Below are 56,447 nucleotides of genomic sequence, written 5' to 3'. Positions count from 1 at the left end.
GGGGAAGGGACTGGGTTCAGGGTGAGCCTCAGGAGGCGTCGCAGGCCTCGGAACGGGCCGGCCATGGCGCGTTCTTCTCGGCATAGGCCTTGGCGTCGGCATCGAGCAGCGGACCGACCTTGTCGCTCAGCGGCGCGATGTAGTCGGACACCTTTTCATAGGTCGTGCCGTTCCAGCTCTGGACGAAGGTCGAGAAGTGACCGTTGTGATCGGTGCAGGAGAGCTTGACTGCACCGGTGAAGCCCTCGAGGCCGATTTCCTTGAGCCGGGCGTCGTCGATGTTGAGGCCCTCGAGACCGCGGCGTACGTCCTCGCCGGTGACGACCTTGTTGCCGGTGATTTCCTGGGCTCTGCGGATCGCCTCGGCAATCAGCATCGAATTGTAGATGCCGCGGTTGTAGAGAACCTGGCCGACCTTGTCCTTGCCCGAGACCTGGCTCTTGCCGGCGTCGACGACGTGCTTCTGGATATCGGCAAGCAGCGGGAAGTCTGCGCCCACGGCATGCCAGTTCAGCGTCTTGAAGCCCTTGGCGCCATCGCCGGCGCCCTTGGCGTCATCCTCGCTCGGCCACCAGATCGAGATGAACTTCTCCATCGGGTAGTTGGTCTTGACAGCTTCCTTGACGGCGGTGGCGTTGAGCGCGCCCCAGCCATAGAGGATCATGTAGTCAGGCTTGTCGCGGCGGACGCTCAGCCATTGCGACGACTGGTTCTGCATGTCGGCGGCTGCAACCGGATACAGCTTGGCTTCGAAGCCGAGTTCCTTCGACAGCTGCTCGATCAGCGGCAGCGGCTCGCGGCCGAAGCTGGCGTCGAGATAGATGTAGCCGATCTTCTTGCCCTTGAGCTTCTCTATGCCGCCGCCTTCCTGCGTCGCGATGTATTGCAGGATCTGGGTGAAGCCGTCCCAGTAAGTCGCTGGCGGATTGAAGATCCAGGGGAAGGTGTCGCCCTTGGCCGAGGCCGACAAGCCGTAGGCCATCGACAGCACGGGAATCTTGTCCACGGCTGCCTTGGGGATCAGCGGCAAGGTGATGCCGGTCGACCACGGATTGACGATGACCGGCTTCTTGGGCTTCACCGATTCATAACATTCGAGGCCCTTCTTGGTGTCGTAGCCGGTCTCGCATTCCTCGACGATCAGCTTGACGCCGCCGATGCCACCGTCGCGCTCGTTGAGTAGCGTCAGGTAGTCGTGCATGCCGTTGGCGATCGGCGTGCCGGAGCCGGCGAACGGGCCGGTGCGGTAGGTGAACAGCGGCACGTAGATCGAGTCCTCGGCCTGCGCGTCGTGGACGGCGGGCAAGGTCAGCACTGCTGTTGCGGAAAGTGCATATAACCAGTTCTTGAGTGACATGACGTTCTCCTCCCTACTTGTTTGCATTTCCGTCTTGTGGGCAGCCCCTAGTAAGGGAAGGGCCACACACGAAGCTTCTGCTTGGCGATCTGCCAGAGCCGCGCGAGGCCGTGCGGTTCGACGATCAGGAAAAAGATGATGAGGGCACCGACGATCAGATAGGTCAGGTGCTCGACGGTCGCGGCTGCGATCGGCAGGCCGAGCGCCTCGGGAAGCCCGCGGATGACGATCGGCAGGATGTGGATGAGCGCGGCGCCGAAGAAGCTGCCGATCATCGAGCCAAGACCGCCGATGATGACCATGAACAACAGCAGGAACGACAGCTTGATGTCGAAGGCCGACGGCTCGGCGGCGCCGAGCCACAGGAACACCATCAGCGCGCCCGAGACGCCGCAATAGAAGGATGACACGGCGAAGGCCAACAGCTTTGCCGGCAGCAGGCGGATGCCCATCAGTTGGGCGGCGATGTCCATGTCCCGCACTGCCATCCAGGTGCGGCCGATCCGACCGTGAACGATGTTGGAGGCAAGCAGGGTCATGACCACGACGATGACGAGCACGACCAGATAGCGTGTCACCGGCGTGGCCGACGGGCCGGTGATGGCGAGGCCGAACAAGGTGCGCGCCGGCACCTCGATGGCGCCTGACGGATTGTCGTTGTAGAGCCAGCTGATGCGGACGAAGCACCATTGCAGGAAGAACTGTGCGGCGAGCGTCGCGACCGCGAGATAGAAGCCCTTGATACGCAGCGACGGCAGGCCGAACAGCACGCCGATGCCGGCTGCGAAGAAGCCCGAGCAGAGAATCCAGACCAGGATGTTGACGCCCGGAAAGATCGTCGAAAGCTTGTAGGCGGCATAGGCGCCGACGCCCATGAAGGCTGCCGAGCCCAGGGACAACAGGCCGGTGTAGCCGACGAGGATGTTGAGCCCGATCGCGCCGAGCGACAAGATCAGAAACGGCACCATGACCGAGGCGAGCAGGAACTCGTTGCCGAACAAAGGCACGACGACGAAGGCAACGAGCAGGATGGCGGCCAGGCCGAGCCTGTCCTGCAGGATCGGGAACACCGCCTGGTCGGCCGCGTAGCTTTGTTTGAACTGGCCCGTCTCGCGATAGAACATGGTGTCAGATCCGCTCGATTATCTTGTCGCCGAACAGGCCTTGCGGCCGGTACAGCAGGAACAGCAGAGCGATGGCATAGGCGAACCAGCTTTCGATGCCGCCGCCGAGCAAAGGCCCCCAGTAGAACTCGCCGAGTTTCTCGCCGATGCCGATGATCAGGCCGCCGACGATCGCGCCGGGCACCGAGGTCAGTCCGCCCAGCACCAGAACGGGCAGCGCCTTGAGGGCCACGATCTCGAGCGCGAAGGAGACGTCGGAGCGGGCACCCCACATGATGCCTGTCACCAGCGCGACCAGGCCTGCGGCGAACCAGACGATGACCCAGATCTGGTTGAGCGAAATGCCGACCGAAAGTGCTGCCTTGTGACTGTCGGCCACGGCACGCAACGCCCGGCCGATGCGGGTCTTCTGGAAGAACAGGGCGAGCCCGACGATCATCGCTGACGCGATGATCGCGGCGGCGATGTCGATCTTCTGGAAACTGACGAGGCCGCCGAGCATCTCGACGTCGACCGAACCGCTGGGCAGGAACAGTTCGCTTGTTATCATCTGCTTGGGGTCGCCGCCGAACACCATCTCGCCGAGGCCGATCAGCACATAGGTGATGCCGAAGGTCGCCATGAACAGGATGATGTCGGGCTGGTTGACCAACGGCCTGAGCACGACACGTTCGACCAGCATCGCCAGCACGAACATCACCCCTGCGGTCAGGATCAGGGCGACGAAGGCGGCCGCGTGACCCGAGAAACCTGCTGCCGAGAACTTCTCGTAGAAGCCGACGAGAGTGAGCGCCGAAAACACCACCATGATGCCCTGGGCAAAATTGAACACGCCCGAGGCCTTGAAGATGAGCACGAAGCCAAGCGCGATCAGCGCATAGAGCACTCCGGAGACCAGCCCTTCCCAAAGGGTCTGCACCAGCAGGTCGGGCATCTGCACCATCTGGACGAAGGGGTCGATGAAGATGTTGTAGAGCATCTGTTACCCCCCCCCCTCAGCCGAGCCGGCAGATGGCGCGAGCCGGCCGGCATGTCGTGCGTCTCGTGTTCATGCGGAATTTCTCTCTTCCACCAGACTGCTGCATGCTCAGTGCCCCACGCCGAGATAGGCTTCGATGACCTTCGGGTCGGCCTTGACCACCTCGGGCGTGCCGTCGGCGATCTTGTGCCCGTATTCGAGCACCACCACGCGATCGGACAGGTCCATCACCACGCCCATGTCGTGTTCGATGAGAGCGATGGTGGTGCCAAAGTGCTTGTTGAGGTCGAGGATGTAGCGGCACATGTCCTCCTTCTCCTCGATGTTCATGCCGGCCATCGGCTCGTCGAGCAGCAGGAGCTCCGGCTCCATCGCAAGCGCCCGGCCGAGCTCGACGCGCTTCTGCAGGCCGTAGGGCAGCTTGCCGACAGGCGTCTTGCGGATCGACTCGATCTGCAGGAAGTCGATGATGTCTTCGACCACGCGGCGGTGTTCGATCTCCTCGCGCATCGCCGGCCCGTAACGCAGCATCTGCCAGAACAGGCCGCGGTGCATTTTCAGCGTGCGGCCGACCATGATGTTGTCGAGCGTGGTCATGCCCTTGAACAGCGCCACGTTCTGGAACGTGCGGGCGATGCCCTGGCTCGCTGCCTGGTAGGGCCGCATGCGCGGACGCGTCTTTCCCTTGTAGGTGATGCGGCCGTGCTGGGGGTGATAGAAGCCGTTGACGACGTTCAGCATCGAGGTCTTGCCGGCGCCGTTGGGGCCGATGATGGCGCGGATCTCGCCCTTGCGGATGTCGAAGGAGACATCGGTGATGGCTTTCACCCCGCCGAACGACAAGGATACGCCATCGACCGCCAGCAGGGTTTCCGATGTCGCGGTCATGCGGCGGCCTCGAGCTTTGCGGTTGGCATCGCCTTGGTGTCGGCGATGCGGACCCGGGCCGAGATCACGCCCTTGCGACCGTCTTCGAAGGTCACTTCGGTCGAGATGTCGGCAGCGCCGGCACCGTTGTAGAGCGCGTCGACCAGCGGCTTGTAGCGTTCGGCGATGAAGCCGCGCCGCACCTTCTGGGTGCGGGTCATCTCGCCGTCGTCGGCGTCGAGTTCCTTGTGCAGGATCAGGAAGCGATGGATCTGGGCGGCAGCCATGCGCGGCTCGGCCGCGAGTGCCCGGTTCACCTCGGCGACATGCTCGATGAACATCGCATAGACCTCGGGCCGCTGTGCCAGTTCCTGGTACGAGCCGTAGGCGATATTCTTGCGCTCGGCCCAGTTGCCGACCGCCGTGAGGTCGATGTTGAGCATCACGGTGACGAAGTCGCGGTCCTGGCCGAAGGCCACGGCTTCCTTGATGTTGGGGAAGAATTTCAGCTTGTTTTCGATGTATTTCGGCGCAAACAGCGCGCCCGACCTCAGCTTGCCGACATCCTTGGCCCGGTCGATGATGTTGAGGTGGCCGTCGGGGTCGAAGAAGCCGGCGTCGCCCGTCCTCACATAGCCATCTGACGTTACCGTCTCGGCCGTCTTTTCCGCGTCCTTGTAATAGCCGACGAATTGGCCCGGCGAGCGGTAGAGCACCTCCCCGTCGTCGGTGATACGAATGTCGACATTGGGTGTTGCCGGCCCGACAGTGCCCGCACGGATCTGCCCGTCCGGCTGCGCGGTGACATAAAGGAATGCTTCGGTCTGCCCATAGAGCTGCTTCAGGTTGAGGCCGAGCGAGCGATAGAACGAAAACAGATCCGGGCCGATCGCCTCGCCGGCAGTGTAGGCGACCCGGATGCGAGAAAAGCCGAGTACGTTCTTCAGCGGCGCGTAGACCAGCAGGTTGCCAATGGCATAGCCGAGGCGAGCACGAAGCGGGACGTCCTTGCCGTCGAGGATCTGTTCGCCCCAGCGTTTGGCTATGCCGATGAAGTAGTTGAACATCGAGCGCTTCAGCGCGCCGGCATCTTCCATGCGGATGGTGATGCGGGTCAGCAGGGTTTCAAACACCCGTGGCGGCGCGAAATAGAAGCTCGGGCCGATCTCCTGGGTATCCGCCTCGGCGGTCTCGCGACTTTCGGGACAGGCGATGCAGAAGCCGGCGACCAGCGACTGTGCATAGTTGAGATAGTGGTCGCCGACCCATGCCAGCGGCAGGTAGGCAAGCACCTCGTCGCGGTCGGTCAGCTTGTCGAAGGTGACGGTATCGCGCGCCGCCGCAATCGAGCCGCCGGCAGTCAGCAGCACGCCCTTGGAGCGACCTGTCGTGCCCGAGGTGTAGAGGATGATCGAGATGTCGCTGGCCTGGCCATGATCGCGCTCGGCGTCGATTGCGGCGCGCGCAGTGGCGTCGGAAGCCAACAGGGCACGGCCGTTTGCTATGATGGTGTCGATGGCGTGAAGCCGGCTATGATCATAATCGCGCAGGCCGCGCGGCTCGTCATAAAGCACGGTGCGGAGCTTAGGCACACGATCTTGGACCGAGATCAGCTTGTCGACCTGCTCCTGGTCCTGCACCGCCGCAAATGCGACGTCGGCATGGTCGAGCACATAGGCCATCTCGTCGGCAACTGCGTCGGCGTAGACAGGGACAGGGATGGCGCCCAGCCACTGCGCGGCGAGAATGGTCCAGTACATGGCCGGCCGGTTTTCGCCGATGACCGCGATCGTCGCGCCGCGCTCGAGACCCAGCTGCTGCAAGCCGGTCGCATAGGCGCGGATTGTCTCGGCCAGTTCGCTCCAGCTCCACGTCCGCCAGATGCCAAGATCCTTGTGGCGCATCGCCGGACGGTCTGGCCGCACTTGTGCGTGCTCGCACAACAGCTTGGCAAACGTGTCGTGTCCGCGCGTCTCGCTCCCTTGTGCCAAAGGCACGCCTCCCGTTTCGTTCCCTCGTATGCCGCCGGGTATTCCCGGTCGTTGCATCGAGGCTCGCAACCTTGGCAGGCTTTTTCAAGGGCTGGCTTGACAGACACGTCGCCAATGTTCAGTCTTGGCTACCGGCCTTGTGTCGTCGAGCCGCTAAAATTCCCCTAAATTATTGATTTTGCTGTGCTGCCGGCGCTGGCGGACACCAAGCGCCGCGGTGCTACTCGCCGTAGTGGCGCAGCTTGTCGAGGTCCAGGATCGTCACGCCGCCACCTTCACTGCGGAGCAATCCTTCCTTTTCCAGCTCCTGCAGGATTCGGTTGGCGACAGGCCGCGACACGCCGGCCAGCAAGCCGATCTCTTCCTGACTGATATCGATGTGTTTGCCGACGAATGGGCTGATCACCGGGTTGAACAGCGAGGCCAGACTGCGCGCTACCTTGCCGGTCGAATCGAGCGTGCGGTCATGCTCCACCTGCGCAATGAACTGCCCAAGCCGCTCATTGATGAGCCGCACCAGCAACCGGTCGAAGGCGACGCTGTTTTCGAACAGCCAGAAGAATGTCGCGCGATTGAGAAGCGCCACCTGCGTGCGGCGCAGTGCAAGGACGTCATACTGGCGAGGCTCGTCCTTGAGCAGAGACCCTTCGCCGAACCAGCAGCTTGGCGGCAGGCCGGCATAGGTCACCGCCTTGCCCGAGGTAGTGATCGAACCCAGCCGCAGCAGGCCGCTGACCACACCTATCCAGTTGTCTATGCGATCGCCGCGATGGATGAAATAGGTGCCCGGCTCAAGGACGCGCAGCATGATGCCGCGTCTTGCACGCTCGCGCTCGTCCTCCGGCAGTTCGCGCGCCCAGAACACCGAGGCCAGAAATTGCTCCGGGCTTATCACGCGCGCTCCCATTCCTCATGACGAGTCGTGCGTACCATGTCTTTGTCACGCTCGCCATGCCGCGTGTGTGGCCGCGTGGTGTGCCGGTCGCTTCCCCACCAAGGCGCGTCGCCCATGCCCGTGGGGAATGTTAGCGGGCGCTCAAAGAATGGCAGGGGCATCGTCCGGATCGACTATGCCAACTGTGCAGAAGTCATTGTAGGCATGATCTGCCAGCAGCATCGATTGGACGACGGAGCCTGGCCGAGCAGCCCCGACCGCGGAGGAGCCTCATGGGTGCGGATCGTGGCGCGGATCGCATCGAGGGGAGGGTATCGATGAACGCTGTCTTGCATATGCGCGGCCGACGACCGGGCCTGGGGCGTACTGCTGCAGGCCTTGTCCGGCGTTGAGCCGGCCTCGTTAGCCGCCCGTCGATCGACGGGGCGAGCTTCGCAAGGATCGGCGGTGCCCCAAGATCGGATCTCCAGCTTGATGCTTTATTTTGCATTGGCAAGGATTAATGGGAATGGTCGAAGACATTCATGCGCACGGCATTAGCCTTGTCAACAAGTACACTGAATTCTTCATCAGTGAGCTGAAGAATATATTCGCCGCCGACAGTGAAACCATTGGTTGGCCGGCGCGGCAGCGGAGATTGCTCGATGTCACGGCCCGTCCGGCGGCGCAGCCGCCGAGCAGCATATCGCCCGAACTGCCTGACCTTGCCTCGCAATTCATCCGTGCCCTTGCTGTCGAGGCGTCCCGCCAGTGCCTGGCAAATGAGGGTGGCGATCCTGGCATGCTGGCGCAGCCGTCGGCCCCATCGATGCAGCAAGTCACGCTCCGCGGTGGTGACCTCGACTCCATGACCATCGAGGAGTGGGCGGGTCGCGTCGCTGGCGCCACCTATCTGGAAGAAAATCTCCGCATACCGCGGTCCACTTTGCATCGATGGTTCCGCTGCAACGAGGTCATCGCATTGCGAAAGGGGCGGCAGCGCCACGTATTCCCCCTGGCGCAGTTTGTCGACGGAAGGCCAGCGTCGGGTATTCGCGACGTGCTCGCCCATATCACCCATCCGCGGCAGGCCTGGCACTGGATGATCCATCCTTCGCCGGTGCTCAATGGCCGGACCCCGATCGATTTGCTCAAGCAAGACCTGGTCTGCGACGTCGTTTCGGCTGCAAAAGAACACTCCTTGATGTCATAGGCTCTGTCGAGCGTCCTCCTGGAGAGATTTTCTTGCAATGACTGTGTCAAAAATAACGTTTCATTTGTGCCAAATGTATTCATCGTTTCATTTGTACAGTATTGTTGTTGTTTTTATATCACGTAACTAGATAATTCGTCGATTTTGTGACGCGATGTCAAATTTTGATGTTTATCAATCCTGTCGGATAGAGATATTCAAGCTGGCCGGAAACGAAAATCAAAAAACCGTTTCTGTCTGATCGGTGCCAAAGTTGCTTTCAATATAAGAAAGTACTCTGTGCCATTTGGATTAATTCTAATGGAGGTTGGATAATGAATATCAAGAGCATTCTTCTCGGCTCTGCTGCGGCACTGCTCGCAGTTTCTGGTGCCCGTGCGGCCGACGCTGTCGTCGTCGCCGAACCGGAGCCGATGGAATATGTCCGCATCTGCGACGTCTACGGCGCGGGCTTCTACTACATCCCCGGCACCGAGACCTGCCTCAAGGTCGGCGGCCTGGTTCGCTACCAGATCGACTGGAAGGACACCGATGACGGCTGGAAGAAGTATTCGGCTGCCCGCCTCAAGCTTGATGCCCGTTCGGAGACCGAATACGGCACCTTCCGTCGCTACATCGAACTGCACTGGCAGAACGACGGCGGCACGCAGGGGCCGTCCGGTTACAGCGATACCACCGACATGTGGATCCGCTATGCCTACTTCGAAGTCGGCGGTCTGATGATCGGTCGCAACGACACGCTGTTCGACGGCGGCATCGACGGTGAGTTCGACAAGGGCGGCGGTGCCTTCATCAACCAGATCCGCTACACCTTCGACGCCGGCAACGGCATCGCCGTGTCAGTCGGCCTGGAAGAAGAAGCCAACAACTTCGACTACATGCCGCTCGTGACCGGCAAGGTCTCGATCGCCCAGGGCTGGGGTTCGGTCAACCTGTACGCAGCTTATGACGATCGCTTCTCCGAGTTCGCGCTGAAGGGCATCGTCAACGTCAAGGCAACCGATGCCCTGACTCTGCAGGCGGTCGCCACCTACGAGTCGGGTGCGACCTGGCTCGGTCTGCTGGCCCCCTATTCGGGTTACGACTGGTCGATCGGCGGCTATGTGAAGTACCAGGTCAACGAAAGCCTGTCGGTCGGTGCCGGCGGCCAGTACTTCGGCGACCGTCACTACGGCGACTTCGTCACCGGCCAGACCGTCGACCTGAACGCCAACGACTGGGCCATCGGTGCTGTCGTCGACTACAAGATTGTCGAGAACCTGAACGCCAAGCTGGCCGTCAACTACAACGATGGCGACAGCTATCCGGTCGACGGCTCGTTCTCAGGCTTCCTGCGCCTCGACGCGTCGTTCTAAGCGTCTATCTGAACTGATCTTGGCAAACCCGGCTTCCAGTCGCCGGGTTTGTCTTTTTCCGCCGACGAACCCAGGGAATTTTCAAGGCGGTTGTCTCGAATTTCGTGAATACTTCTTGCTATGCGTGACATATAACAGGCCATGCGCAGCGGAAGAACAGCATGAGACGGTCGAGCCAGGACAATGACGACGAGCAAGGATCCTCGTCAACAGTAAAAAGCGTCGAGGTCGCGGTCCAGATTCTGGATGCGCTGGCTGATGCTCCTGGTCCGGTGCGCGTGACAGAGCTGGCCCGCTCGCTTGACATGACCAAGGCCAGGGTGTCCAGGCACCTGCAGACGCTGACGCGGCTCGGTCTCGTCGACCACGCCCGCGAGGGCGAGGGCTATGTCTTCGGTCGCAGGCTGTTCAAATTCGGCAGAGCCGCCGTCTACCGCAGCAATGTCGTCGAGATCGCGCGGCCCTATCTCAACGAGCTGTGCGCGCAAACAGGCCATACGGCCTTGCTGACAACGCCGATCAAGGGTGGCGCGATGGTTGTGCACGCGGTGCCCAATCCTTTCGAGCCTGGCATCATGGTGCAGCCGGGTATGGTGCTGAGCTTGCCGGGATCGCCGGCAGCCCGGCTGTTCTATTATTTCGAAAACAAGAAGCCGGTGCCGCCGCGGGTCGTCGAGAACCTGACGGCCTATGGCGTCGACTTCGAGACCGACACGCGCGGCAACGGGCTTGGTGGCATCGCCGCCCCGATCTTCGAGGCCGACGGCCAGGTCTGTGCCGCGCTCGGCGTCATCCTGTCGTCGTCGCTGCTGGTGCCTGAGCCCGATGTCCAGCTGCTGGCAACCGTGAGATCGGTCGCAAGCGAAATCCAGAAGCGTTATGCCGACGGCGTCAACCCGGCCCTGATGCCGAAGCAATCCAGCTAAACCAGATCAGCTTTGCCGGCCCGCAGGGCGGTTGCGCCCCGGCGACCGGTTAGATGCCCTTGGCGATCGTTCGCGATCCGGCCTCGAGCTCGACCAGCGCTCTGGTCGGATCGAAGACGACCCCGATCGGATCCTTGCCGTTGGCAACGGCGTCGACCTGCTGACGCAGGACTCGGCGCAGCATGCCGATGCCCTGGTCGGTCGAGGTCAGGTTTTCCTCGGAGTGGAAGGTGATCGGCCCCTGGCCGACTTGCGCCTCGTAGTCTCCCGGCAGCCTCTGATGCTCCTGCTCCGTCAGCTCGTGCCAGAGCTTGCCGGCATATTTCGAGCGGATCTTGGCCAGAGTGCCGGCTTCGCTGACGCGGCCGACCGAATAGATCCGGAACGACATATCGTCCATCGGCAGCACCCAGCCGAGCAGGCTGCACGGGCCGTCGACGGTTGCGACCGGGCTTGCCACCGCGCGCACTGTCGGGATCACGGCCTCGGTGATGCGCTGATGCTCGCCGGCTTCGACATCGCGCAGCTGCAGGCTGGAGACGCCGCGCGGCGTGTAGTGGAAGCTCACACGCGGCATCAGGCTCATTTTGGAGTTGAACTGGTCACCGCTGAAGGAGCCGTGCAGGATCGGCACATGGAACGGGTCGAGCACATTTTCATAGTGCTGCAGCCAGTTGCAATCGACGATGACCGGCCCGCCGCTGCCGATGCTGCTGTCATCGGTTTCGAGGAATTCGCCGGCCTCGAGCGTCTCCAGCACATCATAGCTCGGCAGCACGGGTTTGCGGTCGAGCGGGCCCATATAGGCAAAGATCAGGCCGTATTTTTCCTCCAGCGGATAATACGGCTGGCGGATATGTCCGCGGGTCTTCGCACCCATTTCGGGCTCGCAAGGCTGTTCCAGGCAGTTGCCGTCAGCGTCGAACAGCCAGCCGTGATAGCAGCAGCGAATGCCCTGCTCCTCGACCCGGCCATAATAGAGCGATGCGCCGCGATGGGCGCAGCGTGGATGTACGAGGCCGGGCCGGCCGGTGCCGTCGCGAAACAGGATAAGCTCCTCGCCCAGCGCCATGATTTTTCGGGGCGTGGCGGTGGCGTCTCCCGACAGTCCGACCGGGTGCCAATAGCGCCGCAGCAGTTCGCCCATCGGCGTTCCACGCCCGACTTCGGTCAGCTCGGCGAAATATGTCGGCTTGGGCAAGGCGTAGGCCGATCCGTCTTTTGTCATTGTCATTCCTCCCCTAGCGGTCGAGCCGCAGCAGTGCTGTCGTGGCGCGTGAGCAGCAGATCATCATCGTGTTGCCGGCCGCACGTTCCGCGTCGCTGAGAACCTTGTCGCGGTGGTCGGGCACACCCTCCAGCACGCGGGTTTCGCATGTGCCGCAGACGCCGTTGCGACAGGACGAGGGCGCATGCACCCCGGCCTGTTCGAGCGCATCGAGGATTGTCTGGTCGGCACCGATCTGGATCGAGAGCCCCGACTTGTTCAGGACGACAATGAAGCCGCCATCATCGGCGGCCGGTACGGTTGGCGTGAAGGATTCGGAATGCACGGTCGAGGGATCGCGCGACGAGGCGGCGTCCAGGAACGCAGCGAGCATCGGCGCGGGACCACAGCAGTAGAGCTGTGCATCCGGCGTTGCCTGAGCGACGATGCGCGCGATATCGAGCAGACCATCTTTTTCGCTGTCGACGTGAAGCTGGATGTTGTCGCTGAGCGCCGAGAGCTCGTCGAGAAGTGCGCATTCGGCTCGCGAACGCACAGCATAATGTAGCGTCCAGTCAGCCCCTGCCTCGTGCAGCTGTCGCGCCATGGCCAGCAGGGGCGTGATGCCGATGCCACCTGCAATCAGGATCGACGTGGCTCTGGAGTCCGCAAGCGCGAAGGTCGAACGGGGCTGCGAAATCCTGATCCGATCGCCGGGCCGTGCATTTGTATGCAGCCAGCGCGAACCGCCGCGTGTTGCTCGGTCGAGTGCGACGGCGATGCGGTAGTCTGAAGCATGCGGCGCACCGATCAGAGAGTATTGCCGCACCAGACCATCGGGAAGATGGACGTCGATATGGGCGCCCGCGTCGAAGGAAGGCAGGGGCGCGCCGTTGGTAGGCCTGAGATCGTATGAGAGGACCGTCGGCGTTTCGTAGGAAATCCGACGGACGATCACCTCGATCGTCGCGTCGGCAGTCTGCTGGTGACCGTCGTTCATTTTTGCGGCCATCCCAAGCCGTTCGAGGAGGCCCGGCCGCGCGTCCGCGGGATGCCGGGCCCGGTGAGGTTCAGCCCAGCGGGTTGGCTGGTGGCGTGACGGGCGAGGGCACGAAGGGGTGGATCAGCGCCCAGGGGCTCGGCATTTCGCTGACCGAGACGGCGATCAGGACCGGGCCGTTGCTGTCTTTTGCCCGCACAAGTGCGTCGTGAAGTCCCGATGGTGAGTCCACCTTTTCGAAGGGCAGGCCGAAGGCGCTTGCCAGATGGGCGAAGTCCGGGTTGGCGAGTTCGACCGCGAAGGTGTCGCCGAAGGTGCGCTGCTGGATGCGGCGGACATTGCCGTAGTGGCCGTCGACGAAGACCACGACCGACATGTTGCAGCCGTCGCGCGCCAACGTCGCCAGTTCCTGCATGCCCCAGCCGAAGCCGCCGTCGCCATTGAGCGAAACGACGCGCCGGTCCGGATTGCCGTGGGCGGCACCGAGTGCGGTGTTGAAGCCGTAGCCCAGTGTGCCCTGGTAGCCCGGGGTGACGTAAGAATTGGCGGCATGGACGGGGAAGGCGATGTTGGAGAAGTAGCCGACCTGGGTCAGTTCGCTGACGAGGATGTCGTCCTTGGCCATGCTGGAGCGAATGGCCCTGACATAGTCGGTTTGCGGCTGGATGGCATCGGTCTGCGATGCGGACCAGGCCTTGACCTTGCCGATCTTGTCTGATGACGAAGCTCGTATTTCGGACGGCAGAGCTGCGAGCAGGGCTTCGGCGGCGGCGGTTGCGTCCGACAGCACCAGGCAGCCCGGCGTGCGGGGTGCTCCAGCGGCACCCGCATCAACATTGACATAGACGTATCTGGTGTCGCCGCTGGCATGGGTCGGCTTGGCGATGCCGTCGATGAACCGGGTTCCGACCGCAACGATGACGTCGGCATGCGGGAACACCGCGCGTCCGCCAAGTGATGTCAGGGCAAGCGGGTGGTTGTCATCAAGCAGACCGCGTGCGCCGTCAGTCATGACGACAGGCGCCTGCAACCGCTCGGCGAGCGCCTGGATGGCCTTGCCGGCACCTGATGCGGCGGCACCGCCGCCGACCTGGATGACGGGGAACTTCGCCTGCGCCAGGATGGCGGCCGCTTCCTCGATGGTGTCGGGCTGCGGTTCGAGGCGGTTGAATTCGGCGCGCGGCAAGACTTTCGTCACGCCCTTGGCCTGCAGCACGTCAGGCGGCAATTCGATGGCGACCGGGCGTGGATGGCCCGAGCGCAGCTGCACGAAGGCTTCATGGACAAGCGCGGGAACGTCTTCGGGGCGACGAGCGATGCCGTGCCACTTGGTCAGCGACTTGAGGATGCCGCTCTGGTCGGGGATTTCGTGCAGCATGCCGTGCTTCTGACCGATCAGGGTCGAGGGAATCTGGCCCGAGATGCAGAGCACGCGCGAGCTGCAGGCATAGGCGGTGGCGAGGCCGGACAGAGCGTTGAGCACGCCGGGGCCTGGCACGACCATGAACACGCCTTCGCGGCCGGTGGTGCGGGCATAGCCGTCGGCCATGTAGGACGTCGCCTGCTCGTGGCGGGGCATGATGTAGCGAATGCGGTCCGGCTGGCTGCGGATGGCGTCAACCGCCCAGTCGAGCTGAATACCGGGAATGCCGAAGATATCGGTCACGCCTTCTTCCAGGAGTTGGGCGACCAACGCCTGTCCTCCGGTCAGCTCCATAGGTTCGTAGTTCCCGTTCACGCCGCTTTTCTCCGATTGGTTTCGCATGCAGGGCGGGCTCTGACCCGAGGCCGTTTTGCCGGCCCAGGAGCGTCCCAGAACCCTGCGAAGAGTCACATGAAATGCAAAGTCGTCTCATAATGCGTTACATCGTCTCGCTAGTCAACGACAAAACGCGATAGCTGGTCCGAGTTGGAATCCGCTTGGGCTGGCTGTCGTGTAACATCAGGAAAAATGCTAGAGGACGCGCGCCACAAGAGGTCAGCTTGATGAGTTCGAGTTGACCATGTTCAAAATTCGCGATAAAGTCTCATAATACGAGACAATAGAGGGTGATATGTTTTCAAATCTCTCCACGCCGACAGCCGACCCGCTGCTCGGAATGATGCAGCAGTTCCGCGACGACCCGAGCGCCGACAAGGTCGACCTCGGCATCGGCATCTACAAGGACGGGCAGGGCAACGCGCCGGTGCTGGCAACGGTCAAACAGGCGGAATCCTTCCTGGTGGAGAACCAGAAGTCGAAGGCTTATGTCTCTTCGGCCGGCAACGAGGACTATAACCGCCTGACGCGGGAACTCATCTTCGGCGCCAATAGCGGCCTGCTTGCGCGGTCGCAGGCGATCCAGACGCCGGGCGGCACTGGTGCGTTGCGTGTCGCAGGCGATTTCGCCCACAGCGTGAAGCCGGGCGCCAAGGTCTTCTTGCCGGATCCGACCTGGCCGAACCATCCTTCTCTGCTGGCCGCTGCTGGCCTCCAGGTGGTCCGTTACCCCTATTACGACGTCGCGTCGGGCAAGCTGCAGTTCGACCGGATGATCGAGGCGCTGCGCGCCGCGGGTCCCGGCGACCTGGTGCTGTTCCACGGCTGCTGCCACAACCCCGGCGGCGCCGACCCGAGCCTGGCGCAGTGGGCCGAAATCGCCGAATTGCTCGCCTCGACCGGCGCCACCCCGCTGATCGACCTGGCCTATCTCGGTTTCGGCGACGGGCTGGCCGAGGATGCCGCCGGCGTCCGGCTCCTGGCCGAGCGCTTGCCGGAAATGCTGATTGCCAGCTCCTATTCGAAGAACTTTGCGCTCTACCGCGAACGCGTTGGCGCGCTGACCTTGGTGGCCAAGGATGAGGCCACGGCCAGCCGCGCGCACGGCCACCTGTTGCCGGTCGTCCGCACCAACTATTCGATGCCGCCGGACCACGGTGCTTCGGTCGTCGCTCACATTCTTGGCAATGCGGCTCTGCGCACGACCTGGGAAGGCGAGGTTGCCGAAATGCGCGGACGCATCAACGGCATGCGCGAAAAGCTTGTGGCAGCGCTTGCAGGTCGCACGACGCGCGATTTCGGATTCCTCGGCGTACAGCGCGGCATGTTTGCCATGCTCGGCATCACCCCTGCCGACGCCGAGCGGATGAAGGTCGAGCACCATGTCCACATCACCAGCTCAGGTCGCGTCAACGTCGCCGGCTTGAACGACAGCAATGTCGGCCATGTCGCCAACGCCATCGTCGCGGTCTGCGGCTGACTTCGGTGACGGCGGGCTTTGGTCCGCGTGAATGAAAGAAGGGCGGCGTTCCATCGGAACGCCGCCCTTTCCCTTTGAAAGCCTATCGCCGGGATCGGCTTGTCGCCGTGTTCCGGAATTGGTCCGGATCAGATTTCGTAAGGCAGGCCGAGCTGGGCCTTGCGCAGCCGCTGCTGGCCGATCTCGGTATTTCCCCAGTGGTTCAGCGTCTGGTACTGCATCCGGGTCTGGAAGCTCGTCTGGCCGGGGAAGATGTGCAGCGCCTCGCACATCGAGCAGGCCCAATGGACCGTCGGCCAGATCCGCCGCAGGCACATCTCCGAATAGCTGTCGAGCAGGGTGGTGTCGTTGGTCGTCAGCAAACGGCGGATCGCTTCTGCCATGATGCGCGCATCACCAACCGCGAGGTTAAGCCCCTTGCCGCCGCTCGGCGGAACGATATGTGCTGCGTCGCCGGCAATGGCCAGGCGGCCGTGGCGCATCTTCTCGCAGACATAACCGCGCAGGCGCGCCACTGAGCGCTCGATGATCGGGCCGCGATTGAGCTGCGCTGCCGTGCCGTCGTCCATGCGGATGTCGAGTTCATCCCAGATCTGCTGGTCGCTCATCGCATTGGGGTCGGCGTCGGGTTCGACCTGCAGATAGAGCCGGCCGACCGACGCGGATCGGGCGGAGGCAACAGCCAGGCCGCGTGTCGAATGGGCAAAGCCGCGGCGGGCGGCAAGCGGCGCCGCCTCGGCCAGGATGCCGAGCCACGCAAACGGGTATTCGGTCAGGAAGACGTGCTCATCCGAGCCCGGAATGTGCCTGCGGCTGACGCCGTGGTAGCCGTCGCAGCCGGCGATGAACTGGCACTCCAGCACCTTGTCTTCGCCATTATGGCGATAGTGGATGCGCGGAGCGTCCTCGATACCGTCGAGCCGCGATACGTCGGCTTCGAAGACGATCGGCAGGCCGTCGGCCTCGCGTTGAAGGATCAGGTCCTCGACGATCTTCTGCTGGCCGTAGGTGGTCAGGTGCCGGCCGGTACCGTCGTCGAGCGAGATATCGGCCTTCTGCCTGTCCCAGCACAACTGCATCGAGCGCATCGGAATGCCCTCACGGTTGAGGCGCTCACCCATACCGTAGGTGCGCAGCGTGTCGACAGTACCCGATTCGAGAACGCCCGCCCGCACGCGCTCGAGCACATAGGCCCGCGTACGTCGTTCGAGGATCACCGAGTCGATACCGTTGAGCTGGAGAATGCGCGCCACAAGCAGGCCGGCTGGCCCCGCGCCGATGATCCCGACCTGAGTTTTCATGAGTTCACCCATTGCTGCTGACTGGTTTGCGGCGCCGTGTCTGGCGTCAGTATTCGAGGCCCTTGTCCTTCAGGCGCCCGCGCAGGTTGAAGAGATCGAGGCTGAGGACGCCCTTGGCGAGTTCTGTGCGCTTGGCTTCCTCATCGGCGATGCGCCGCTCGGAAAGTTGTGCGACGGTATCGGCCAGTTGGCGCGGGATGATCACGACGCCGTCGTCATCGGCGACGACGACGTCCCCGGGATTGACCACTGCACCGGCACACGAGACCGGAACGTTCACCGATCCGATTGTTTCCTTGACCGTTCCCTGGGCACAGATCGCTGTCGACCAGACCGGAAACTTCATCTGGGTGAGGTCGCGGATGTCGCGGACGCCTGCGTCGATGACCAGGCCGATGCCGCCGCGCGCCATGACCGAGGTCGCCAGCAGGTCGCCGAAATAGCCGGCGTCGGACGGCGAGAAAGGTGCCACTACAAGGATGTCGCCTGGCTTGATCAGCTCGATAGCCACATGGATCATCCAGTTGTCGCCGGGCGGCACCAGGACGGTGACGGCGCTTCCCGCTATGGCGGCACCCGGATAGATCGGCCGCATGCGCGAGCTCATCAGGCCGGTGCGGCCTAGAGCTTCGTGGGTGGTGGCGACGCCGGCCTTGGCCAGCCGGGCGATTGCCGCGCTGTCGGAGCGTTCGATGTTGCGGACGACCTTGTTCATGACTGGCGGGTCTGCAGTGAGTGGTAGCGGTACTTCACGCGGGCATCGCGCAGCGACATGCCCTCGGTGATGGCTTTCCGGATGGCGTTTTCGGCGATGGCGATCTCGTCGGCGAGGTCGAGAACCTGTTCGGCCCGCTCGCTCGGAATGACGACGACGCCGTCGGCATCGCCGACTAGGATGTCGCCCTGGCGAACCAGCGCGCCGCCGATCTCGACCGTGATGCCGGTGGCGTCGACCTGGACACGGTCCTTGCCGGTCTTCATCGAATAGCTGCGCGAATAGATCGGGTAGCCGAGCCTGAGGCAAAGATCGACGTCGCGGCAGGCGCCGTCGATGACAGTCCCGGCAAGGCCCTTGTGGTTGGCCAACTGGGTCATGATATCGCCCCAGACCGTGCAGTCCTCGCGGCCGCGATTGTCGAGCACAACGACGGTGCCGGCCGGCAGGTCATCGATGAAGTCGCCGACATTGCCCGGTGCCAGCACGTCGACCGGCACGTAGCGGACGGTGAAGGCGCGGCCGACAAGCCTGAATTTGTGGTCGCGCGGCTTGATGCCCCGGCAGACGCCTTCGATGCCGAGCCGGTCCATGGCGTCGGACAGGGTGGCGCAGTCGTGTTTTCCGGCGCGTTCTACGGCCTGGTCGGTCATTGAATTGCCTCGAGCATGTCTTCGTAATCGGCGCCGAGCACCTGGGAGACCGGCTTGCCGGTCTTCAGGGCTTCGATCATCAGACGTTCCTTGGCAGCGATACGCTCGCCGGTCCGGATCACCTTTTCTGCATTGTCGGCAGTGATGAACACCGCACCCGAACCGTCTGAAATGACGTAGTCGCCGGGCGTCACGATCACCGCGTCGATGGTGACGGGCACGTTGGTTGCGACCTCATGGACGCGGCCGCGAGCCGTGCGCACGGTGGTCGCGCGGGCAAAGATCGGAAAGTCGAGCCCGTTGGCTTCGTCCATGTCACGCAACGGCCCATCGACGATCACGCCCTGGATGCCGACAAGGCGCGCGGCCTGGGTCAGCACTCCGCCCCAGCCGCCGGCATCGATGCCGGGATGGGAAACGACGATCAGCGAGTTGGCGTCGCCGGCTTCGATGGCGCGGGCACCAAGATGGACCTTGGGTGCGCCTGCCGGCGCCGGGCCTTCGGCGAGGGCGACAGTGACAACGCGCCCGGCCACCACGCCGCTGCCGGAGCGGCGGGCGATGCCGGTGACGGCACCAGGCAGGCCGAGTGCGTCGAGCGCGTCCGAGACCGTGCAGGCATCGAGCTGGCGCAGCCGTTCAAGCAACTCTGCGCTCATGACTTGACGCCCCACCAGTACATGCCCTGGGCGGTGCCGGTACCGGCCGGTGAGCGGTAGCAAGGCACATAGGCCACTTCATGGAACTCTGTGTCGTAGGCTTCCATGACACCTGCGGTGGTGATCCAGCTCTTCATCTCCGAAGTGCCCGACTGGAGCTCCGAAAGCGGGATGTTCTTGAGGAACTCGGCATCCTTTTCGCGCATCGCCTGCATGAAGCGGGCGTCCCAGTCCTCATCGATGGTGAAATGGCTCATGCCGCCCGACCCGAACACGACGACACGGGCGTCGCTGTTCCAGGAGCGGATGGCCTCGCCGACGACCTGGCCGAACTTGTAGGAACGGCGGGCGGTCGGCTGGTTCGGCGGGAAGAAGGTGTTCTGGTAGATCGGAACGTTGGGGATGACCTTGTCGCGCATCACCTGGCGGTAGATATGGCCGAAGGCGTGGCTGATGCCGGTCGTGCGCGGATTGTGTGTCGGCAGTTTTGGCGAGACGGTGATGTCGAACTCGTTCTCGACCAGATTGCCGATGATGTGCTTGGCGAGCTCCGGCACCGTATCGTATTCGCGATACTCTTCCGGTGCATGCCCGGCCTCGCCCTCGGCGACACCAGGCGGCATCAGGCGGCGGCCCTCTTCGGTCGCCGGATGATGGCGGATCTTGTCGCCGTAGTAGATCATGTAGGGCGGGCTCAAATCCTCGCCGTAGATCTCGTGCTGGTCGTTGCCGAAGATGATGGCGACGTCGGCCTTCATGGCATCGAAGGCATCGGCCAGTCGTTCGCTGGCGATGTGGCACTTCTCATAATTTGCAGTCATCGCCGCCATGGTGCTGCGTTCGGCAAGGTTCTCGTCCTTGCGCAATTCGCAGAGCTGGTCGAACGAATAGACGCCGCCCCGGAACGGGTGCATGCGGGTTCGGTCCGACTGGACGCGCAGCAGCCATTTGTCAGGCGTGGTGTGCAGTTGCGGCCCATGGGCCGTGCAGATGAAACCGACTATTTTCGCCATAGGTAGCCTCCATGTTGTTCCAAGGCTGCGCTTCAGGTGACCTGGCTTCAGGCTTCGATGTTGAAAAGCCGCGCGGCATTGCCGCCCAGGATTGCCTTGCGTTCATCATCAGAGATGAACGACAGACCGTTGATGTGCGGGATGATGGTGTCGAAGGTCTCGCCGGTCTCGGGATCGATCGATGATCCGACGCCGGGCATTTCCGCGCCGTAGAGGCACTGCGAGGCGCCGACCACCTTGACCAGCAGTTCGATCGCGTCGCGCGAATAGAGCACGGTGTCGAAATAGAGCTTCTGCAGCCTGTCGCGGAAACGCACACCTGATGTCGACATGCCGTTGCGCGGCACCGTGGTCGCGTCGAAGCGGCCGAGCTGGTAGGGGATCGCGCCGCCGCCGTGGCTGACCAGGATCTTGAGCTCGGGAAAGTCTTCCAGCACGGTCGACTTGCACAGGCCGTAGACCGCGGTGGTCTCTTCGTTGATGAAGTGCAGCGAATAGGGTTCGCGCTCAGGCGCCCGTGAGCTTGCCGAATGGATATGGCCAACGACGTCGAGTTCGCAGAGCTTTTCGTAGAGCGGGTACCAGTAGCGATCGCCCATCGGCGGCGCCATGCGGCCATTGTTTTCGAACGGATCGGGGTTGATCAGGCAGCCGCGGAAGCCGAATTCCTTGACGCAGCGTTCGAGCTCCGGCAGCGCCTCGGTGATAGGGCTGTCACCGGTCTGCGGCAGGCCGGCGACGCCATAGAAGCGCTCCGGATAGAGTGCGCATTCCTGGGCGATGATGTCGTTGGCGTATTCGACATACCAGTGCACCAGCTTCTTGGGTTCTTCGGAATGCATGAGCTGGAACGGGCGCGGCGACAAAAGCTGGATGTCGACGCCGGCCTGGTCGAGACAGGCGAGGTGACCCATCGGTGCCATCTCGACGCGGTTGAAGGCCTGCTCCAGCGCTTCGTTGGAGACAGGCGGCGCCTTGCGGCCATGCGCGCCGCGATGCGACAGGATGCTGGCCTTGTAGGCGGGAAGCTGATGCGGCACCGCCATATGTGCGTGACAGTCGATGATCTTCATCGGGCACTCCAGAATTCCAGAAAATTTCGCATTGGCCCGCCTCAGTTCATTGAGGTGGTGGTGCCGGTGATGGTGTCGAGCAGGGCGTTGGGGTCGGTCGGGCAGGCATCGCCGCGCCAGGCGACGTGCCGGTCAGGACGCGACAGCACCAGGGCTTCGGCGTAAGGCCCCACGCCATCGCTGCCGGGCACCACGTCAAGCAGCTGGACCGGAATCCCACGCGCGGCTGCCGCCGCCATCAAGGGTGTGACGTCGCGGGTCGGGTCGAAGCGCAGCAACGTGTAGTCGGGGCCCATCGCGTCATAGAGCGAGCGCTTGTCCGCCAACCAGATGTGCGGCGTGCGACAGCCGGGCACCGTCGACGGCGTGAACTCGGCCATCGAGTAGGCCGGCTGCGCCTGCCCGTCATAGGATATGATCGGCGAGTGGTCGTAATAGTAGCCGAAGTTGAGGCCGCCGCAGCAATATTGCTGGACGTTCAGGTCGTAGATCTTGCGTCCCAGCGCCTCGCGCGCGGCGGCACCTTCTGCCGTGTCGTCTTCGATGTCGACAGGCACGACCTTGCGTTCCTTGGCCATGGCATGGGCATGGTTCATGGCGAAGACCGAGACCTGCTCGGTGATCGGCTGGCGCTCGGCGGCATAGGCATCGAGCATGCCTGCATTGCCCCATCCGGCGATGTTGGCGGCAAGCAGCCAACCCAGGCACTCGGCGTCGGCGATGCCGGCGTTCATGCCGTAGCCGGCGTAAGGCACCCACAGATGTGCTGCGTCGCCGCAGATGAAGACCCGGCCTTTGTGGAAGCTGTCGGCGACGAGGCGACGGCCGAACCAGTCTTCGTTGGACAGGACCTCGTAGGAAAAGTCCGGTCCGACGCCGAGGATTTCGCGGATCGACCAGTCGCGGTCGACGCTGTCGAAATCCGGCTCGTCGTCACGCAGATAGTTGTGCACCAGCCAGGTCTCGCGGCCGTCGATGGCATAAACATTGCCGCTGCGCCGTGGATTGAGCGAAAAGCTCGCCCAGGCCGGCGCGTCGTTCATCATGCCGAGCAACTGCGGCGCACGGATGTAGGTCGACTGCACGCGCTGCACGACGGCGTCGCCGACGAGCTTGGCGCCGATGTCGCGGCGAACCTGCGAGCGGCCGCCATCGCAGCCGGCGAGATAACGCGCCGTGATCGTCGTTTGTTCGCCGCTGTCTATGTTGCGGGCGCTGATCTGAACGCCATCTTTGGTTTCGGCATGCGACAGATATTCGGTGCGGTTGAGCACCGTCAGCCCCGGCATTGCCACTGCGTGTTCGAACAGGATCGGTTCCAGGAACAGCTGGTTGATACGGTGTGGCGGCTCGGCAGTCGGCCAGTCGGTATCGGGCCCGCCTGTTGCCGTGAAGCGGTCGCGTCGGCAGGGGATGGGGATGCGCGTGATCGCCTTGCCGGTCATCGAGGTGCGGTAGGCGATGTCGTTGGCATAATCCTCGGGCAAGCCGGCATTGCGTGCCGCGCCGGCGACGCCCAGCCGCCTCAGTATCTCCATCGAACGTGCCGAGACGTGATTGCATTTCACGTTCGGCGGTTCGCCATGGTGACGTGTCTCAAGGATCGTCACGGCGACGCCGCGCTGCGCCAGGATCATGCCCAGCGTCAGCCCGACCGGCCCGGCGCCGACGATGAGGACGTCGGTTTCCACCATCGCCGTCATGCCCGTGGGCTCCCGACTGTCACCACGACGTTGCCGTCAGTTACCTGCACGGGAACAGGAGTCAGGCCGACCTTTGGGTCGATCGGGTGACGGCCGGTCAACATGTCGAACTCGAAGCCATGCCAGGGACAGACGATGTGGAGCTGCTCCTTGGAAAAGCCAAGGCCGAGGCTCTTGCCGTTGTCGGCCACCAGTTCCAGCGTGCGCGGCATGATCTTGCCCTGGCAAACCGGTCCGCCCATATGCGGGCAGATGTTGAGGTAGGCGCGCACTTCTTCGCCGACGAAGTAGATGCCGATGCCTGTGCCGTCGACATCGATGACCATGCGTTGGCGCTTCTTGAGCTCGTCGTGACGGCCCAACACGATCTGTTGCGACGCTGCCGTCGCCATGTCAGGGGCGCTCACGATGCCCTCCGGAACCACATTGCGAGGTCGAAGACGTTGAGATCGGCGGCGCGCAGCAGTTCGCTGACCAAGACTGCTGTCTCGGTGGCGGTCAGCGCGTCCTGGCCGACAGGCGGAAAAATCTTGTCCGACTTCTCGACTTTGGTTGCGTAGAGCTTGCCGAGCGCGGTGAGTGCTACGGCGATATCGGCCTCGCTCACCCTGTCGAGCGTTCCGGATGCCAGGGTCTCCTCAGCAGATGCGGCTATCGCTGCGGCGGCCGCGCTGAAACCAGCGCCATGTTCTGATGTCGTCATGTTCTGTGCCATTACGATGCGGTTTTGGGGCGATTGGCGAGAACGTCCTCAGCCAGCGGCTTGCGACGGATCGTGTCGAGCTTGAACAGCCGCGCGGCGTTGAGGCCGAGGATGTTGCGCTTGGCCTGCTCGGAGAGGAACGGCAGCGAGTCGATGGTCGCCGGCGAATCCCAGTCCCAGTGCGGCCAGTCCGAGGAGTAGAGCAACTGGGTCTCGGCGTTCATCGCCTCCATGGTCGCTTCGAGAAGCTTCATGTTCGTGCGCTCGAGCGGCTGGCTCGTGTAGTACATCTCGCGCATATATTCGCTCGGCAGCCGCTTCAGGCCAGGGGCCTCGCTGGGGCGCATCAGCACTTCATGGTCGAGCCGCTGCATCAGGAACGGGATCCAGGCGAGGCCACTCTCCACCCACAGCATGTTGAGCTTGGGGAAGCGCTCGGGCATCGCGTTGACGATCCAATTGGTGAGATGGATCTGGTTGTAGTGGGTGAACGACAGCGCATGCATCGACAGGAAGCGGTTGAGCTGCGCGAAGGACGGATCGCCCCAATGATAGCCGGAGTGGAAAGCCAGCGGCTTGTCCAGTTCCTGGATCATCGAATAGAGCCGCATGTAGCAGTCGTGGTGGACCGGCTTGTTGCGGGTCGAGCAGACGGTGAAGCCGATGATGCCTTCGGTGTCGCCGTAGCGCTCGACCAGCTCTTCGCACGCCTCGGGCGTGTTGAAGGGCAAATAGAGCAGGCCCTTCATGCGGCTGTCGATCGGCAGGATGCGTTCGATCATCCAGCGGTTGAACGCCTTGGCCAGCGCCACCTCGATCTCGTCCTGCGGGTGCATGCCGAGCAGCAGCATGGCGCTCGGGAACACCACCTGGTAGTCGAGACCCATCGCATCCATGCTGCGGCGGGCGGTCGAGATGAAGCGGTGGACACTGTCGTCGCTGACCGGCTCGCGCCGGCCCTGGTGGCCGATGCGGCCGCCGACGCTTTGCAGCGACAGGCCCGGTGAGATGTTGAGCAGCGCGTTCTGGCCGCCAAAGCCCTTGACCTGGTGCTGGCCGATCTGACGCAGCACGTCATTGTCGATCAGGTCGATGATCTCCGACCAGAAATGATCTTCCGAAACATGGGCGTCGACGTCGACGATGAGATAGTCGTCGAAATTCCTGGCGGCCTGCTTGGTGGCGTGCGCCAGCACGTCGCGGGAATCCGTCGACCCGGTGATTTCGCCGATCTCACGGAAGTTGGGAATGGAATGCTCGGTCATTGCGCTACGCTTCAACCCTGTGTCACGAATTTGGTCACGAGATAGCTATCAAGGCCTTCCGCCCCGCCTTCGGAGCCATAGCCGCTCTCCTTGACCCCGCCGAACGGGGTCTCGGGCGTCGTCAGCATCATGTTGTTGATGCCGACCATGCCGGATTCGAGTTCGTCGCCGATGCGGGTGGCCGTCGTCGTGTCGCGGGTGAAGGCATAGGCGGATAAGCCGAAAGGAAGCCTGTTGGCCTCGGCAACGACCTCGTCGAAGTCCTTGAATCGACGTGTCACAGCGACCGGGCCGAACGGCTCCTCATTCATGATCCGCGCCTCGTTCGGTACGTCGGTCAGCACGGTCGGCTGCCAGAAGTAGCCGCGCTCGCCCTTGCGTTCGCCGCCCAGCTCGATGCGGGCGCCGGCGCGCTGCGCGTCCGAAACCAGGCTTTCCATGGCGTCGATGCGGCGGCTATTGGCGAGGGGACCCATCTGCGTTGCAGGATCGAGGCCATCACCCAGCTTGAGTGACGCAGCGACGGCGCGGAATTTTGCGACGAACCGGTCGTGAATGGCTTCGTGCAGGCAAAAGCGTGTCGGCGTGATGCAAATCTGGCCGGCATTGCGATACTTGGACCGTGCCGTCATCTCCGCCGCCTTCTCGATATCGGCGTCGGCGAAAACGATCGTGGGAGCGTGGCCGCCGAGTTCGAGCGTCGCCGGCTTGACGCCGTCTGCCGCCAGTCTGGCGAGGTGTTTGCCGACGCGGGTCGAGCCGGTGAACGAAATCTTCTTGATGATCGGCGATGCGATCAGATGCGTCGAAATATGGTCCGGCACGCCGAAGACGATGTTGAGCACGCCGTCGGGAAGGCCGGCATCTGCGAGCGCCTGGGCAATCGCCAGCGTCGGTGAAGGTGTCTCCTCAGCCGGCTTGGCGATGCAGGAACAGCCGGCGGCAAGGGCAGCGGCGATCTTGCGCGCCGGGATGGTGACCGGGAAATTCCACGGCGTGAAGGCTGCGACCGGGCCGATCGGCTCGCGGAACACCAGGCTGCGGACACCCGCTGTGCGCGACGGGATGATGCGTCCATAGGCGCGTCGGCCTTCCTCGGCATACCAGTCGAAGATGTCGGCAGCACCTTGCACCTCGGCCATGGAATCGCCGACCGGCTTTCCTTGTTCGAGCGTCATGAAGTGGGCGATGGCAGGTGCGCGTTCACGCAGCAGGGCCGCTGCCTGGCGCAGGATCTTGTAGCGCTCGAAGGCCGAAACCTTGCGCCAGGAGCGGAAGGCCGTGTCGGCCGCAGCCAGTGCATTGTCCAGGTCGACGGTGGTCGCAACCGGGATTTCGCCGACGGTTTCACCGCTGGCGGGGTTGATGACGGGCAGGATCTCGCGATCGGCCGTCCGAACCCTCTCGGAGCCGATGCGCAACGAGCGATCTATCTGATCTTCTGTGACCATATCCAACTCAACTGATTGAAATTGTTGAATGCGGGAGCTCGTCACCGCCAATCTTGAAATATATGATAGTTTAAAAAATTTGGTCGCGCAATCGTCATTTTTCGCTTGATATTTGGCTTGGAATGATCTTTTTTGTCCTAAATATCTTATCAAAGGGATCGACATGCAAAAGGCACCTGACGCCGAAGGTAGCGGTCTTACCCAGATGGTTGGCCCGGCCGAGCGGCTGTGGTCTTCGGGCAAGCAGACGACGCTGTCGGCGAGTGTGATCGACCAGATCCGGACCGTGCTGTTTGCCGGCAGGCTGGCGCCCGGTGATCGGCTGGGTTCGGAAGCTTCGCTTGCGCTGCAGTTCGGCGTCAGCCGCATGACCATGCGCGATGCCTTGCGTTCGCTGCAGGCGTCGGGCGTGATCGAGGTCAAGGTCGGCATCAAGGGCGGCATCTTCGTTGCCGAGGGCAATTCGGAGCGGCTGGCCGAGACCATCGCCATTCAGCTGAAGCTGATCGGGATAAGCACCGAGGAACTGCTCGACACGCAGATTGCCATCGAAGTGATGGCGGCGGGGCTTGCCGCCAGCAATGCGACCGGTGCCGACATCAAGGCGCTGCATGATGCGCTGGCCGAGGCCGAGCGTCTGGTCGACGACGCCGAGGAGTTCACCTGGGCGGCGATCAACTTTCACGGCTGCGTCGTCGCCGCCTCACACAATCGGGTGCTGGCAGCGCAATTCAGGGCGCTGAGCCATGTCCTGATGCCGCTCTATGTCAGGGGATCTTCGCCTGACGTGGCCCGTCGCGCGGTGGCGTTCCAGCGCGCGCTGATCGCCTGCATCGAGGCGCGTGAGCCCGATGCGGCCAGAAACCTCGTTTACGGACGTCTGCAGTTCGTCAAGTCGCGTCAGTTGGGCGACCTGGCGAAAGGAGAAGCCGGCGACTGACCACGGAGGAACGGCAGGGTCTGCGTCCTGCCGCTTTGGTTCCAAGCCGAAATGCAGAGGGGAATGCCTGCTGAACGCCGCAAGAGAAGCGGCGTTGCGGGTCAATTTGCGAAAAAGGGAGTGAGGAAGATGTTTACGATTTCGCGCCGAAGCCTGCTCAAGATCTCAGCGGCTTCCGGCCTGATGGCGGCTTTGCCCGGCGGTGGCGCATGGGCGGCCGAGCCCAAGCGCGGCGGGCACCTTGTCGTGGCCAGCGGTGGCGCCTCGACGGCGGATTCGCTGGATCCGCGCACGTTCGGTTCGCCCTATACCGCGGTCATGTCCGGCATCACCTACAATTCGCTGATCGAGGTCCATGGCCTCGACATGGAACTGCGGCCCGGCCTCGCCAAGAGCTGGGAGCCGGCCAATGGCGGCAAGAGCTGGATCTTCGATCTGGTCGAAGGTGCGACCTTCCACAATGGCAAGGCCTTTACCAGCGAGGACGTGGTGTTCTCGCTGAAGCGCCATGCCGAAGAAGCGTCGCGCTCCAACATGCGCAGCATCATCAAGGGCGTGAGCGATATCCGCGCCGATGGGCCGAACCGCGTCATCATCGACCTGCCCGAAGCCAACTACATGTTCCCGGCGATGCTGACGGCGTTCTCGCTGGGCATCGTTCCGGCCGGGACGACGACCTTCGACGGTGTCGGCACCGGCCCTTACAAGCTGAAGCGGTTTTCGCCGGGCGAGGTTCTCGAAGCCGAGCGCAACGAAAACTACTTCAAGTCGGACGCAGCTTTCGTCGACAGCCTCGAATTCCTCGCCATCAACGATGCCTCGGCGCTTGGCAGCGCGTTCCAGAGCGGCCAGATCCATCTGACCACGCTGCTCGACGCCCGTACCGCGCCGCTGATGCGCCAGATGCAGAACCTGAAGATCTACAACACCGAAGGCCGCGGCTTCATCTGCTTCAACATGCGCACCGACATGGCGCCGTTCGACAATCCCGACATGCGCATGGCGCTCAAGCTCGCCGTCAACCGTCCCGACATGCTCGAGCGTGTCTCGGTCGGCGTCGGCCGCATCGCCAACGATACGCCGGTTGCACCGAGCGATCCGGTCTTTGCCGCCGACCTGCCGCAGACTGAATACGATCCGAAGCGCGCCAAGGAACTGTTCGACAAGACCGGCTTCAAGGGTCCGCTGGTGCTGCAGACCTCGGAAGCGATCTCGTCGCGTGCCGTCGACATGGCGGTGATCTTCCAGGAGCACGCCGCCAAGGCGGGTATTCCGATCGAGGTCAAGCGCGAGCCGTCGGACGGTTATTGGGAAACCATCGTCGGCCAGACGCCGTTCCATGTTTCGGCCCGTTCCGACCGGCCGACTGCCGATGCGATCTTCTCGGTCGCCTTCCTCAGCACATCCGGAAACAACGAGTGCAAGTGGGTGAACAAGGACTTCGACGCCGCCGTCATCGCCGCGCGCGCCGAGCCTGACCTCGAGAAGCGCAAGGCCTTCTATGCGACCGCACAGAAGATCTGCCGGGAAGATGGCGGCACCATCATTCCTTTCTTCTCCAGCACGGTTGAAGGCACGACCAGCGACCTCGACGGTTTCGTGCCGTCGGCTCTGCAGATGGCCGGCTACCGCGCCATCGAGCAGGTCTGGTTCGCCTGACAGGACAAGACGGCATGACTCTGTTCGCCAATTCCCCGGTGAAATCGTTCGTAGTCGCCAGGGTTGCGTCCGGGCTCGTGTCGATCTTTTTCATTTCGTTCCTGGTTTTCCTGGGAACGTCGATGTTGCCGGGCGACGCAGCCAATGCGTTGCTCGGCCAGAATGCCACCCCTGAAACGGTCCTGGCCCTGCGTACCGAGCTGGGCCTCGACCAACCTTTGCCGGTGCGCTATTTCCACTGGCTCGGCAATGCGCTGCACGGCGATTTCGGGACATCGCTGTCCAATTCGCAGCCGGTCATCAACCTGTTGGTGCCGCGGCTGATCAACTCGCTGATCCTTGCCTTTTCGGCGGCGGTGATCGTCCTGCCGCTGGCCGTCGGCGTCGGGCTGCTCGCGGCGATCAACCGCGGCAAGGCGATTGACACCGCCACCGGTTCGATCTCCGCGATCTTCCTGTCGATGCCGTCGTTCCTGATCGGCTACCTCTTGGTCTTCATCTTCGCGGTCAAGCTGGGGCTGTTTCCACCGCTGTCGATGGTTCGCTCCAGCGCCAGCCTGCCGACATGGATTTCGGCGCTGACATTGCCGGTGCTGACCCTGGTGCTGGTAGCCCAGGCCCATGTGATGAAACTCACCCGCGCTGCCGTGCTCGGAGTGATGAGTTCGGACTATATCCTGATGGCCGAGACCAAAGGCATTCCGCGCAACAGGATCATCCTCAAGCACGCGCTGCCCAACGCACTGTCGCCGATCGTTTCGATCTGCATGATCACCATGGCGTATCTGATCGTCGACGTCGTGGTGATCGAGGCGGTGTTCAACTATCCCGGCATGGGCAAGCTGATGGTCGACGCGGTCGCCTATCGCGACATCCCGATGGTGCTGGCCTGCGGCGTGCTGTTCTCGACCATCTTCATCTCGCTCAATTTTGCCGCCGACTTTTTGGCCATGCTCGTCAATCCGCGTCAGCGCCTGCCCAGGAAGGGGAACTGAACCGTGTCGAGCAAGTTGACGCTGACCGTTTCCCTTGCCGTCCTCGCAACGATGGCGGCAGCCGCCATCCTTGCGCCGGTGCTGGCGCCGTTCCCGCCGAATGAGATGGTCCATGCCGCTTTCGATGCGCCCGGCGTGGGCGGTCTGCTGGGTGCCGACGGCCTCGGCCGGGACATGCTGTCCCGCATTCTCTACGCCACGCGCTACACCTTCGTTGCGACGCTGATCGCCACCACCCTTGCCTGCATGATCGGCGTGTCGCTGGCCATTATCGCCGGCCTGAGCAAGGGTTGGGTCGATATCGTCATCGGCCGTGCCGTCGACATACTGATGTCGATCCCGCAGATCATCTTTGCGCTGATCATCCTGGCTATCGCCGGCGTGTCGCTGACGACGCTGATCCTGACCATGGCCGTGCTGCAGTCGAGCACCTATTACCGCGTGACCCGGCCGATCGCCGGCGACCTCGCGGCGATGGAGTATGTCGAGGTCGGGCGCCTGCGTGGCGAACGGCTGCACTGGTATTTGTTCAAGGAAATACTGCCTAACATGGTGCCGTCGCTTTTGGCGCAGTTCGGACTGGGGCTTTCCTCCGCGGCACTCTTCATCAGTTCGCTCAGCTTCCTGGGCATCGGCATCCAGCCGCCTGCGGCCGATCTCGGCGGACTCGTCCGCGAGAATGCGCTCGCCCTTTCAACCGGCCGTCTGACGCCGCTGATCCCGGCATTCTGCATCGCGCTGTTCTGCCTGAGCGTGAACGGGATCGTTGATTGGCTTGTTGGCCGCTTTTCAGACAAACCGGACGTGAAATGAGCGGAAATCGGGTACTGAGCATCGACAATCTGCGCGTCGAGACAAAGTCGGGCGTGCTGCTCGACGACGTCTCGATCCATGTCGATCGCGGCGAAGTTCTTGGCATCATCGGTGAGTCAGGGGCCGGCAAGAGCACGCTGGCGCTGAGCTCGATCATGCTGTTCAAGTCTGGGTGCAGGCCGACATCAGGCTCGATCGAGCTGTGTGGTCAGTCGCTGATGGAACTCGGAACCACCGAGCTCGAAACCATCCGGCGCACCAGGGCGTCCTACGTCGCCCAAAGTGCCGCGGCTGCGTTCAACCCGTTCTACCGGCTCGAGGACCAGGTCACCGAAATCCCTGCGATGGCGCAGAAGCTGACCTCAGCCCAGCGGCGTCGCATGGCAGTCGAGCTGTTCGAGGAGCTCCAGCTTCCTGACCCCAGGAGTTTCGGCCGGCGCTATCCGCATCAGGTCTCGGGCGGCCAGTTGCAGCGGGCGATGATCGCCATGGCGCTGATCAACCAGCCCGACCTGATCATTTTCGATGAGCCGACCACAGCACTCGACGTGACGACGCAGATCGAGGTGCTCAGGCTGATCAAGAAGGTGGCGAGCACCCACAATTGCGGCGCCCTCTACATCTCGCATGACCTGGCCGTGGTGTCGCAGATGGCCGACCGCGTCGTCGTCATGCGCAACGGCAAGATGGTCGAGCAGGGGCCGACGCGCCAGCTCGTCGACAACCCGCAGACGGAATACGCCCAGCGTCTTGTCGCGCACCAGGGCGATGGCACCTATGCCACTGCCAATGGCAGCGACGAAACCCTGCTCGACGTCCGCAACGTCGATGTCGGTTATGGCGGCGTCACGGCGGTCAAGGACGCGTCGATCAGGCTTGGCGCCGGCTCGGTGCTGGCGCTCGTCGGCGAGTCCGGCAGCGGCAAGACCACTTTGGCGCGCAGCATCGCTGGCCTGCAGCCAGCGCGCACTGGGCAGATCCACATGCGCGACAGCGTGTTGGCGCCTGTGGTCGAGCGCCGCAGCTTCGATCAGCGGCGGCTGATCCAGTACATCCATCAGCTGCCCGACCTCGCGCTCAATCCGCGCCAGACCGTCCGCGATGTCATCGGGCGTCCCCTCAGCTTTTTCTACGGATTGCGTGGCGCCGCCGCCGAGCAGCGGCTGCTCGAACTGATGGAGGCGATCGAACTGCCGGCGACCTATCTCGACCGCTATCCGGCATCGCTTTCGGGCGGGCAGAAGCAGCGCGTCTGCATCGCCCGTTCGCTTGCAGCAAAACCGGACATCCTGATCTGCGACGAGATCACCTCGGCGCTCGATCCGCTGGTCGAGGAAAGCATCGTCAAGCTGCTCACCCGCCTGATCAAGGACGAGGGCCTCAGCATCCTGTTCATCACCCACAATCTTGGCCTCGCGCTGCGCTTCTCGCACAAGACCGCGGTGATGCAGGCAGGACGTATCGTCGAGCATGGCGATACGCGTACCGTGTTCGAACAGCCGCAGTCCGACTATACGCGCAGCCTGATCCGCGCGGTGCCGCAGCTACGGGAAGGCTGGCTGGACGGCTTTTCCGCCGATGCCGCCTGAAGGAAGCGTGGCCGCTTGTGCGGCCAGTGCCGCGATTTGCGGTGGTTCAAATTCGAGGGAGACAACCATGACGCAGTCCCATGCGATGATCATCAATGGCGAAAGGGTGGAGGCGGCAGGCACGTTTGGCGTCATCGATCCCGCACGGGCGGAGTTCTTCGCCGACTGTCCTGCCGCCAGTCCTGAGCATCTCGACGCAGCGGTCGCAGCCGCGCGTAAAGCGTTCCCGACATGGCGTGACACGGTGATCGAAGAGAGGGCACGCCTGCTCAACGAGATCGCCAACGCGGTTGAAGCCGACAAAGATGCCTTGGCGGTGCTGCTCTCGACCGAACAGGGCAAACCACGCGCCAGCGCCCATGGCGAGATTGGTGCCGCCATTCACTGGATGCGCGAGACGGCAAAGCTCAGGCCACCGGTTGAAGTGATCCGTGACGACGAGAAGAACAGGATCGAGGTACACCGCAAGCCGCTCGGCGTTGTCGGCTCGATCACGCCGTGGAACCATCCGGTGCTGATCGCCACCTGGCACGTCATGCCGGCGCTGATGGCGGGCAATTGCGTGGTCATCAAGCCGTCGTCCTACACGCCGCTGAGCACGCTTCGGCTCGTCGAGCTTGCCAATGTGCATCTGCCGCGCGGCGTGCTCAATTCGGTCACCGGCGAAGGCGGCATTGGTCGCGCCATCACCGGCCACCCCGGCATCGACAAGATCGTCTTCACCGGCTCGACGCCGACCGGCCGCAACATCATGTCGAATGCCGCCGACACGCTGAAGCGCCTGACGCTCGAACTCGGCGGAAACGATGCGGCAATCGTCTTGCCCGACGCTGACATCGACGCCATCGCGCCGGTGATCTTCGCCAAGTCCTTCGGCAATAGCGGCCAGACATGTGCCGCGCTCAAGCGCCTTTACGTGCATGAGAGCCTGCATGACGCGCTCGCCGAAAAGATCGCTGTCCTGGCGCGTGCCGCCAAGGTCGGTCCGGCCAGCGATCCGGCCAGCCAATTCGGGCCCCTGCAAAACAAGGCGCAGTTCGATCTGGTGCGTGCACTTGCCGACGACGCCCGGGCCAATGGCGGACGTTTCCTGGCAGGCGGCGAAGCGTCAGACGAGGCGGGCTATTTCTTCCCGCTGACCGTCGTCACCGAAGTGACGGACGGCATGCGCATCGTCGACGAAGAGCAGTTCGGCCCGATCCTGCCAATCGTGCGCTACAGCGACGTCGACGATGCGATTGCGCGCGCCAATGCCAGCGAAAACGGGCTGGGTGGTTCGATCTGGTCGACCGACATCAAGAAAGCGGAAGCTCTGGCGCGGCGTCTCGAATGTGGAACCGCCTGGGTCAACGACCACAGCTCGATCTCGCCGGCGGCACCCTTTGGCGGCGCCAAACAGTCAGGCATCGGCGTCGAGTTCGGCCACTGGGGGCTGGAGGAGTACATGCAGATGCAGACGGTCCACATCACGCGCTGAGCGTGATGTGGCTGCAAGTTTGTGCTGCCGAAGCAGTCCGCCCGCTGGCGCCGGCAGACGCAGGACAGCAAAAGGAAAGGGCGGCACAAGGACCGCCCTTTCTTCATTTCAGATAGAGCATTCTCAGTAGCCGGAGCCACTTGCCTGCGGCTCGCCTTTGCCGCTGGTCCTGAACTTCGCCGCAAGTGCGCTGGTTGCTTGTGCCAGCAAGCCGACGTCGTTGCCAACTGCGACGAAGGTTGCACCGAGGTTCAGGTAACGCTGGGCCAGACTGGGGTCGGAGGTGAGGATACCGGCAGCCTTGCCTGACATGCCAATGCGGTGGATCGCATCCTCCACGGCTGCCTGCACCTCCGGTGCGCCGGGCTTGCCGAGATGGCCCATGTCGGCGGCGAGGTCGGCCGGGCCGATGAAGACGCCGTCGACGCCGTCGACAGCGGCGATGGCTTCAAGCTGCGCCAGTCCGGCCCGGCTCTCCAGCTGGACCAGCAGACAGGTCTGGTCGTTTGCGGTGGCCAGATAGTCGGGGATGCGGTTGAAGGCGGAAGCGCGGGCAAGCGCTGCGCCCACGCCGCGCACGCCATGCGGCGGGTAGCGCATTGCCTTGACCAGCTCTTTCGCCTGGTCGGCGGTTTCGACCATCGGTACCAGGATGGTCTGGGCGCCGATGTCGAGCAGTTGCTTGATGATCCAGGTTTCGCCGATCGGCGGGCGCACGACGGCATGAGAGCCGGAGGCCGCGATGGCCTGTAGTTGCGCGGCCATGACGGGCAGGTCGTTCGGCGCGTGCTCGCCGTCGATGACCAGCCAGTCGAAGCCGGCGCCGGCGCAGATCTCGGCGGTGTAGGCATTGGCAAGACCGAGCCAGAGGCCGATCTGGGCGTCGCCGTTCAGCAGGGCGGCTTTAAAAATGTTGCGTGGTGCGGGCATGACGATGTCCTCAGGCGAAGTAGGCGCTTACGGTGCCGAAGGGGCCGAAGTCGGCCATGATGGTGTCGCCGTGGCGCGCTTCGACGGGGCGGATGAACGAGCCCGAGAGCACGATGTCGCCGGCCGCAATCGAACCGCCGAACATGGCGAGCCGGTTGGCCAGCCAGGCTATGCCGGCTGCAGGATGATTGAGCACGCCAGCACCCAGGCCGGTTTCCTCGACTTCGCCATTGCGCGATACGATGGCGCCGATCCAGCGCATGTCGGCCTCGGTCGGCCGCATTGGCCGCCCGCCGGTGATGATGCCGGCATTGGCGGCGTTGTCGGAGATGGTGTCGACGATGGTGCGGGTGCGGCCCGTTGCCGGGTCGCTGCGCAGGATACGCGTGTCGAGGATCTCGATGGCCGGCGCAATGAAATCGGTGGCGTTGAGCACGTCGAACACCGTCGTGTTCGGACCCTGCAGCGGCGCTTTCATGACGAAAGCGATCTCGGCCTCGATGCGCGGCTGGATGAAGCGGTCAGTCGGGATGGTCGCGGCATCGGCGAACATCATGTCGTCAAGCAGGACGCCTGAATCGGGAATGTCGATGTTGAGCGCATATTGCATCGCCTTCGATGTCAGGCCGATCTTCCAGCCGATCCTGCGCCGACCCTGGGCGAGCTTGAGCTGGACCCATGCGGCCTGCACGGCATAGGCGTCCTCCATCTCCATCTCGGGGTGATCGAGCGACAACAGCCCGATCTGCTTGCGCTGCTTTTCGGCCTGGTCGAGGCGTTGCGCTGCTGTCTGATGCTGCTCTGGCTTGAGCTTCATGGCTGTTCGTCCATGACGGTGTTGCGCAATGTGCCGATGCCTTCCGCTTCGACTTCCACGGTGTCGCCCGGGACCAGCCAGCGCGGCGGATCGAAGCGCGCGCCGGCGCCGGTCGGTGTGCCGGTGACGATGACGTCGCCCGGAACAAGCGCGGTGAAGGTCGAGATGTAGCTGATCAGCTTGCGGAAGCCGAAGATCATGCGGCTTGTGCGGTCATCCTGCCGCAGCTCGCCATTGACCTTCGTCGTCAGGCGAATGTCGGCAAGCTGGGCTTCGTCCGTATAGGGCACCAGCCAGGGGCCGATGGCGCCGGTGGCGTCGAAGTTCTTGCCCTGGGTCACGTTGAACTTGGCGTGCCGGACCCAGTCGCGGATCGTGCCTTCGTTGCAGAGTGAAAGTGCTGCGATATGGTTGAGCGCGTCGCGCTCGGCAATGCGGCGTCCGCCCTTGCCGATGACGATGACGATCTCGCCTTCATAGTCGAACTGCGGTGACTCCGGTGGCCGGACGATGGCCGCGCCATGGCCGACAAAGGAACGCGGGAAACGGATGAACAGCGACGGATTGCCGGGCGCCGCCTGGCCGTCCTTGTACTCTTCGTTGCGGTCGGGGAAGTTGACTCCGACGCAGATCAGCTTCTCCGGCGCCGGGATCGGGATCTGGTAGGTGATCTCGGCATCCGAAATGTCGGCCGCGCGCTGTTCAGCGGCTTCCGTGAGCCGAGCGAGACCGTTCGCCGCGATAACCTCGCGCAGCGTCGGCCATTGCGGGAACTGTGGTGCCAGGTCGACAACACCTTTGGCGGTCACCGCGCCGTAGCTCGTCTTGCCGGCGTGGGTGTAAGTGGCGAAACGCGGCCGTTCGGTCATGTCTGATCTCACGGTGCGATGATCGGCGAGGCGGCAAGCGCCGACGGGCGCGGCTCGGTGCCGGCGAATGTGCTGCCTTCCTCGAACCACGAGCGCGGGGCAGGGGCGCCCCACAGCGTCTGGCGCTGCGGATCCTTCAGGTCCCACTTGATCGGCTCCAGGTCGGGGTCAACCGTCTGGTAGTCCGAGCAATAGATCTCGATGCGGTGACCGTCGGGATCGCGGATGTAGAGGAAGAATGCGTTGGAGATGCCGTGGCGGCCGGGTCCACGCTCGATGTTGCCGACGTAACCGGTGGTCGCCATCAGGTCGAGCAGGTCGATGATGTTGAGCGGCGTCGGCACCCAGAAGGCGACATGGTGCAGGCGCGGTCCGAGCCCGTTGGTGAAGGCGATGTCGTGCACGCCGCCCTTGCGGTGGGTCCACGCCGCCCACAGGCGACCGGTCAAGTTGTCCTCGGTGAATTCAGTGACGCGGAAGCCGAGCTCGTTGTAGAAGGCGACCGACTGGTCGACGTCGGGCGAGAAGCAGTTGAAGTGATCGATGCGCAGCGGCTTCACGCCCTTGTAGAGCGCGTATTTCTGGTGGATCGGCGCCAGCCGGTCCATCCTGGAATAGAACTCCAGTGGAATGCCGTGCGGGTCGCGGGTGCGCAACGTGCGCGACTGGTACGGCCGCTCGACCCATTCGACCGGCAACTCCTTCGCCCTGAAGAAGTGCTCGGCCTTGTCGAGATCTTCGTCCGAAAACACCTTGAAGCCGAGGTCGCGGGCTTCGGCCCGGTCGCTCTTTTTCAGCACGATGCAATGGTGGCCGCGCTCTTCCATGGCGCGCAGATAGATGGTTTCGGCGGTCTCGTCGGTGACCTGCAGGCCGAGCGTGTCGACATAGAAGGCGCGGGACTTGGCAAGGTCCGTCACCGCCAGCTCGACATGGCTCAGCCGTACGATGTTGAAGGCGGGATAGAGGTTTGGTGTGGGCAATGGCATGTCTAATGTTCCCGCTCAGCCGCCGAGCTTCTGGATGTTGTGGGCCGCCGTGGCGAAGGCGATGTTCTTTGTTTCCATGTAGAAGTCGAACGACCAGTCGCCGCCGTCGCGGCCGATGCCGGAATTCTTGACGCCGCCGAACGGCGCCGGCAGATGGCGGACGTTCTCCGAATTGACCCAGATCATTCCCGCAGCCAGCCCTTCGGTGAAGCGCAGGGCGCGCGTCACATCCGATGTCCACAGATATCCGGCAAGACCGTATTGGGTGTCGTTGGCAATCGAAAGCGCTTCGGCTTCAGTCTCGAACGGGATCGCGGTCAGCACCGGCCCGAAGATCTCTTCCTGGGCGATGCGCATGTCGTTGCGCGCGCCGGTAAACAATGTGGGCGCGACATAGCAGCCGCCGCCGGGCCCTTCGACCTTGGTGCCGCCGGCGGCGACGGTAGCACCTTCCGAGCGGACGAGTTCGATGTAGGACAGCACCTTGGTCTCATGCACCGGGTGGATCAGCGGGCCGACGACAGTCTTCGGATCGAGCGGGTGGCCGACGTGGATACGCTTGGCCTTTTCCGCCACCATGGCTACAAACGTGTCGTGGATCGAGGCTTCGACCAGCAGGCGTGACGACGAAGTGCAGCGCTCGCCATTGAGCGAGTAGATCATGAACACGGCGGCGTCCGCTGCGCGCTCGAGGTCGGCATCGGCAAACACGATCACCGGGTTCTTGCCGCCGAGCTCGAAATGCACGCGCTTCAGCGTGTCGGCGCCCTGGCGCATGATCATCGAACCGGTGCGGCTCTCGCCGACGAAGCCGATTGCCTTGATGTCAGGGTGTTCGGTCAGCGCCTTGCCGGCATCCTCGCCCAGGCCGTTGACCAGGTTCCAGACACCCTTCGGCAAGCCCGCCTCTTCGGCGATCTCGACGAGCAGCCGTGCTGTCAGCGGCGAGAACTCGGCCGGCTTGTGCACGATCGTGCAACCTGCGGCGAGCGCCGGGGCGATCTTCCACGTCGACAGCATGAACGGCGTGTTCCACGGCGTGATGACGCCGACCGGGCCGATCGGCACGCGGGTCGTGATGTTCAACTGGCCGGGCGCCTGCAGCGTGCGGCCGTCGCGCGCCTCGGGTGCCTTGTCGGCGTAGTAGCGGAAGTTCTCAGCACCGCGCAGGGCCGCCTTGGCCATGAACTTCAGCGACTGGCCGGTATCCATGCATTCGACGAAGGCGATTTCCTCGGCCCGCTTGACGATGGCGTCGGCGATGGCGTGAAGCATCTTCTTGCGGGCATCGCCCGATTGGGCAGCCCATGCCGGAAAGGCTGCCTTGGCTGCCTTTGCCGCCATGTCGATGTCAGCCGCCTTGCCATGCGCCACCCGGGCGAGCGGCTTGAGGTCGACCGGCGAGATGGTCTCGAAGGTCGTGCCGTCGAGCGCAGGCATCGCCTCGCCATTGATGTGGTTGCTGACCCCGCCTGTCTTGAAGCGTTCGAGATAGGCTTCAGCCTTGCGCAGGTTGTTTTCGAAATCTGACATTGAGGTTTCCGTCACTTGTTCCGCAGACGCGGGTGGATGGCGTTGTTTTTCCAGCTCAGTTCGGCGTCGATCTCGCGGATCTCGAGCGAAAGCGCAAAATGAGGTGTGGCGAACAGGGGGGCGAGAAACGCGTTCGCTGCAGCGAAGATCGCTGTGCCGGCACGCTTCTTGTCGGCGGCGGTGCGACCGGCGCCGATCCTGAAGCTCATGTCGATGAAGGCGTTTTCCGGCAGGCGGTCGGCAACCGCATAGGCGTCGGCGCGCAGCGCCCGCACCCTGACGGCGCCATGTTCGAACATGCCGGTGTCGAGGATTGCCTGTGACAGCTCCTCGCACAGCAACGGCATGTCGACGCGACCGTCGAGATTGGCGGAATATTCGAGCGTGAGGTGAGGCAAGGCGTGTCTTCCCACACATGTGGCGTTTTGATATTTAACATGTTAAGTAGTTATGCGTGTCGGTGTCAAGGCGGCTGCGACGGAATTCGGCTGATTGCCGTCGCGTGGCGTTGATCCGTCGGGGCGCCGGTATTATCGGAGTAGAGTGGAATGCCGGCCAAGCCGTCGCCTGCCATCAGGAGCTCGCCCTTGCTGCAAAGCACCCGACGTTCGTTGCCAATGTCACTGTTGCGTGCGCGTGAAGTGGTGATGGCCCAGTTCCGGCCCATTCTCGCTCAGCATGGCGTTTCGGAGCAGCAATGGCGCGTCATTCGCGTTCTGGGCGAGCAGAGCCCCCTCGACGCGACGGAACTTGCCGAACGCGCCTCGATCCTGGCGCCGAGCCTGACGCGGATCATCAAAGCGCTCGAAGAACGCAGCCTCATCACGCGCGGCAAGGTCGAAGCCGATGGCCGGCGGGTGATGCTGTCCATCGCGCCGAAAGGGCAGGTCCTGATATCGGAAGTGTCGCCGGAAAGCAGCGCCATCTATGATGACGTCCAAAGGCGTATAGGGCAGGAGCGCTACGAACAGCTGCTCGACCTGCTGGAGGGGCTTATCGATCTTGAGAAGAAGTGACGGTCAGGCGGCTGCGGCAATGTCCCGGCAGGTAGGAGCCATTCGCGCACAAGCGGCTATGACTTCCGCATGATCGCCCTCAAGAAGCTGCGCGAACTGACCCTGACGGCTGCGGCAAGCACTGAGCGGCCATTGCATCTGAGCGCCGCAAGCGGTCTCGTTTGCCTCAGTTCGGCGATGTACGTCGTCGCCGACGACGAACTCCATCTCGGCGTCTTTTCCACGAAGGACGATCGTCCTGGCCAGTTGGTACGGCTGTTCGACGGCGTGCTGCCGGATGCGAAAGCGGTGCGCAAGCGGCAAAAGCCCGACCTCGAAGCACTGACGCTGCTGCCGGCTTTCCCTGGTTTCGCCCATGGCGCGCTGTTGGCTGTCGGGTCGGGCTCGCGGCCCAACCGGCGCCGGGGTGCCGTGCTCGGGCTCGATCCGGTGGGGCGCATTTCAGGCGTGCCGCGAAGCCTCGACCTGTCGGCGGTGCTGGTTCCGCTTACCGACGCCTTCGCCGAGGTCAATGTCGAAGGCGCCGTCGTCGTCAATGATGAACTGCGCCTGTTCCAGCGCGGCAACAAGCAGCATACCGAAAATGCCATCATCCGATATCCGCTTGCGGCGGCCTTCGACGTCTTGACCGGCAGACGTTCCGATGCGCTCAGGCCGATGACAATCGACAGCTTCGATCTCGGCCATGTCGATGGCGTGCCGCTGTGCTTTACGGACGCCACGGCGCTGCCCGGTGGCGACATGGTGTTCAGCGCGGTGGCCGAAGACACGGACGACGCCTTCAACGACGGCGCATGTGTCGGGGCTGCCATCGGCATCGTCGGGAACGACGGGCGGCTGCGTTTCGTTCGCCGGCTCGATCGGCCGTACAAGATCGAGGGCATTCACGCTGAGCTCGACGGCAATCGCCTCGACCTTCTGGCAGTCACCGACGCCGACGATCCGGACGTTGCAGCTGCGCTCTATTCGGCGACGATCGCGATCTGATCAAGCCAGGCACGCGATCTCATCCTAGAACCTGTCGAGCGTGACCTGTCTCGTCTAAGCGGCGAAGACGCTGTCGAAATCCTTGAAACCCTTGACCTCGATCGGATTGCCGGAGGGGTCGAAGAAGAACATGGTGCGCTGTTCGCCGGGTTCACCTTCGAAGCGGATGACAGGCGGAATGTCGAATGCGATGCCGCCTTTTTTCAAACGATCGGCGAGCGCAAACCAGTCGTCGAGCGGAAGCACGATGCCGAAATGCGGCATCATGACGAGGTGCGTGCCGACCTTGCCGGTGCGGGTAACCTCGAACGGTTTGCCGAGATGCAGCGACAGCTGGTGGCCGAAAAAGTCGAAATCGACCCAGCTGTCGGTCGAGCGCCCTTCGACACAGCCGAGCACGCCGCCATAGAAGCCGCGCGCCGCGTCGAGGTCGGTGACGTGGATGGCGAGATGGAACAGTGATTTCATGGCCAGTGGCTCCCAGTGTTTGACCGACATCTAATGGGTCCGCTAGGAAAGGAAAACTACGGAATTGTTTTCCTCAGCATAAGGAATTCCATTGGATATCCGGTTTCTGCAGAGCCTTGTTGCGGTGGTCGAGACCGGCTCCATCGTTGCCGCCGCGCGGCGGGAACGGCTGACCCCGGCGGCTGTCAGCCAACGCATCCAGGCCCTGGAACGGACGCTCGGCTGCCCGCTTCTGGTGCGAGGTGCGCACACTGCACGGCCGACGGAAGCCTGCCTGTCGCTGCTGCCGCGTGCCCGCGCGCTGGTTCGCGATGCCTCGCTGCTCGTCGATGACCTCGACGCCAGCGGCCTGTCCGGTGACCTCAGAGTAGGGGCGATCTCGACTGTCCTGACCGGGCTTGTTCCTGTGGTGCTGGGCAAGCTGACGGAGTGCGCGCCGTCCCTGAAACTGCGGTTGACACCCGGAACGTCCGAGCATCTCTACGACCAGATGCTCGCCGGCCAGCTTGACGTTGCCGTTCTGGTCGAGCCGCCTTTCGCGCTGCCCAAGCTGCTGGACGCCACGCGCATTTCGCGTGAGCCGCTGGTCTATTTGACGCGCGATGCCGTTGCGCCTGCTGATATCATCGCACATGCGCGGGAATCGCCGTTCATCCGCTACGACCCGTCGTCATGGGGTGGCCGGATCGTCGCCGCCTACATGGAGAAGGCAGGGCTCTATGCCGACGTGCGTTGCGACATGGACGCGCTGGAGACGATCGCGATCCTGGTTGGCAAGGGCATCGGCAGTTCACTTGTGCCACACTGGCCGGGGCTCGTTGCCAACGGGTTCAACATCGTTCCCGTGCCGCACGCGCATGCGCATGAACGTTCATTGTCTTTTCTGGCGCCGAGCGTGCCGCAAAAGCCGAACGCCGTCCGGCTTTTGCGCGATCTGCTTGTCGGGGCGGCGATTGGCTGAGGCTCGGGCGCTGCCGCGTCCGATCGCCTTGCCGATCCAGTCCAGCCTTGCTGCCGGGATTAGGCCAAAATTGTTAACGTTGATGCCGTGGCGACGAGCGGTGAAGCCGGCATTCGCAACGACACCGCCGCGACGCGTGGCAGGAGTGCGTCTGTCCGAAACGCCAACAGCTCTCTGATCGGAGGCCTGAGATGGAGTGCGGTCGGTCGAGGCGGCGCATGAACTGACGTGATATCCGCTCAGATGGCGTCCCGACACGGTGTGCACATGCGCTGCAGCCACTCCATGTCATCTCGGCCAAGCAGGGGGCTCAGCGCCGACCTTACTTCGTCATGATAGGCGTCGAGCCATCGTCTTTCCGACGACGACAGCAGCTCGATGTCGGCGAGGCGCAGGTCGAGCGGCACCAGCGTCAAGCTCTTGAAGGCCATGAAGCCGTCGCCCGCTGCGACAACCTCGACCTGGTTTTCGAGCCGGATGCCGTATTTTCCCGCCCTGTAGTAACCGGGTTCGATTGTGGTCACCATGCCGGGCCGCAAGGCAATCTCGTTGACCCGCTTGTCGAAACGCTGCGGCTGCTCGTGCACCGACAGGAAGTGGCCGACGCCGTGCCCGGTGCCGTGGTCGTAATCGAGGCCGAGGTCCCAGAGCGGGCGCCGGGCGAAGGCGTCGATCTGGTGCCCGCAGGTTCCGGTCGGGAACTTCAACGTCAGCATCGAGATCAGCCCCTTGAGCACGGCCGTATAGGCGCGACGGATTTCCGGGCTGATGCTGCCCAATGCCGTCGTACGCGTGGCATCGGTGGTGCCGGTCAGGTACTGCCCGCCGCTGTCCAGCAGATAGACATCGGCCGAGGTGATCGGCGTGTTGGTCTCGATGGTGGCGTTGTAGTGGCACATCGCGGCATTGCCGGCGGAGGCCGAGATCGTGCGGAAGCTCGGCTCGACGAACAGCCTGCTGTCGCGGCGATAGGTCAGGATGCGCTCTTCGGCCTCCAATTCGCTCACCGGCATGCCTTGGCTTTCGCGCGTGCGGCCGTAGCGGTCGAGCCAGGCCAGGAAACGCACCCAGGCCGCGCCATCCTGCTGATGGCAGTCGCGGAAACCTTGCAGCTCGATGTCGTTCTTTTCCATCTTGGCGAGTGTGATCGGGCTGCGGGTCAGCTTGATCTCGCCGCCACTGTCACGCGCCGCATGGACAACCGCCGACGGCGCGAAACCGGGATCGACGAGCGCTGTTCGCCCCTCGGCGAAGGCCGCGACGCGTTCCAGAAGGCGCGCCGGCTCGGCGATTGCGACCCCGTCGAGCTCCAAATCGGAGAGATCGTTGGGCAGCTTGCGGTGGTCGACCAGCCACTCGGTGCGGCCGTCCTTGTCGAGGATCAGGAAGGAATGCGGCATCGGGTTGAACGCCACGTCGCGGCCACGCACGTTGAGCAGCCAGGAGATGTTGTCGGGTTGGGCCTCGACGAGGAAGTCGGCGCCCTGCGCCGCGACCAACTCCACGATACGACGCTTCTTGTCTGCAACGCTCTCGCCGGAATACTGGCGACCGAAAGCCATGATCGACCCCAGCGGCTTTTCCGGCTGGTCCGGCCAGATCGCATCGACGAGATCGCCCGGGGTCGCGACCCAGCTCCCGCCAGCTGATTCCACGGCGCGACCGCAATCCTGGTCCCAGGTCGAGGGCAAAAGCATCGCATTGAAGCCTATGCGCTGGCCTTCATCTATGTTCTTCGCCAGCCAATCCTTCAGCGGCGCATCGTAGAAATGCTCGACAGTGAAGGTGCCGAGATCGACCTCGTCGCGAACCTGCACCTGGTAGCGGCCGTCGACAAAGATTGTCGCCTTGTCGCGCATGACGATCGCGACGCCCGCCGAGCCGGTGAAGCCGGTGAGGTAGGCGAGCCGGCAGTCATGTGGCGCGCAATACTCGCTCTGGTGCTCGTCAAAGCGCGGCACGACGTAGCCGTCGAGCCCTTCTTCGGCGAGCTTGTGGCGCAGCGCTTCAACGCGGCCGGTCATGTCCAGCCTGTCGGTCGGTGTCATGTCGTCTGTCCTTGATCTGCAGATGGTCGCGGTCACACCGCTGATATGGTTTCGGCGAAGTGGCAGGCGGCCATGCCGGCGCCGACAGGTCGCAGCGCCGGCTTTTCGATACGGCAGCGCTCGGCGGCATGCGGGCAGCGCACATGGAACGGGCAGCCCGGAGGGATGTCGAGCGGGCTCGGCAACTCGCCTGACAGCGCCGGCGCGCGCTTGCGGTCGGCCGGATCGAGGGACGGTGCCGCAGCCAGCAGGGCCTGCGAATACGGATGGCGCGGCCGCGAGAACAGCGCCTCGGACGGGCCGACCTCGACGATGGCGCCGAGATAGATCACCGCGACCCGGTGCGAGACGTGGCGCACCAGCCTGAGATCATGCGCAACGAACAGCACCGTCAGTCCGAGATTGTCCTGCAGCTCGAGCAGAAGGTTGACCACCTGCGCCTGAACCGAGACGTCGAGCGCTGACACAAGCTCGTCGGCGACGAGACAGATCGGCTCGAGCGACAGCGCACGCGCGATGCCGATGCGCTGGCGCTGCCCGCCGGAGAATTCGTGCGGGTACTTGTCGGCGGCACCCTCGGGCAGGCGCACGAGATCGAGCAACTCGTCTATGCGCCGCTCGATGGCAGCGCCTTCGCGCATCCTGTGCACCGAGATCGCCTCGCGCAGCGTATCGCGCACCGTCATGCGCGGGTTGAGCGAGGTATAGGGGTCCTGGAACATCATCTGGACGCGCTTGTTGTAGGCGCGGCGTTTCGGTCCCTTGAGTCCGACGACGCTCTCACCCTCGAACAGAATGTCGCCGCCGCTCGGCTGGTGCAGTCCGGCGATACAGCGCGCCAGGGTCGACTTGCCGCAGCCGGACTCGCCGACGATGCCAAGCGTCTCGGCAGCCATGACGTCGAGATCGACGCCGTTGAGCGCCGACACGACCTGGCGCGGGCGGCGGGCGATGGCATCGGATAGCGAGCGTGGCTTTTCGAAGCGCATGGTGAGGTCGCGGATGGACAGCAGCGGCTTGGCCGGCTCCATGGTCAGCATGTTCATGACGCCGCCTCGTGTTGACGGAAGTGAGCGAGCGCCTCGGCGCGACGATGACAGGCCACCTGGTGATGCTGGCCGACGGCGGCAAGCGGGGGACGAACATCGCCGCATTCCAAACCGGCGACCGGACACCGCGCGGTGAAGGCGCAGCCCGGAGGCAGCGCGCTGAGTGACGGCGGTGCGCCGGGGATCGAGTAGAGCGGCGTGCGTGGGGCGACGTCGCGCGGGATCGAGCGCAAGAGCCCCAGCGCGTAGGGATGGCGGGCGTCGCCGATCACCTGGGTCGTCGTCCCCAGTTCGCACAGCCTGCCGCCATACATCACCGCCACCCGGTCGCAGGTCTGTGCCACCACGCCCATGTCATGGGTGACGAGGATCACCGCCATGCCGAGATCGCGGCTCAAAGACTGAATCAGGCGCAGGATCTGGTCCTGGATCGTAACGTCCAGCGCCGTCGTCGGCTCGTCGGCGAGCAGCAGCTGCGGGTTCGACGCCAACGCGATGGCGATCATGACGCGCTGGCGCATGCCGCCAGAGAACTCGTGCGGATAGTCGCCGAGCCGGTTGCGTGCAGCGGGGATGCCGACCATCTCAAGCAGTTCGACGGCCTTGGTCTTGCGGGCGCGGGCGTCGAGGTCGGTATGGGTGGCGAGGTTTTCGGAGATCTGCAGCCCCACCGTGAGCAGCGGATTGAGCGAAGACATCGGCTCCTGGAAGATCATTGCGATCTCGCGGCCGCGCACCTTGCGCAACGCCGCTTCGTCGAGCGCTGCGAGATCGCGGCCCTTCCAGAGGATTTCGCCGCCGACGCGGCCACGCGGACGGACGATGCCGAGGATCGAGCGCAAGGTGATGCTTTTGCCCGAGCCGGATTCGCCGACGAGGCCGAGGATCTCGCCGGCCTTGACGCTGAAGGAGACGTCGTCGACGGCGATCAGCGGCCGTTCTCGCGAACCAAATTCGGTTCTGAGGTAGCGCAGTTCGAGCACCGTATGTTGCCTGGGTTCGGACATCTCAGCGCCCCTTCGCTCGCAGCAGGTCGGCCAGCGCGTCGCCGAGCAGGCTGAAGCCGAGGCCGGTGAGCACGATGGCGACACCCGGCATCAGGCTCATCCACCAGGCCGTCAGCAGGAAGTTGCGCCCCTCCGAGATCAGCACGCCCCATTCGGCCGCCGGCGGCTGCGCGCCGAGGCCGAGATAGCCGAGCGACGAGCCGAGCAGGATGGCCAGCGCCATGTCGGTCATCCAGTAGACGATTACAGGCGAAATCGCGTTGGGCAAAAGGTGGCGGAAGATGATGCGGCGGTCGGAAAAGCCGAGCACACGGCCGGCGGCGGCGTAGTCGTTGGCCTTCTGCGTCATGATCTCGGCGCGGGTGAGCCGGGCGTAATAGACCCAGTTCACCATGGTGATTGCAATGTACATGTTGACCAGGCCCGGCCCGAGCACGGCGACGATGGCGATGACCAGCACCAGGAACGGGAAGGTGATGATGGCATCGACGCAGCGCCCGAAGATGGTGTCGGCGATGCCCCCGTAATAGCCGACGAAGGCGCCCGCCGTGACGCCGATGGTCAGCGCGAAGATGGTGGCAAGCAGCGCCATCTGCATGTCGACACGGTAGGCCCAGATGACGCGTGAAAGAACGTCGCGGCCGAAATTGTCGGTGCCGAATGGATGGGCGAGGCTCGGTGGTTGCTGGATCGCCGTCATGTCGAAGGCGAGCGGATCGTAGGGTGCAAAGACCTGCGGACAGAGCGCCAGCAGGATCGAACAGGCGATGATGGCGAAGCCGATGACAAAGGACGGCCGGGCGAAGGCACGGCCGAGGAAGGCCAGCAAGCGGTTTGGCCTGCGCTGTGAAGTGTGACCGAGTGCACTCATGACTTGCGAAGCCTCGGATCGAGCAGCGACTGGACGACGTCGGTGAGCAGGAAGACGACCGAGACCATCACTGCGAAGGTCAAGGTCAAGCCCTGGATCAGCGGATAGTCGCGGGCAAAGATCGCTTCCAGCATCAGGCGGCCGACGCCGGGAATGGCAAACACCGTCTCGGTCACCAGCGTGCCGCTCATCAGGTTGCCGATCGACAGGCCGAGCAGGGTCACCGTCGAGACCAGCGCATTGCGCAGCACGTGGCGGGTCATGACGATGCGCGGCGTAAGCCCCTTGGCGCGGGCGAACTGGACATAGTCGGCGTCGAGCACCTCGATCAGCGAGGCGCGCAGGTTTCTGACGATGATGGCGGAGGTGTAGAGTGCCACGCTCAACGCCGGCAGCATCAGATGGTGCAAATTGCCGAGGAAGGTCGTGCCATAGCCGCCGACGGGGAACCAGCGCAACTGCGCGGCAAGCACGGTCAAAAGCACCAGCCCGATGTAGAACACCGGCATCGACAACCCGACCTGGAAGACGCCGCGGATGACGACGTCAGTCGTGGTGTTGGCACGCATGGCGGCAAGAAAGGCGAGTGGCCCGGCCAGGAGCACAGCAAGTGCAACGGCGTAGAGCGACAGGAAGATGGTGGTCGGCAATCGGCTGAGGATCACCTCGCTCACCGGCGCCTTCATCATGATCGAGCGGCCGAGATCACCTGACAGCGTGTTCTTGACGAAGACCATGAACTGCACTGGTAGCGGCTGGTCGAGGCCGAGATTGCGGCGGATCTGCACGACCTGCGCATCGGTCGCCTTGGCCTCGGCCATGGCGATGGCTGGGTCACCGGGAAGCATGCGCACGAGCAGAAAGATGAAGACCATGACCAAAAGGAAGGTCGGGATGATCTGCAGCAGCCGCGCCACGAGATATGAGAGAGAGGGCATTGGCTTCGCCTCGAAACACTCGCCTTGCAAAGAGGCGCGCCGGACGGATAGCCCGTCCGGCGCGCAGCGGTCACGCTTGGGTTACTTGGCGCGCCAGGCTTCCGAGAAGTCGTTGGCACCGAGCGGGGTCTGAACGTAATTCTCGAGCGACTTCGACACGGCGACTGCGAAGGGCGTCTCATAGAGGAAGAGCAGCGGCGCTTCTGCGGCGTAGATTTCCTGCATGCGCTTGTATTCGTCCTTGCGCTTGGCTGGATCGACTTCGGAGTTCGACGCCTCGAACAGCGTGTTGAATTCCTGGTTGTTCCAACCTGTGCCGACGGCCTGGCGCTGTTTGTAATAGCCGAGCCATCCAGTGACCTGGGCAGGGTCGTTGACGTCGTTGGCCCAGCCATAGGTGTGGATGTCGAACTCGCCATTGCGGTTCTTGGCGCCGCGCGTCGGGTTGTCGACCTGCTCGACCTTCAGATTGACGCCGAGCGGCGCCCACATCTGCTGCAGCGCGGTGAACAGCGTGGCGTCGTCGGCGCTGCCTGCGAGCGTGGTGAAGGTGATGTCGAGGCCGCCATCGGCGCCCGCTTCAGCCAGCAACTGCTTGGCCTTTTCCGGGTTGTAGGGATAGAGCGGCTCCGGTCCATAGTGCAGCTGGGTTGCTGCCGACATCAGCGAGGTCATTGGCTTGCCGGTGTCGAAGGTCACCAGCTTGATCAGCATGTTCTTGTCGGTAGCGTAGTTCAGCGCCTGGCGCACCTTGAGGTCGGCGAGCGGGTTCTTCGAGCCGTCCTTGCGGGTGTCGCGGGTATTGATCGGCGCATAGATGATGCGGGTCGAGGGAAATAGCTCCATCTTCAGACTGGCGTCGCCGCTGAGTTCGCCGACACGGGCGAACGGAATGAATTCGGCGACGTCGACCTCGCCGGCCTGAAGCTTGAGGATGCGGGTGGCGTCATCTGGAATGACGACGAAATCGACGCCATCGAGATAGGGCAGCGACTTGCCGTCCTCGCCGGCGCGCCAGTAGTTCGGGTTCCTGGCGAAGCTCATGCTCGAACCGGCAACCCGGCTCTTCATCGTGAAAGGCCCTGACGTCACCGGGTTGTTGTCGAAATAGGCCTTGGCCTTTTCCTGGTCGTTGCTGCCTGATGCCTTTTCGAACGCCGCCTTGGAGACAATTCCGGTGTTGAAGGTGGCGAGGATCGAGGGGATCGTCGGATCGGGTTGCTTCAACGACAGCGTGACCTTGCCGCCCTCTGCCGTCACCTTTTCGACCGAGCCGAGCAGGCCGCCCCATGGCCCGTCGGGATTGCGGGCGCGATCGAGCGAAAAGACAACGTCGTCGCCCGTGATGGCCGAGCCATCGGAGAATTTCAGGCCGTCGCGCAGCTTGAGCGAGATCGATTTGCCGTCGCCGGCGACCGCGTAGCTTTCGGCCAGGCCGGGCTCGATCGCGCCGTCGGCGCCGTTGCGCAGCAGCGTCTCATACAGGCTGGTGATCATCCACAGGTCGGGATTGCGGTCGGCCCAAACCGGGTCGATGACGGTGGAGTCGTCATAACGGGCAAAGGTCATCGAGCCGCCGCGCTCGATCGCCAAAGCCGACGTCGCGGCGCCAAATCCCAGAGCTGCGCCGAGCAAAAGCGGCAAAAAGCGTTTCATGTCTTCTCCTCCTCTTGGCCTGCCGGCAATGCCGGCGCTACGCCTCGACGACCAGTTTGGATATTTTATCCAATCTTGCCGGACAATATTCTTTGCGTCCGGATTGCCGCGAAGGCATTGTGTGGTTCCCCATCAAAGCGGCGGCGCGGTGGCCATTTGGCTTGCGCAACCAACTTTAGCTGGACTAAAGTTCATCGAAATTGTGAAGTCAAGCGGAAAGACAGTGATGCCCCTCGATATCGATGACGCGGCCGCAGGCACCGGGGACGCGCCGCATCCGGACATGCCTGCCGCCGCTTCGATCGGACAGATGTTGCGGGCGCGCCGCAAGCTGATCGGCAAGACCATGAAGCAGGTCGCGGCCGAGGCGGGCCTGACCGAAGGCTTCATCAGCCAGATCGAGCGCGGGATTTCGACGCCGTCGCTGATTTCGCTCTACAATGTCGCCAACGCGCTCGAGACCAGCGTCGACACCTTCCTGTCGCAACCGCCGGAGCATGCCCACTCGATGGTCTCCCATGCCGGTGCGCGCCGCAGCTACAATGTCGAGACCAAGGAGCGGGTCTATGAACTGCTCGAACGCGGCTTTCCCGGTGCCCAGCTCAATGGCTGCATCACCCACATGCCACAAGGCTATGCCTCGGAAATCACGACCCATCAGGGCGAGGACTTTCTTTATCTGATCGAGGGCGAGATGCTCTACGAGATCGATGGCAAGGAGTACCTGCTCAAGGCCGGCGACACGCTGCACTTCCCTGCCTCGCTGCCGCACCGTGCCCGCAACGTCGGCCCGGGTCCGGCGCGCGAGCTCTGGGTCGGCACCACGCGCATCATCTCCGAGACCTGACCCTACTGCTTTCGCGGCCAGGTGTCGGCGAGCCGGTAGCCTGCCGGCCAGGGATCGTCGGGATCGAGCATCACCTGGTGGGTTCCGGTGATCCAGGCGCGTCCGGAGATTTCCGGAACGATCGCCGGCCGGCCGGCGACTGACGTCTCGCCGACGATGCGGCAATCGAAGGTCGAATCGATGATCGAATGGCCGCTGAAACGCTGGCCGACCTTCATCAGTCCGCGTGCGTGCAGCACGGCCATGCGTGCCGAGCAGCCGGTGCCGGTCGGCGAGCGGTCGAGCTTGGCGGGCTGGATGACGACGGTGTTGCGGCCATGCAGGACGCCGTCCCTTTCTTCGACCGGAAGCGCCAACTGGCAAAACGAGATGTGGTCCCATTCGTGGTTCTCGGGATGCGAGAAGCCGAGCTGTTCATTGGCGGCGCGGGTGATCCTTATGCCGGTTTCGGCCAGCTCGCGCGCCTCGTCGGGCGTGACGGAAAATCCCAGCGCCTTCGCATCGGCGATGACGAAGCTGTCGCCGCCGTAAGCGGTGTCGACGGTCAGCGTGCCCAGGCCCTCGACCTCGAGCTTTGCGTCCAGCCTGTCGGCGAAGGACGGCACGTTGGTGACCGTGATCCGCTCGGCCTTGCCATTGCGGCAGCTGGCCACGACGTCGACAAGGCCGCCCGGCGCTTCAAGGACAAATCGCGTCTCCGGCTCCTGCATCGGCACGATGCCGCTGTCGAGCAGCACAGTCGAAACGCAGATCGAGTTGGACCCAGACATCGGCGGCGTGTCTTCCGGCTCCATGATGATGAAGCCCATCGCGGCACGCGGATCCTTGGGCGGCACCAGAAGATTGATGTGGCGGAACACGCCGCCGCGCGGCTCGTTGAGCACGAAATTGCGCAGCGTCTTGTCCTCGGCGATGAAGCGCCGCTGTTCCCATAGCGTCTCGCCAGGCGGCGACGCGACGCCGCCGACGATGACGTCGCCGACCTCGCCCTCGGCGTGGCACGACACGATATGGATCACCTTGCTTGTGCGCATCCTTCGCCTCCCCGTGAATTCGCCTTGTCGGCTTCCGCTACGATACCGGTCGCGTTGCCGTATCGTGCCTTCGCCGCTCGCACCTTGGCACCCATAGAAACATCGGATCCAATATACAATCTGGAATATGCAATTGTGCGGGAAGAAAATGCTGGGCATGTTGCCCCGCGCCGTTGCAGCACCTATCACCGAGGCTTGGCCGTTTGCCGCAATCCCGCAAGGTTGGACCGCAATGAAACTGGAGACCGTCGATATCAGGCAGGCCGCATCGGCGGCCGATATCGTCTACGAGGCGCTGCGCAAGGCGATCATCGAGGGTGACCTCGCCGAAGGCGAAAACCTGAGGCAGGACCAGATCGCCTTGATGTTCAACACCAGCCGCATCCCGGTGCGCGAGGCGCTGTCGCGGCTCGAGCAGAACGGCCTGATCACCACGCAGCGCTACAAGGGCGCAGTCGTTGCAGGCTTGTCGATCGAGGAGATCGAGGAGATATTCGAGTTCCGTGCGCTGATCGAGGCCGAGGTCATCCGACTGGCCGTGCCGAAGTTGACCGGAAAGACCCTCGACGCGGCCCGACGCCACTGCCAAGCGTTCGACAGCGAGGCCAATTCGGCGATGTGGGGCGAGATCAACCGCAACTTCCACTACAGCCTCTACGAGGCGGCGCGACGGCCCTACTACCTGCAGATCGTGCGCGCTTCGCTCGACCGCATCGACCGCTATTTGCGCGCCCAGTTGACGCTGACCAACGGCATGAGCCGGGCACGGCGCGAGCACAAGGGTATTCTCGATGCCTGTATCGCGGGCGATGCCGACAAGGCTGCCGAGCTCACCCGCGACCACATTCTCGGCGCCGGCCGCGCCCTGGTGACGTTCCTCGAGGAAACGCGCGGCAGGAACGACTGAGAGGGGCCTGCCGTCGCAGGGCCGTCCGGGGTGGCGCCTCTGGATGGCCATACGTTAGATTGAGCGTTTCCACGAAGGCGGCCACGACGATGAGGGCAGATTGGCCAGGATAGGTATCTTGTCGGCGCTCGTGCTGTCGGCCATGTGCACGCTCGCATCGCTTGCCGGCGCCGTCTGGGCGGCGGAGCGTCGTGACCTCGTCGTGGTCACTTCCTATCCGCCATCCTTCATCGAGCCGTTCCAGAGGGCCTTTGAGCGCCGCAACGCCGACATCCGCCTCGTCGTCATCCAGCGCAACACGGCAAGCGCCAGCCGCTTCATCATCGAGAAGACGGAAGTTGCCGCCGACATCTTCTGGGCTTCCGCCGCCGATGCCTTCGAGCTGCTGAAGCGGACAGGTGAACTGCGACCGATCGCGCCGCGGCCAACCGGCGCACCTGCCAGGGTACTCGGTTATCCGGTCGACGATCCCGGCGGCTACTATCTCGGCTTCGCCTTGTCGGGCTATGGCTTCGTCTACAATCCATCCTATCTCGCGCAGCACGGCCTGCCGGTCCCGCGCGACTGGCAGGACCTGATCAAGCCGGTCTATTCGGGACACATCGGCATCACCTCGCCGTCGCGCTCGGGCACGACGCACCTGATCGTCGAAGCGCTGCTGCAGACCTACGGCTGGGATCACGGCTGGGCGCTGCTGTCGCAGTTGGGCGGCAACCTGTCGACGGTCACGGCGCGCAGCTTCGGTGTTGCTTCCGGCGTCGCGCAGCGGCGCTTCGGCATCGGTATCACCATCGACTTCCTGGCGCGGGCACCGGATCTGGCCAATGCCGACAATGTCTTCATCACGCCACGCAATGCGGTCTTCGTGCCCGCAAGCATCGCCATCCTGTCGCGTTCGCGCAACATCGAGGGCGCGGAGCGCTTCGTCGATTTCGTTCTTTCGGAGGAGGGCCAGAAAATCCTGCTCACGCCGGCAGTCGGTCGCATTCCCGTGCTGGCGTCGTTGAACGGAGGGCTGCTGCCGCAGCAGGCTGGCGACGGCCTGCTGAAGTACCACAGCTTCGACCCATCCGCCTCGGCAGCGCGATATGGACTCGTCAACCTCATGTTCGACGATTACATCGTGCGCCGCCGGGCAATGCTCGCGCGGTTGTGGAAGCGGCTTACCGATCTGGAGACGGCAAACATTGACGATCCGCAACGGCAAGAGATGCTGGGGAGGGCCCGTGCCTTGCTGAGCATGCCGCCGCTCTCGGCAGAGGAGATGACGAGCCTTGCCGACCCACTGAAGACGGAATGGCCGCGCGGGGCGGTGCGCTCGCCCGAGCAGCAGGCATTCGCCCGCGCCTTGCGCAGCACCATCGAGCAAAACCTGGCTGCTGCAGAAAGCCTGATCATGACTGCGTCGCGTGATCCCGACAGTCTGCGTTATCAGCCATGGCGGCAATGATGGCGGTCGATCATCCCGGCGCTGCCGCAACCCGCGACTGGCGCTTTGGCATCGGCGCCCGCCTCGCTCTGGCCTTCATTGCCATTGTCGGCCTTGCCGTGGGCGCCTGCGTCGTCGGCTGGCTGTCTTACGAACGCCTATCCGGAGAGCTGTCACGGATCGCCAACGAACAGATGCCGCAACTGGCTTACGCCTCCCGCCTCTCAACGGCGGGCGCCGACATCGGCTCGGTCACGGCGGTGTTGGCGGGGGCGGAGACGCGCAGCGAGTTCAACGAGATCCGCGCCATCTATGCCGAGCGGTTGAAGCTGCTGCAGTCATTGCTGGCCGAAAGCGATTCCAACTCGCCGGTCGGCGCCTTGCTGCCGCTTGCCAACGGGATCAACGACAATCTGCGTCAGATCGATGTCGCCGCCGGCAAGCGTTTCACACTGCTGGAGGCCATGCGCTCGGATATCGACGAACTCAGATGGGTGCAGGCCGACCTGCTCGACGAAGCCGAGCCGCTGGTCGAGGATATCCGTTTCAACATCGAGGCCGAAACACGTAACAGCCATGGAGCGGCAGCGCTGGCCGAACAGCGCAAGAGTGAAGCGCTGCTGACTGCCGTGTCGCAGGCCAATCTTGCGACAGGCCTCATCGGTCGGCTGGTGAATGCCACCACGGCCGAGGAGGTGCAGGAAACCAACGCCTTCCTCGGCGACAGCGCCGACGAACTGGCCAACCGGCTGGGAACGCTTGGCAACTGGCCGGACAGCATCACCGTGCGCCAGTTGAGCGGCCGCATCCTTGAGCAATCCAACGCCCAGACCGGGATCCCGAACCGCAAGCGCTCGGAGATGATCGAGGCGGCCAGGCTGACCGAGCTTGCCGGCCAGAACGGTCGGCTGGTCGACGAGCTCGGCCGCAAGATCGCAGCCGAAGTCGTGGCGATCGAGGCAAGTGCCAATGCCGCCGCCAAACGTGCCGCTGCGGCCATCGACACCGGGCGCAAGCTGCTGGCGGCGATCGCCGTCCTGTCTGTGGTGCTGGCGTTGGGGATCGGCATCTTCTACGTCCAGCGCAACCTGCTCAGCCGCATTCGCTTGCTTGCTGACGAAGCTGGCGCCATCAGCAGCGGCAGGCCGACGGCCGCAGCATTGCCCGAAGGCGCCGACGAACTCGGCGATCTCGCCCATGCGCTGACGATGTTCCGGCAAACCCGCGACGAGCTTGTCCAGTCGGCAAAGCTCGCTGCCCTCGGCCAGATGGCCGCCGGTATCGGCCACGAGCTCAACCAGCCTCTGGCTGCCATCCGCGCCCACATCCACAGCGGCTCGACGCTGATATCGCGCGGCAAGGGCGAGCAGGCGCTGGTCAACCTGGACAAGATCAAGGCGCTGACCGGCCGGATGGCTGACCATATCAGCCACATCAGGCGCTTTGCCCGCCGCCCGGACGCGAAGCTCAGGCCGACTGACATCTCCGCCTGCGTGCGCGATGCGCTTGCGCTGCTCGAGCACCGCTTCGAAGAGGAAGGCGTCGTTCTCGACGTCAGCCTGCCTGACGCTGGTCGGGCCAATGTGATGGCCGAGCCGGTGCGGCTCGAACAGGTCGCGGTCAATCTGGTTGCCAATGCGCTCGACGCCGTCAAGGGCCAGCCCGTGAGGCATGTCAGTGTCCTGGTGGAACCAGACGGGGCGGGTGCCCGCCTGATCGTCGGCGATACCGGCATGGGCATCGCGCCAACCGATGTCGGTGCGGTGTTCGATCCGTTCTTTACCACCAAGCCGGTCGGGTCCGGCCTCGGGCTCGGCTTGTCGATTTCCTACAACATCGTCAAGGATTTCGGCGGCGACATTTCGATCCTCGAGACCGGTCCGCAAGGCACCCGCTTTCTTGTTAGCCTGAAAGGACCTGAATGACGCCCGACATCATCCTGATCGATGA

General features: G+C 63.6%; 52 protein-coding genes (1 of these 52 running past the window's edge). 18 read left to right on the top strand and 34 right to left on the bottom strand.

Translation table 11 applies throughout. The annotated features are described in order from the left end of the window. Positions 1-28: 28 nt before the first annotated feature. The 6 genes from HNQ95_RS13635 to HNQ95_RS13610 form a co-directional block, all read right to left on the bottom strand. A complete protein-coding gene (locus tag HNQ95_RS13635; RefSeq protein ID WP_067967526.1) occupies positions 29-1,357 on the bottom strand; it encodes an ABC transporter substrate-binding protein in 1,329 nt (442 codons plus the stop codon). A gap of 47 nt (positions 1,358-1,404) precedes the next feature. Beyond that, positions 1,405-2,481, bottom strand: a complete 1,077-nt coding sequence (locus tag HNQ95_RS13630; RefSeq protein WP_067967530.1) for a branched-chain amino acid ABC transporter permease — start codon at positions 2,479-2,481, stop codon at positions 1,405-1,407. Between the two features lie 4 nt (positions 2,482-2,485). Further along, the gene (locus HNQ95_RS13625) at positions 2,486-3,460 is read right to left on the bottom strand and encodes a branched-chain amino acid ABC transporter permease (protein ID WP_067967535.1); all 975 of its coding nucleotides are present in this window, start codon (positions 3,458-3,460) and stop codon (positions 2,486-2,488) included. Positions 3,461-3,568: 108 nt separating this feature from the next. Next, positions 3,569-4,348 (bottom strand): ABC transporter ATP-binding protein, encoded by a 780-nt coding sequence (locus HNQ95_RS13620; protein ID WP_067967538.1) that lies wholly within the window; start codon positions 4,346-4,348, stop codon positions 3,569-3,571. Then, the gene (locus tag HNQ95_RS13615; RefSeq protein ID WP_246340743.1) at positions 4,345-6,231 is read right to left on the bottom strand and encodes an AMP-binding protein; all 1,887 of its coding nucleotides are present in this window, start codon (positions 6,229-6,231) and stop codon (positions 4,345-4,347) included. Before HNQ95_RS13615 ends, HNQ95_RS13620 begins: the two co-directional genes overlap by 4 nt. A 307-nt stretch (positions 6,232-6,538) precedes the next feature. Continuing rightward, on the bottom strand, positions 6,539-7,213 hold the full coding sequence (locus tag HNQ95_RS13610) for a Crp/Fnr family transcriptional regulator (protein WP_246765458.1): 675 nt from the start codon (positions 7,211-7,213) through the stop codon (positions 6,539-6,541). A gap of 508 nt (positions 7,214-7,721) precedes the next feature. Here HNQ95_RS13610 and HNQ95_RS13605 point away from each other — a divergent pair. The 3 genes from HNQ95_RS13605 to HNQ95_RS13595 all read left to right on the top strand — a co-directional run bounded on the left by HNQ95_RS13605 (position 7,722) and on the right by HNQ95_RS13595 (position 10,686). Then, positions 7,722-8,405 carry an antitoxin Xre/MbcA/ParS-like domain-containing protein gene (locus HNQ95_RS13605; protein ID WP_246340726.1) on the top strand — a complete coding sequence of 228 codons (684 nt, stop codon included), beginning with the start codon at positions 7,722-7,724 and terminating at the stop codon, positions 8,403-8,405. Between the two features lie 314 nt (positions 8,406-8,719). Next, positions 8,720-9,760 (top strand): porin, encoded by a 1,041-nt coding sequence (locus tag HNQ95_RS13600; RefSeq protein ID WP_182574302.1) that lies wholly within the window; start codon positions 8,720-8,722, stop codon positions 9,758-9,760. Positions 9,761-9,921: 161 nt separating this feature from the next. After that, on the top strand, positions 9,922-10,686 hold the full coding sequence (locus tag HNQ95_RS13595) for an IclR family transcriptional regulator (RefSeq protein ID WP_182574303.1): 765 nt from the start codon (positions 9,922-9,924) through the stop codon (positions 10,684-10,686). A 49-nt stretch (positions 10,687-10,735) separates the two neighbouring features. On the opposite strand, the gene HNQ95_RS13590 is transcribed toward HNQ95_RS13595, so the two are convergent. The 3 genes from HNQ95_RS13590 to HNQ95_RS13580 all read right to left on the bottom strand — a co-directional run bounded on the left by HNQ95_RS13590 (position 10,736) and on the right by HNQ95_RS13580 (position 14,631). Next, positions 10,736-11,914, bottom strand: a complete 1,179-nt coding sequence (locus HNQ95_RS13590; RefSeq protein ID WP_312870931.1) for a Rieske 2Fe-2S domain-containing protein — start codon at positions 11,912-11,914, stop codon at positions 10,736-10,738. Positions 11,915-11,927: 13 nt separating this feature from the next. Then, positions 11,928-12,893, bottom strand: a complete 966-nt coding sequence (locus tag HNQ95_RS13585; protein ID WP_154384270.1) for a PDR/VanB family oxidoreductase — start codon at positions 12,891-12,893, stop codon at positions 11,928-11,930. 70 nt (positions 12,894-12,963) lie between these two features. Further along, complete coding sequence (locus tag HNQ95_RS13580; RefSeq protein ID WP_210283770.1) at positions 12,964-14,631, bottom strand: thiamine pyrophosphate-binding protein; 1,668 nt, start codon at positions 14,629-14,631, stop codon at positions 12,964-12,966. Positions 14,632-14,947: 316 nt separating this feature from the next. Here HNQ95_RS13580 and HNQ95_RS13575 point away from each other — a divergent pair, with 316 nt between their 5' ends. Further along, complete coding sequence (locus HNQ95_RS13575) at positions 14,948-16,132, top strand: amino acid aminotransferase (protein WP_182574306.1); 1,185 nt, start codon at positions 14,948-14,950, stop codon at positions 16,130-16,132. A gap of 128 nt (positions 16,133-16,260) precedes the next feature. Here HNQ95_RS13575 and HNQ95_RS13570 read toward each other — a convergent pair whose 3' ends face one another. From HNQ95_RS13570 to HNQ95_RS13520, 11 genes are read right to left on the bottom strand one after another with little or no spacing between them, the layout of a single operon-like run. Next, positions 16,261-17,433, bottom strand: coding sequence for a 4-hydroxybenzoate 3-monooxygenase (locus tag HNQ95_RS13570; protein WP_067967557.1), 1,173 nt, complete (start codon positions 17,431-17,433; stop codon positions 16,261-16,263). Between the two features lie 46 nt (positions 17,434-17,479). Beyond that, positions 17,480-18,148: a 4-carboxy-4-hydroxy-2-oxoadipate aldolase/oxaloacetate decarboxylase gene (locus HNQ95_RS13565; RefSeq protein ID WP_182574307.1), complete on the bottom strand. Its 669-nt coding sequence runs from the start codon at positions 18,146-18,148 to the stop codon at positions 17,480-17,482. Next, positions 18,145-18,801 carry an RraA family protein gene (locus HNQ95_RS13560; protein ID WP_182574308.1) on the bottom strand — a complete coding sequence of 219 codons (657 nt, stop codon included), beginning with the start codon at positions 18,799-18,801 and terminating at the stop codon, positions 18,145-18,147. Before HNQ95_RS13560 ends, HNQ95_RS13565 begins: the two co-directional genes overlap by 4 nt. After that, a complete protein-coding gene (locus HNQ95_RS13555) occupies positions 18,798-19,460 on the bottom strand; it encodes an RraA family protein (RefSeq protein ID WP_182574309.1) in 663 nt (220 codons plus the stop codon). The genes HNQ95_RS13560 and HNQ95_RS13555 overlap by 4 nt, the downstream gene beginning before the upstream one ends. Then, positions 19,457-20,473 (bottom strand): DODA-type extradiol aromatic ring-opening family dioxygenase, encoded by a 1,017-nt coding sequence (locus tag HNQ95_RS13550; RefSeq protein ID WP_067967568.1) that lies wholly within the window; start codon positions 20,471-20,473, stop codon positions 19,457-19,459. The genes HNQ95_RS13555 and HNQ95_RS13550 overlap by 4 nt, the downstream gene beginning before the upstream one ends. A 47-nt stretch (positions 20,474-20,520) precedes the next feature. Beyond that, positions 20,521-21,546 (bottom strand): amidohydrolase family protein, encoded by a 1,026-nt coding sequence (locus HNQ95_RS13545; protein ID WP_182574310.1) that lies wholly within the window; start codon positions 21,544-21,546, stop codon positions 20,521-20,523. Between the two features lie 41 nt (positions 21,547-21,587). Continuing rightward, complete coding sequence (locus HNQ95_RS13540) at positions 21,588-23,249, bottom strand: FAD-dependent oxidoreductase (protein ID WP_182574311.1); 1,662 nt, start codon at positions 23,247-23,249, stop codon at positions 21,588-21,590. Continuing rightward, positions 23,246-23,656 (bottom strand): Rieske (2Fe-2S) protein, encoded by a 411-nt coding sequence (locus HNQ95_RS13535; protein WP_210252501.1) that lies wholly within the window; start codon positions 23,654-23,656, stop codon positions 23,246-23,248. Before HNQ95_RS13535 ends, HNQ95_RS13540 begins: the two co-directional genes overlap by 4 nt. After that, on the bottom strand, positions 23,653-23,964 hold the full coding sequence (locus HNQ95_RS13530; RefSeq protein WP_210289159.1) for a hypothetical protein: 312 nt from the start codon (positions 23,962-23,964) through the stop codon (positions 23,653-23,655). Before HNQ95_RS13530 ends, HNQ95_RS13535 begins: the two co-directional genes overlap by 4 nt. Further along, a complete protein-coding gene (locus tag HNQ95_RS13525; RefSeq protein ID WP_182574313.1) occupies positions 23,964-25,217 on the bottom strand; it encodes an amidohydrolase family protein in 1,254 nt (417 codons plus the stop codon). The genes HNQ95_RS13530 and HNQ95_RS13525 overlap by 1 nt, the downstream gene beginning before the upstream one ends. 11 nt (positions 25,218-25,228) lie before the next feature. Further along, a complete protein-coding gene (locus HNQ95_RS13520; protein ID WP_182574314.1) occupies positions 25,229-26,668 on the bottom strand; it encodes an NAD-dependent succinate-semialdehyde dehydrogenase in 1,440 nt (479 codons plus the stop codon). Between the two features lie 163 nt (positions 26,669-26,831). Here HNQ95_RS13520 and HNQ95_RS13515 point away from each other — a divergent pair, with 163 nt between their 5' ends. The 6 genes from HNQ95_RS13515 (at position 26,832) to HNQ95_RS13490 (ending at position 34,141) form a co-directional block, all read left to right on the top strand. Then, positions 26,832-27,608, top strand: a complete 777-nt coding sequence (locus tag HNQ95_RS13515; RefSeq protein ID WP_067967588.1) for a FadR/GntR family transcriptional regulator — start codon at positions 26,832-26,834, stop codon at positions 27,606-27,608. A 129-nt stretch (positions 27,609-27,737) separates the two neighbouring features. Continuing rightward, complete coding sequence (locus HNQ95_RS13510; protein WP_067967591.1) at positions 27,738-29,267, top strand: ABC transporter substrate-binding protein; 1,530 nt, start codon at positions 27,738-27,740, stop codon at positions 29,265-29,267. Positions 29,268-29,305: 38 nt separating this feature from the next. After that, the gene (locus HNQ95_RS13505) at positions 29,306-30,262 is read left to right on the top strand and encodes an ABC transporter permease (protein ID WP_182574368.1); all 957 of its coding nucleotides are present in this window, start codon (positions 29,306-29,308) and stop codon (positions 30,260-30,262) included. 3 nt (positions 30,263-30,265) lie between these two features. Beyond that, on the top strand, positions 30,266-31,075 hold the full coding sequence (locus tag HNQ95_RS13500; RefSeq protein ID WP_245432197.1) for an ABC transporter permease: 810 nt from the start codon (positions 30,266-30,268) through the stop codon (positions 31,073-31,075). Continuing rightward, a complete protein-coding gene (locus tag HNQ95_RS13495; RefSeq protein WP_182574315.1) occupies positions 31,072-32,664 on the top strand; it encodes an ABC transporter ATP-binding protein in 1,593 nt (530 codons plus the stop codon). The genes HNQ95_RS13500 and HNQ95_RS13495 overlap by 4 nt, the downstream gene beginning before the upstream one ends. A 67-nt stretch (positions 32,665-32,731) precedes the next feature. Further along, the gene (locus tag HNQ95_RS13490) at positions 32,732-34,141 is read left to right on the top strand and encodes an aldehyde dehydrogenase family protein (RefSeq protein ID WP_067967601.1); all 1,410 of its coding nucleotides are present in this window, start codon (positions 32,732-32,734) and stop codon (positions 34,139-34,141) included. Between the two features lie 123 nt (positions 34,142-34,264). Here HNQ95_RS13490 and hpaI read toward each other — a convergent pair whose 3' ends face one another. Genes hpaI through HNQ95_RS13460 form a run of 6 tightly spaced genes read right to left on the bottom strand, consistent with a single transcriptional unit; the run spans position 34,265 to position 39,677 of the window. Then, entirely contained in the window at positions 34,265-35,071 is an 807-nt protein-coding gene (gene hpaI / locus HNQ95_RS13485) for a 4-hydroxy-2-oxoheptanedioate aldolase (protein WP_067967605.1), read from the bottom strand. A 10-nt stretch (positions 35,072-35,081) separates the two neighbouring features. Next, positions 35,082-35,888, bottom strand: coding sequence for a 2-oxo-hept-4-ene-1,7-dioate hydratase (gene hpaH / locus HNQ95_RS13480; protein ID WP_067967609.1), 807 nt, complete (start codon positions 35,886-35,888; stop codon positions 35,082-35,084). Continuing rightward, positions 35,885-36,757, bottom strand: coding sequence for a fumarylacetoacetate hydrolase family protein (locus tag HNQ95_RS13475; protein WP_182574316.1), 873 nt, complete (start codon positions 36,755-36,757; stop codon positions 35,885-35,887). Before HNQ95_RS13475 ends, hpaH begins: the two co-directional genes overlap by 4 nt. 8 nt (positions 36,758-36,765) lie before the next feature. Further along, the gene (hpaD, locus tag HNQ95_RS13470) at positions 36,766-37,746 is read right to left on the bottom strand and encodes a 3,4-dihydroxyphenylacetate 2,3-dioxygenase (RefSeq protein WP_182574317.1); all 981 of its coding nucleotides are present in this window, start codon (positions 37,744-37,746) and stop codon (positions 36,766-36,768) included. Positions 37,747-37,761: 15 nt separating this feature from the next. Next, entirely contained in the window at positions 37,762-39,279 is a 1,518-nt protein-coding gene (gene hpaE, locus HNQ95_RS13465) for a 5-carboxymethyl-2-hydroxymuconate semialdehyde dehydrogenase (protein WP_182574318.1), read from the bottom strand. An 11-nt stretch (positions 39,280-39,290) separates the two neighbouring features. Beyond that, entirely contained in the window at positions 39,291-39,677 is a 387-nt protein-coding gene (locus HNQ95_RS13460; RefSeq protein ID WP_067967617.1) for a 5-carboxymethyl-2-hydroxymuconate Delta-isomerase, read from the bottom strand. A gap of 150 nt (positions 39,678-39,827) precedes the next feature. Here HNQ95_RS13460 and hpaR point away from each other — a divergent pair, with 150 nt between their 5' ends. Then, complete coding sequence (hpaR, locus tag HNQ95_RS13455) at positions 39,828-40,295, top strand: homoprotocatechuate degradation operon regulator HpaR (RefSeq protein ID WP_067967620.1); 468 nt, start codon at positions 39,828-39,830, stop codon at positions 40,293-40,295. 69 nt (positions 40,296-40,364) lie between these two features. Further along, positions 40,365-41,282 carry a DUF6929 family protein gene (locus HNQ95_RS13450; protein WP_154384281.1) on the top strand — a complete coding sequence of 306 codons (918 nt, stop codon included), beginning with the start codon at positions 40,365-40,367 and terminating at the stop codon, positions 41,280-41,282. Between the two features lie 54 nt (positions 41,283-41,336). Here HNQ95_RS13450 and HNQ95_RS13445 read toward each other — a convergent pair whose 3' ends face one another. Then, positions 41,337-41,750 carry a VOC family protein gene (locus HNQ95_RS13445; RefSeq protein ID WP_067968446.1) on the bottom strand — a complete coding sequence of 138 codons (414 nt, stop codon included), beginning with the start codon at positions 41,748-41,750 and terminating at the stop codon, positions 41,337-41,339. Between the two features lie 91 nt (positions 41,751-41,841). Here HNQ95_RS13445 and HNQ95_RS13440 point away from each other — a divergent pair, with 91 nt between their 5' ends. Further along, entirely contained in the window at positions 41,842-42,711 is an 870-nt protein-coding gene (locus tag HNQ95_RS13440) for a LysR family transcriptional regulator (protein ID WP_182574319.1), read from the top strand. Positions 42,712-42,950: 239 nt separating this feature from the next. Here the strand turns inward: HNQ95_RS13440 and HNQ95_RS13435 are convergent, their stop codons facing one another. From HNQ95_RS13435 to HNQ95_RS13410, 6 genes are all read right to left on the bottom strand, one after another. Continuing rightward, complete coding sequence (locus tag HNQ95_RS13435) at positions 42,951-44,759, bottom strand: aminopeptidase P family protein (protein ID WP_182574320.1); 1,809 nt, start codon at positions 44,757-44,759, stop codon at positions 42,951-42,953. A 32-nt stretch (positions 44,760-44,791) separates the two neighbouring features. Further along, a complete protein-coding gene (locus tag HNQ95_RS13430; protein ID WP_312870932.1) occupies positions 44,792-45,805 on the bottom strand; it encodes an ABC transporter ATP-binding protein in 1,014 nt (337 codons plus the stop codon). Then, the gene (locus HNQ95_RS13425; protein ID WP_182574321.1) at positions 45,802-46,815 is read right to left on the bottom strand and encodes an ABC transporter ATP-binding protein; all 1,014 of its coding nucleotides are present in this window, start codon (positions 46,813-46,815) and stop codon (positions 45,802-45,804) included. Before HNQ95_RS13425 ends, HNQ95_RS13430 begins: the two co-directional genes overlap by 4 nt. Before the next feature lies 1 nt (position 46,816). Continuing rightward, entirely contained in the window at positions 46,817-47,686 is an 870-nt protein-coding gene (locus tag HNQ95_RS13420) for an ABC transporter permease (RefSeq protein WP_083948819.1), read from the bottom strand. After that, positions 47,683-48,624, bottom strand: a complete 942-nt coding sequence (locus HNQ95_RS13415; RefSeq protein ID WP_182574322.1) for an ABC transporter permease — start codon at positions 48,622-48,624, stop codon at positions 47,683-47,685. The genes HNQ95_RS13420 and HNQ95_RS13415 overlap by 4 nt, the downstream gene beginning before the upstream one ends. Before the next feature lie 81 nt (positions 48,625-48,705). Next, the gene (locus HNQ95_RS13410) at positions 48,706-50,280 is read right to left on the bottom strand and encodes an ABC transporter substrate-binding protein (protein ID WP_067967637.1); all 1,575 of its coding nucleotides are present in this window, start codon (positions 50,278-50,280) and stop codon (positions 48,706-48,708) included. A gap of 226 nt (positions 50,281-50,506) precedes the next feature. Here HNQ95_RS13410 and HNQ95_RS13405 point away from each other — a divergent pair, with 226 nt between their 5' ends. Beyond that, complete coding sequence (locus tag HNQ95_RS13405) at positions 50,507-51,127, top strand: helix-turn-helix domain-containing protein (protein WP_067967638.1); 621 nt, start codon at positions 50,507-50,509, stop codon at positions 51,125-51,127. Between the two features lie 2 nt (positions 51,128-51,129). Here the strand turns inward: HNQ95_RS13405 and HNQ95_RS13400 are convergent, their stop codons facing one another. Next, complete coding sequence (locus HNQ95_RS13400) at positions 51,130-52,161, bottom strand: trans-3-hydroxy-L-proline dehydratase (protein ID WP_067967643.1); 1,032 nt, start codon at positions 52,159-52,161, stop codon at positions 51,130-51,132. Positions 52,162-52,393: 232 nt separating this feature from the next. Between HNQ95_RS13400 and HNQ95_RS13395 the strand changes: the two genes are divergently transcribed. The 4 genes from HNQ95_RS13395 to HNQ95_RS13380 all read left to right on the top strand — a co-directional run. Beyond that, positions 52,394-53,068, top strand: coding sequence for a GntR family transcriptional regulator (locus tag HNQ95_RS13395; RefSeq protein ID WP_067967646.1), 675 nt, complete (start codon positions 52,394-52,396; stop codon positions 53,066-53,068). 118 nt (positions 53,069-53,186) lie between these two features. Further along, positions 53,187-54,518 carry an ABC transporter substrate-binding protein gene (locus HNQ95_RS13390; protein ID WP_182574323.1) on the top strand — a complete coding sequence of 444 codons (1,332 nt, stop codon included), beginning with the start codon at positions 53,187-53,189 and terminating at the stop codon, positions 54,516-54,518. Then, positions 54,515-56,422: an ATP-binding protein gene (locus tag HNQ95_RS13385; RefSeq protein ID WP_246719239.1), complete on the top strand. Its 1,908-nt coding sequence runs from the start codon at positions 54,515-54,517 to the stop codon at positions 56,420-56,422. The genes HNQ95_RS13390 and HNQ95_RS13385 overlap by 4 nt, the downstream gene beginning before the upstream one ends. Beyond that, positions 56,419-56,447, top strand: partial view of a sigma-54-dependent transcriptional regulator gene (locus HNQ95_RS13380; protein ID WP_182574324.1) — the beginning only. Its footprint extends 1,306 nt past the window's final position; the window shows 29 of its 1,335 coding nt (coding positions 1-29); the start codon lies at positions 56,419-56,421; its stop codon lies beyond the right edge, outside the window. Before HNQ95_RS13385 ends, HNQ95_RS13380 begins: the two co-directional genes overlap by 4 nt.

Source organism: Aminobacter ciceronei, assembly GCF_014138625.1.
GTDB lineage: Bacteria > Pseudomonadota > Alphaproteobacteria > Rhizobiales > Rhizobiaceae > Aminobacter > Aminobacter ciceronei.
This window is presented reverse-complemented; position numbering and strand designations above follow the sequence as displayed.

Coding starts and splice junctions, on each gene's coding strand:
- HNQ95_RS13635 (WP_067967526.1), bottom strand. CDS start 1,357: ATGTCACTCAAGAACTGGTTATATGCACTTTCCGCAACAGCAGTGCTG.
- HNQ95_RS13630 (WP_067967530.1), bottom strand. CDS start 2,481: ATGTTCTATCGCGAGACGGGCCAGTTCAAACAAAGCTACGCGGCCGAC.
- HNQ95_RS13625 (WP_067967535.1), bottom strand. CDS start 3,460: ATGCTCTACAACATCTTCATCGACCCCTTCGTCCAGATGGTGCAGATG.
- HNQ95_RS13620 (WP_067967538.1), bottom strand. CDS start 4,348: ATGACCGCGACATCGGAAACCCTGCTGGCGGTCGATGGCGTATCCTTG.
- HNQ95_RS13615 (WP_246340743.1), bottom strand. CDS start 6,231: ATGCGCCACAAGGATCTTGGCATCTGGCGGACGTGGAGCTGGAGCGAA.
- HNQ95_RS13605 (WP_246340726.1), top strand. CDS start 7,722: ATGGTCGAAGACATTCATGCGCACGGCATTAGCCTTGTCAACAAGTAC.
- HNQ95_RS13600 (WP_182574302.1), top strand. CDS start 8,720: ATGAATATCAAGAGCATTCTTCTCGGCTCTGCTGCGGCACTGCTCGCA.
- HNQ95_RS13595 (WP_182574303.1), top strand. CDS start 9,922: ATGAGACGGTCGAGCCAGGACAATGACGACGAGCAAGGATCCTCGTCA.
- HNQ95_RS13590 (WP_312870931.1), bottom strand. CDS start 11,914: ATGACAAAAGACGGATCGGCCTACGCCTTGCCCAAGCCGACATATTTC.
- HNQ95_RS13585 (WP_154384270.1), bottom strand. CDS start 12,893: ATGAACGACGGTCACCAGCAGACTGCCGACGCGACGATCGAGGTGATC.
- HNQ95_RS13575 (WP_182574306.1), top strand. CDS start 14,948: ATGTTTTCAAATCTCTCCACGCCGACAGCCGACCCGCTGCTCGGAATG.
- HNQ95_RS13570 (WP_067967557.1), bottom strand. CDS start 17,433: ATGAAAACTCAGGTCGGGATCATCGGCGCGGGGCCAGCCGGCCTGCTT.
- HNQ95_RS13565 (WP_182574307.1), bottom strand. CDS start 18,148: ATGAACAAGGTCGTCCGCAACATCGAACGCTCCGACAGCGCGGCAATC.
- HNQ95_RS13560 (WP_182574308.1), bottom strand. CDS start 18,801: ATGACCGACCAGGCCGTAGAACGCGCCGGAAAACACGACTGCGCCACC.
- HNQ95_RS13555 (WP_182574309.1), bottom strand. CDS start 19,460: ATGAGCGCAGAGTTGCTTGAACGGCTGCGCCAGCTCGATGCCTGCACG.
- HNQ95_RS13550 (WP_067967568.1), bottom strand. CDS start 20,473: ATGGCGAAAATAGTCGGTTTCATCTGCACGGCCCATGGGCCGCAACTG.
- HNQ95_RS13545 (WP_182574310.1), bottom strand. CDS start 21,546: ATGAAGATCATCGACTGTCACGCACATATGGCGGTGCCGCATCAGCTT.
- HNQ95_RS13540 (WP_182574311.1), bottom strand. CDS start 23,249: ATGACGGCGATGGTGGAAACCGACGTCCTCATCGTCGGCGCCGGGCCG.
- HNQ95_RS13530 (WP_210289159.1), bottom strand. CDS start 23,964: ATGGCACAGAACATGACGACATCAGAACATGGCGCTGGTTTCAGCGCG.
- HNQ95_RS13525 (WP_182574313.1), bottom strand. CDS start 25,217: ATGACCGAGCATTCCATTCCCAACTTCCGTGAGATCGGCGAAATCACC.
- HNQ95_RS13520 (WP_182574314.1), bottom strand. CDS start 26,668: ATGGTCACAGAAGATCAGATAGATCGCTCGTTGCGCATCGGCTCCGAG.
- HNQ95_RS13515 (WP_067967588.1), top strand. CDS start 26,832: ATGCAAAAGGCACCTGACGCCGAAGGTAGCGGTCTTACCCAGATGGTT.
- HNQ95_RS13510 (WP_067967591.1), top strand. CDS start 27,738: ATGTTTACGATTTCGCGCCGAAGCCTGCTCAAGATCTCAGCGGCTTCC.
- HNQ95_RS13495 (WP_182574315.1), top strand. CDS start 31,072: ATGAGCGGAAATCGGGTACTGAGCATCGACAATCTGCGCGTCGAGACA.
- HNQ95_RS13490 (WP_067967601.1), top strand. CDS start 32,732: ATGACGCAGTCCCATGCGATGATCATCAATGGCGAAAGGGTGGAGGCG.
- hpaI (WP_067967605.1), bottom strand. CDS start 35,071: ATGCCCGCACCACGCAACATTTTTAAAGCCGCCCTGCTGAACGGCGAC.
- hpaH (WP_067967609.1), bottom strand. CDS start 35,888: ATGAAGCTCAAGCCAGAGCAGCATCAGACAGCAGCGCAACGCCTCGAC.
- HNQ95_RS13475 (WP_182574316.1), bottom strand. CDS start 36,757: ATGACCGAACGGCCGCGTTTCGCCACTTACACCCACGCCGGCAAGACG.
- hpaD (WP_182574317.1), bottom strand. CDS start 37,746: ATGCCATTGCCCACACCAAACCTCTATCCCGCCTTCAACATCGTACGG.
- hpaE (WP_182574318.1), bottom strand. CDS start 39,279: ATGTCAGATTTCGAAAACAACCTGCGCAAGGCTGAAGCCTATCTCGAA.
- hpaR (WP_067967620.1), top strand. CDS start 39,828: ATGCCGGCCAAGCCGTCGCCTGCCATCAGGAGCTCGCCCTTGCTGCAA.
- HNQ95_RS13450 (WP_154384281.1), top strand. CDS start 40,365: ATGATCGCCCTCAAGAAGCTGCGCGAACTGACCCTGACGGCTGCGGCA.
- HNQ95_RS13445 (WP_067968446.1), bottom strand. CDS start 41,750: ATGAAATCACTGTTCCATCTCGCCATCCACGTCACCGACCTCGACGCG.
- HNQ95_RS13435 (WP_182574320.1), bottom strand. CDS start 44,759: ATGACACCGACCGACAGGCTGGACATGACCGGCCGCGTTGAAGCGCTG.
- HNQ95_RS13430 (WP_312870932.1), bottom strand. CDS start 45,805: ATGAACATGCTGACCATGGAGCCGGCCAAGCCGCTGCTGTCCATCCGC.
- HNQ95_RS13425 (WP_182574321.1), bottom strand. CDS start 46,815: ATGTCCGAACCCAGGCAACATACGGTGCTCGAACTGCGCTACCTCAGA.
- HNQ95_RS13420 (WP_083948819.1), bottom strand. CDS start 47,686: ATGAGTGCACTCGGTCACACTTCACAGCGCAGGCCAAACCGCTTGCTG.
- HNQ95_RS13415 (WP_182574322.1), bottom strand. CDS start 48,624: ATGCCCTCTCTCTCATATCTCGTGGCGCGGCTGCTGCAGATCATCCCG.
- HNQ95_RS13410 (WP_067967637.1), bottom strand. CDS start 50,280: ATGAAACGCTTTTTGCCGCTTTTGCTCGGCGCAGCTCTGGGATTTGGC.
- HNQ95_RS13405 (WP_067967638.1), top strand. CDS start 50,507: ATGCCCCTCGATATCGATGACGCGGCCGCAGGCACCGGGGACGCGCCG.
- HNQ95_RS13400 (WP_067967643.1), bottom strand. CDS start 52,161: ATGCGCACAAGCAAGGTGATCCATATCGTGTCGTGCCACGCCGAGGGC.
- HNQ95_RS13395 (WP_067967646.1), top strand. CDS start 52,394: ATGAAACTGGAGACCGTCGATATCAGGCAGGCCGCATCGGCGGCCGAT.
- HNQ95_RS13385 (WP_246719239.1), top strand. CDS start 54,515: ATGATGGCGGTCGATCATCCCGGCGCTGCCGCAACCCGCGACTGGCGC.